This is a genomic window from Mycolicibacterium aichiense (assembly GCF_010726245.1).
Classification (GTDB): domain Bacteria; phylum Actinomycetota; class Actinomycetes; order Mycobacteriales; family Mycobacteriaceae; genus Mycobacterium; species Mycobacterium aichiense.
The window spans coordinates 4965905-5019079 of sequence record NZ_AP022561.1 but is presented as its reverse complement, the minus strand read 5'-3'; the positions used below and the strand labels follow the sequence as shown (position 1 = coordinate 5019079).

Sequence of the window (53175 nt, the reverse complement as noted above, 5' to 3'; positions counted from 1 at the left end):
TACCCCCGGTTCGACGATGCGATGACATTGCACCCGCTTGATAACGGCTTTGAGGCAAACCTCAACGAGCACTGGACAATTGGCCCGAAAATCCACGGCGGCGTGATGTTGGCGTTGTGCGCCAAGGCGGCTCGTGAGGCGTACGACCACCCGGGCTTCGAACCGGTTGCCGTGTCGGCGGACTTCCTGTCGGCGCCGGATCCCGGGTCGGTTCGCCTGGTCACAGCAGTGCAGAAGCGGGGGCGCCGAATCGGTTTGGTCGACGTGGCGCTGACCCAGGGTGGGCGCACGTGTGTGCGCTGCGTCGTCACCCTCGGCGACCCCGAACATCACGTCGAGCCGCTGTTGTCGGCCAATCCGGTGACACCGCTGATGAGCGTCGAGCCGCCGGAGCACATCGAACCGATCGGGCCCGGTCACCCCGCGGCGGCGATCAACAATCTGGCGCGCGGCTGCGACATCCGGCCCGACCTGGACGAGACGCGCACCGAATCCGGTGCGCCGGTGTTCAAGATCTGGGTGCGACCCAAAGACGGGCCGGTGGACGTGTTGTTCGCCCTGATGTGTGGCGACATCTCGGTGCCGGCCTGCTACGCGGTGGGCCGCCGCGGCTGGGCGCCGACCGTACAGATGACGGCGTACCTGCGCGGCATGCCCGATCCGGGTTGGCTGCGGGTGTCGTGCACGACGACCCAGATCGGCCAGGACTGGTTCGACGAGGACCACACCGTGGTCGACAGTGCGGGGCGCATCATCGTGCAGACCCGTCAGCTCGCCTTGGTGCCCGCACAGTGATGTCGGCGCGCTAACCGCCGCGCAGCGAACGAAAGCGCACCGAAATCGTGGGGAATCGTGAACGGCCGACCCAAGCCGAAATCATCGGCCTCCTGCTCGTGCCGCGGGCGGCCCGCATCGGTCGGCCGATAGGGTCTGCGCATGGCCAGAATCGCGATCATCGGCGGCGGCAGTATGGGCGAGGCGATCCTTGCGGGGCTGCTTCGGGCAGGCCGGCAGGTGAAGGACATCGTCGTCTCCGAGCGCATGCCGGAGCGTGCCCGCTATCTCGGCGAGAAATATTCGATCCAGCTGGCGTCGGTGTCGGAGGCCGTGGAGACCGCGGCGTTCGTCATCGTGGCGGTCAAGCCCGGTGATGCCGAGTCCGTGGTCGCCGAGATCGCGGAGGCGGCCGCACAGGCCGAGAGCGACACCGTCGAGCAAGTTTTCGTCACCGTCGCCGCAGGGGTGACGATCAGCTTCTACGAATCGCGACTGCCCGCCGGGTCACCGGTCGTCCGGGTGATGCCCAACGCGCCGGCTCTGGTCGGTGCGGGCGTCAGCGCCATGGCACCGGGCCGGTTCGCCACCGCTGAGCAGCTCGCTGACGTTGCGGCGGTCTTCCGCTGCGTCGGCGATGTGCTGACCGTCCCGGAGAGCCAGCTGGACGCCGTCACGGCCGTCTCCGGTTCGGGGCCCGCCTATTTCTTCCTGTTCGTCGAAGCATTGGTCGATGCGGCGGTCGCCAACGGGCTCGGAAGGGCCGTCGCGACGGACCTTGCCGTGCAGACCATGGCCGGATCCGCGGCAATGCTGCTGGAACGCCTCGACAGCCAGCGTGCTGCGGGCGAGGACGTCGGCCTGGACACCTCGCCGGCCCGGCTGCGGGCGATGGTCACATCACCCGGCGGCACCACTGCCGCTGGCCTGCGGGAACTCGAGAACGGGGGGCTGCGGGCGGCCCTGGCAGCTGCCATCGACGCCGCAAAAACCCGCTCTGAGCAGCTAGGAATTACATCAGAGTAGTTCAAAGAATTTCTGATGGATTGACCCACACCCGTCGCAGTAACCCCATCCGCCACGCTATTCTCCTCGTGTATGCACGGCTGGGTGCCAGCGGTGGGGAAGCCGCTGGAACTGCCCGTGCCTGACGGATTGGGTTGCGATGACGTCTATGAACGGGCCATCAGCGCGGGATTCGGCTGGAAAGTCGGCGCGTGATGCCGGCGCCGACAACCCGCCCGCCGCTCGAGCTCAATTTCTGACCGTCGCCGAGGTCGCCGCGCTGATGCGCGTCAGCAAGATGACGGTCTACCGCCTGGTGCACAACGGCGAGCTGCCCGCGGTGCGGGTGGGCAGGTCGTTCCGGGTGCACGCCAAGGCTGTTCACGATCTGCTGGAGACGTCGTACTTCGACGCGGGCTGATCGCTCTTCGCGCGGGCGCTCATCGCCGGCTCGTCGGCAACAGGTCGTTTTCCGTTCCGCATGCCTGCTTAGGTAAGGTGTTCGGGACACAAGAAGCCTGCTCTCGTGCAGGCACTGCGAGGATTTAGGTAGCGGATTTACATGGGTTCAGTCATCAAGAAGCGGCGTAAGCGCATGTCGAAGAAGAAGCACCGCAAGCTGCTGCGTCGTACCCGGGTCCAGCGCAGAAAACTCGGCAAGTAGTCGTCGCACCCGGCCTGGCTCGGCCATCGTTGTCGAGCTGTGCCGGGTTTCGCGCAGGCCGATAGGCTGTTCTGATGTCTTCCGGCGGTATCGACAATGAAGCCCCGCATTACCCGAAGGTCGTGCTGGTCACCGGAGCATGTCGCTTTCTCGGTGGATACCTCACCGCGCGTCTGGCGCAGAACCCGCTGATCAACAAGGTCATCGCCGTCGACGCCGTCGCGCCAAGCAAGGACTTGCTGCGCCGGATGGGCCGCGCCGAGTTCGTGCGCGCCGACATTCGAAACCCATTCATCGCCAAGGTGATTCGCAACGGCGAAGTCGACACCGTGGTGCACGCCGCCGCGGCGTCGTACGCCCCCCGCTCGGGTGGACGCGCCACGTTGAAGGAAATCAACGTGATGGGCGCCATGCAGTTGTTCGCGGCGTGCCAGAAGGCGCCCTCGGTGCGGCGGGTGATCCTCAAGTCGACCTCAGAGGTCTACGGCTCGCATCCGCACGACCCGGTGGCGTTCACCGAGGACAGCAGCAGCCGCCGTCCGCCCGCGGAAGGGTTTGCCCGCGACAGCATTGACATCGAGGGCTATGCCCGCGGACTCGGCAGGCGCAGGCCCGACATCGCGGTCACGATCCTGCGGCTGGCCAACATGATCGGTCCGGGCATGGACACCGCGCTGTCGCGGTATCTGGCCGGTCCGCTGGTGACCACGATGCTCGGCCACGATGCGCGGCTGCAGCTGCTGCACGAGCAGGACGCGCTCGGCGCGCTGGAGCGGGCCACGATGGCAGGCAAATCGGGCACGTTCAACATCGGCGCCGACGGCGTGATCATGATGTCGCAAGCGGTTCGGCGGTCCGGACGCATTGCGATTCCGTTGCCGAATTCCGCGGTTTGGGCACTGTATTCGTTGCGAAGGGCGGGCCGGGCCTCCGACCTCAACCGTGACCAGATGGATTGGCTGAATTACGGCCGGGTCATGGACACCACCAGAATGCGCTCCGAGTTGGGCTTCACACCGAAATGGACGACGATGGAGGCGTTCGACGACTACGTGCGCGGCCGAGGTTTGACACCGATCATCGATCCGAAATGGGTACGATCTGTGGAGAGTCGCGCGGTCGCCGTTGCGCAGCGGTGGGGCGGCTGAGGGGCCAATGGTGGGGAGAAGGTATCGAAGTGGCGGGTGAATCAAAGGCGAAAGTGATTCCGCTGCACTCGAATACGAGTCGAGTTGCGGCGTCACGTCGTGCTGCGCAGCGCGCTGATGCGGCGCGCCGGCATCCCTCGCTACTGTCCGACCCGGGCACCCGTGCCTCGGCTGAGGAGATCGCCGCCGTAGTACGAGAAATCGACGCGCGGCGCGGGCCCGGTGGAAACGGGGTCGCCGAAGATGCGCCCAATGAACTGGCGCAACGCATTTCGGCCGTCGCGGAGTATGTCACCAAACGATTCACCGGCGACTATTCGGTGGACGAATTCGGGTTCGACCCGATGTTCAACAACGCGATCGTATTGCCTTTGCTCCGGCCGCTTTTCCAGAATTGGTTCCGAGTCGAGGTCAGCGGCATCGAGAATCTGCCGAAAAAGGGCGCCGGCCTCGTGGTCGCCAATCACGCCGGAACGTTGCCCATGGACGGGCTGATGTTGTCGGTGGCGGTCCACGACCATCACCCGGCCAACCGGGACGTGCGGTTGCTGGCGGCCGACATGGTCTTCGATATGCCGATGCTCGGCCCGATCGCCCGCAAGGCCGGCCACACCATGGCGTGCACCACCGACGCCCATCGTCTGCTCGCCGGCGGAGAACTCACCGCCGTTTTTCCCGAGGGCTACAAGGGCCTGGGCAAGCCGTTTCGGGACCGCTACAAGTTGCAGCGCTTCGGCCGCGGCGGCTTCGTCTCGGCAGCGCTGCGCACCAAGGCGCCGATCATCCCGTGCTCGATCGTCGGGTCCGAGGAGATCTATCCGATGATCACCGACGTCAAGCTCCTGGCGAGGGTGCTCGGGCTGCCCTACTTCCCGATCACGCCGCTGTTCCCGCTGGCCGGCCCGGTCGGGCTGATCCCGCTTCCGTCGAAGTGGCACATCGCGTTCGGAAAGCCCATCGAGACGGCCAGCTATGACGAGGCCGCCGCCGACGATCCGATGATCACCTTCGATCTCACCGATCAGGTGCGCGAGACCATCCAGCAGACGCTGTATCAGTTGCTGACGAAGCGTCGCAACATGTTCCTGGGCTGAGCCCGCGCGCTGCGCGCTACGTTTGCCTGCCCATGGCCGCCGCGGCGATGGCCGCGACCTGAGCATTGGTTTCCTCGTCGCCGCCGGCTTCGCCGATCATTGTCACGACGGTCGTCATCACCGGTTTGCCATCTTCATCGGTGACTTCGCTGCGCAATTCGCTGATCACCGTGCCGTGCGATTCGACAACCGAATCCAGCCACGAATCGAAGAACAATTTGTCGCCCGCCACGATCCGGCGGTGGAATTTGATCTTCTGGTCGCGGTGAATGACGCGCGCGATGTTGATGCCGACATCGAAATTGCGGAAGATGTCGAGCTGCACCTGGCGGCCCGGGATCGCGATGAAGGTCAGTGGCGCCACCACGTCGGGGTAACCGGCAGCCTTGGCTGCCTCCTCGCTGTAGTGCAGCGGATCGTCGGACTGGATCGCCTTGGCGTACTCGCGGATTTTCTCGCGACCGACGAGGTAGTAGTCCGGGTAGCGGTAGTGGGTTCCGATGATGTCGCTGGCGATTGACACCCGGGGAGCCTATCAGCGGGTATTGCCGACGCTGTGAATCAGCGCCGGCGTGACACCGCTGCCGCGAGCGCTCCGCCGACCGCGCCGAGTGCCAGCGCCGACGGCACTCCGATGCGCGCCGCTTTGCGCGCGGTGCGGAAATCGCGGATCTCCCAGCCCCGCTCGCGGGCCAGCTCGCGCAGATCGGCATCGGGATTGATGGCGACCGCGGTGCCCACCAGCGACAGCATCGGCACGTCGTTGTAGCTGTCGGAATAGGCGGTACAGCGCCGCAGGTTCAGCCCTTCGCGAATGGCCAGCTGCCGCACCGCGTGCGCCTTGCCGACGCCATGCAGGATGTCGCCCACCAGCCGGCCGGTGAACACCCCGTTCTCCGACTCGGCGACGGTCCCCAGCGCGCCGGTGAAGCCGAGTCGGCGGGCGATCGTGTCGGCCAGCTCGTACGGCGTCGCGGTGACCAGCCACACCTGCTGGCCTGCGTCGAGGTGCATCTGCGCCAACGCCCGGGTGCCGGGCCAGATCTTGTCGGCGATGATCTCGTCGTAGATCTCCTCGCCGACAGCGATCAGCTCGGCTGTCGACCGTCCTTCGATGAACGCCAGCGCCTTGCGCCGGCCCTCGGCGACGTCGTCGCTGTTCTCCCGGCCGGTGAGCTGAAACTTGGCCTGCGCGTAGATGAATTTGGCCATGTCGGCGTAGGTGAAGTATTTGCGTGCGGCCAGCCCGCGGCCGAAGTGCACCAGCGACGAGCCCTGCACCAGCGTGTTGTCCACGTCGAAGAACGCGGCAGCGGTGAGGTCGGCGGGCGGCGGCACGGTCGGCTCGGCGGCGGCCGGCCCCGGCTCGCGCACCGCGGCGATGCTGGCGTCGCGCGCCACCGCGCTGGCTTGCTCGGCGACCAACTCGTCGACGGCCAGCTCGGCGCCGGCATCACCTGCAAGCTCCTGGTCGTGGTCCCCAGAACCCATGGGTCAACCCTAACTGCGACACTGGCTCAGGTGAGCCGCGCACACGTCGAGCTGTTGACCCGGGCCGGGTGCACCATCTGCCAGCAGGTCTACGGGCGCCTCACCGAGCTGGCCGCCGAACTCGATTTCGAGCTGTCGGCCATCGACGTCGACGCCGTTGCGGCCGCGGGGGACAACGCCTTACGGGCCGAATTCGGCGACCGGCTGCCGGTCGTGCTGCTCGACGGGCGCGAGCACAGTTACTGGGATGTCGATGTCGCGCGGCTTCGCGCCGACCTGTCTGCCCGGTGAACACCGGCGGAATTTGGCCAGCTGCCTGCGCAGCGTTTACCGTGGAACTAAGTTTCACTAACGGAGCATTCCGTCACAGCGAGGGAGCGGGCCAGGTGATCGTGCCGTGAGCGTCCTGCTGTTCGGAGTTTCGCATCGCAGCGCTCCGGTTTCCGTTCTCGAGCAGCTGTCCACCGACGAGTCGGACCAGCTCAAAATCGTCGATCAACTCCTGCAGTCGTCGCTGGTGACCGAGGCGATGGTGCTGTCCACCTGCAACCGCGTCGAGGTTTACGCGGTGGTCGACGCCTTCCACGGCGGTCTGTCGGCGATCGGGCAAGTGCTCGCCGAGCACTCCGGCATGCCGATGGGCGATCTGACCAAGTACGCCTACGTCCGCTACGCCGAGGCCGCCGTCGAGCATCTGTTCGCGGTCGCCAGCGGCCTGGACAGCGCCGTGATCGGTGAGCAGCAGGTGCTCGGCCAGGTCCGCCGTGCCTACGCCACGGCCGAGGCCAACAAGACGGTCGGGCGGATCCTGCACGATCTGTCGCAACGCGCGCTGTCGGTGGGCAAGCGGGTGCACTCCGAGACCGCGATCGATACCGCGGGCGCCAGCGTGGTGTCCGTCGCACTGGATATCGCCGCCTCGCGCATGGACGGGTTGGCCGGGCGCACTGCGGCCGTCGTCGGCGCCGGATCGATGGGCGGGCTGTCGGTCGCGCACCTGCTGCGCGCGGGCATCACCCACATCGACGTCGTGAACCGGTCGTTGCCACGCGCGAAGCGCCTCGCCGAGAGCATCCGCCAGCAGGGTGCGACAGCCCGGGCGCTGAGCCTCGAGGAGCTGCCCGCCGCGCTGGCCGCCGCCGATGTCGTGGTCAGCTGTACCGGCGCGGTCCGTCCGGTGGTCTCGCTGGCCGACGTGCACCACGCGCTGGCCAGCGTCCGCCGCGATGAGACCGCTCCTCCGCTGGTGCTCTGCGACCTGGGCATGCCCCGCGATGTCGACCCCGCAGTGGCAGGTCTGCCCGGTGTGGCGGTCATCGATATGGACCGGGTGCAGCGCGAACCGTCGGCCAGGGCCGCGGCAACCGACGCCGAAGCAGCCCGGCAGATCGTCGCCGCAGAGGTTGCCAGCTACCTGACCGGCCAGCGGATGTCGGAAGTCACACCCACGGTCACCGCACTGCGTCAGCGCGCCGCCGACGTCGTCGAATCGGAACTGCTGCGGCTGGACAACCGGTTGCCGGGCCTCGATGACGCGCAGCGCGACGAGGTCGCCCGCACCGTGCGGCGGGTGGTCGACAAGCTGCTGCATGCCCCGACGGTGCGCGTCAAGCAGCTGGCCAGCGCGCCGGGCGGCGACAGCTACGCCGAGGCGTTGCGGGAACTTTTCGAACTCGATCCGCAGGCCGTCGATGCCGTGGCCGCAGGTGAATTGCCCCTGCTGGCAACGGAATTCGATCAGGGCCGAACCGACGGCACCGGGTAGCGCGGTTGGCCGGCAGTAACGACACGGTGATCCGGATAGGTACCCGGGGCAGTCTGCTGGCGACCACGCAGGCGGGGACCATCAGAGACCAACTGATCGAGCGCGGGCATCGCGCCGAGCTGATCATCATCAGCACCGCCGGAGACCGCTCCGACAAGCCGATCGCCGAGATCGGGGTAGGGGTGTTCACCGCCGCCCTGCGTGAAGCCATTGCCGACGGTCGCGTCGACATGGCGGTGCACTCGTACAAGGATTTGCCGACGGCATCCGACGAGCGGTTCACCATCGCCGCGATCCCGCCCCGAGAAGACGCCCGAGACGCTTTGGTGGCCCGGGACGGAATGGTTTTGGGGGAGTTGCCGGCGGGCTCGGTGATCGGCACGAGCTCGGTGCGACGGGCCGCGCAGCTTAGAGCACTGGGTCTCGGTTTGGAAATCCGCCCCCTACGAGGCAACCTAGATACCAGGTTGAACAGGGTAAGCAGTGGTGATCTCGACGCCATCGTGGTTGCCCGGGCGGGCCTGGCCCGTCTTGGACGACTCGGCGATGTCACCGAGACGCTGGAGCCGGTGCAGATGTTGCCAGCGCCGGCCCAAGGTGCGCTTGCGATCGAGTGCCGCGCGGGCGACACCGAGCTGGTGGCGCTGTTGGGATCACTCGATGATCCCGACACCCGCGTCGCGGTCACCGCGGAGCGAACCCTGCTGGCCAAACTGGAGGCGGGTTGTTCCGCACCGGTGGGCGCGATCGCCGAAGTGGTCGAGTCCATCGATGACGACGGCCGCGTCTTCGACGAGCTGTCACTGCGCGCATGCGTGGCGGCAGCAGACGGATCCGATGTGATTCGTGCGTCCGGTATCGGCACACCCGGCCGGTCCGCAGAGCTGGGGCTCTCGGTCGCCGCGGAGTTGTTCGAGCTCGGTGCGCGTGAAGTCATGTCGGTACAGAGCTCCGTACGCACGGCAGAAGACGGAGTAGAGCGGGAGTGAAGCGATGACTGGTCATGTGAGCGGTCGGGGACGCAAGGCGAAGCCGGGACACATCACGTTCGTCGGCTCGGGTCCGGGCGACCCCAACCTGTTGACGACGCGAGCCCGCACCGTGTTGGCCAACGCCGCGCTGGTGTTCACCGATCCCGACGTGCCGCCGGCCGTCCTGAGCGTGGTCGGCACCGACCTGCCGCCGGCGTCGGGGCCCGCACCCGCACCGGACGGCCCCCCTGCCGACGGCCATGACGAGACCGCGCCGCCTGTGGTCTCCGTCGGCCCCGACGTCCGGCCCGCGCTCGGCGACCCGGCCGAAGTAGCCAAGACGCTGGTCCACGAGGCCAAGGCAGGCTTCGACGTGGTGCGCCTGGTTGCCGGTGATCCGCTGTCGGTGGATTCGGTCATCACCGAGGTCAACGCCGTCGCCCGCGCCCACGCCGAGTTCGAGATCGTTCCGGGCCTGCCCGCCACCAGCGCGGTCCCGACCTACGCGGGTCTGCCGCTGGGATCGGCGCACACCGTCGCCGACGTGCGCGGCGAGGTCGACTGGGCGGCCCTGGCCGCCGCACCCGGCCCGCTGATCCTCACCGCGAGCGCCTCGCACCTTCCCGAGTCCGCGCGCACCCTGATCGAGTACGGCCTGGCCGAGGCCACGCCGTGCGTGGTGACCTCCAACGGCACCACCTGCGGTCAGCGTTCGGTCGAGACCACCCTGCACGGCCTGACCGACCGCGCCACCCTGGCCTGCAACAGCGATCCGGCCGGTCCGCTGACCGGCACGCTGGTGGTCACCATCGGCAAGACGGTGGCGCACCGCGCGAAGCTGAACTGGTGGGAGAGCCGGGCGCTGTACGGCTGGACCGTCCTGGTGCCGCGCACCAAGGACCAGGCAGGCGAGATGAGCGACCGGCTGGTCGGCCACGGCGCGCTGCCCATCGAAGTGCCCACCATCGCCGTCGAGCCGCCGCGCAGCCCGGCCCAAATGGAAAGGGCCGTCAAGGGTTTGGTGGACGGCCGCTACCAGTGGGTGGTGTTCACCTCCACCAACGCGGTGCGCGCGGTGTGGGAGAAGTTCGGCGAGTTCGGCTTGGACGCGCGGGCTTTCTCCGGCGTCAAGATCGCCTGTGTCGGCGAGGCGACCGCCGACCGGGTCCGCGCCTTCGGTGTCAGCCCTGAGCTGGTCCCGGCCGGTGAGCAGTCCTCACTCGGTCTGCTCGACGAATTCCCGGAGTACGACAGCATTTTCGATCCGGTGAACCGGGTGCTGCTGCCGCGTGCCGACATCGCCACCGAAACCCTGGCCGAAGGTCTGCGCGACCGCGGCTGGGAGATCGAAGACGTCACCGCCTACCGCACCGTGCGTGCGGCGCCGCCGCCGGCCGAGACCCGCGAGATGATCAAGACCGGCGGGTTCGACGCGGTGTGCTTCACCTCGAGCTCGACCGTGCGCAACCTGGTCGGTATCGCCGGCAAGCCGCACGCCCGCACCATCGTGGCGTGCATCGGGCCGAAGACGGCGGAGACGGCTGCGGAATTCGGGCTGCGGGTCGACGTGCAGCCGGAGACGGCTGCGGTTGGTCCGCTGGTCGATGCACTGGCCGAGCACGCCGCCCGGCTGCGTGCCGAGGGCGCGTTGCCGCCGCCGCGCAAGAAGAGCCGACGCCGCTAACCGGAAAGAAGGCATGTCATTGCCCGGCTATCCACGGCAGCGCCCGCGCCGGTTGCGCTCGACCCCGGCGCTGCGCCGATTGGTTGCCGAAACCAGCGTGGAGCCAAGGCATTTGGTGCTCCCGATGTTCGTCGCCGACGGCATCGACGAGCCGCGGGAGATTGCCTCCATGCCGGGGGTGTATCAACACACCCGCGACTCGCTGCGCCGCGCCGCGGAACAGGCGGTGGCTGCCGGCGTCGGGGGTGTGATGCTGTTCGGGGTTCCGCGTGAGTCGGACAAGGACGCTCTCGGCTCGTGCGGGGTGGATCCCGATGGCATCCTCAACGTGGCGCTGCGCGATCTCGCCAAGGACCTCGGCACCGACACGGTGCTGATGGCCGACACCTGCCTCGACGAATTCACCGACCACGGGCACTGCGGTGTGCTCGACGCTCGAGGTCGGGTCGACAACGACGCCACCAACACCCAATACGTCAAACTCGCTGTGGCACAGGCGGAATCGGGAGCCCACGTGGTGGGGCCCAGCGGCATGATGGACGGTCAGGTGGCGGCGATCCGCGACGGCCTCGATGCGGCCGGCTTCACCGACGTGCTGATCCTGGCCTACGCCGCGAAGTTCGCCTCGGCGTTCTACGGCCCGTTCCGCGAGGCGGTCGCGTCGAGCCTGCAAGGGGACCGGCGCACGTATCAACAGGACAGCGGCAACGCGCGGGAAGCGTTGCGCGAGATCGTTCTCGACCTCGACGAGGGGGCTGACATCATCATGGTCAAGCCGGCAATGGCCTACCTGGACGTGGTGCGAGCGGCCGCCGACGTCTCGCCGGTTCCGGTCGCCGCCTATCAGGTATCGGGGGAGTACGCGATGATCAGCGCGGCCGCGGCCAACGGATGGATCGACGGGCGGGCTGCCGCGCTGGAGTCACTGACCAGCATCCGGCGTGCCGGCGCCGACATCGTGCTGACCTACTGGGCTGCTGACGTCGCGGGCTGGCTGGCGTGACGCATCAGCAGCCGCCCACGGCTCCCGCGCGTCCCGCCGACGTCGACACCGGCTTCTGGCTGTGGCTCGTCGCTCTGCCGCTGATGGTCATCGGCTACCTCGTCGACGCGTACTTCACCGCGAGCAAGCATTCGTCGTTCTTCGTCATGGGGATCACGGTGTTGTTCGCGGTGACGGTGTCGGCGGTGGTCGTCACCTTCCTGTTCTTGATGCGGTCGGGCTATCGCTGGACCCGGACGGTGCTGACCGGCGGCGGCGTGGCCAGCGTCATCTACACCGCGGCCAGCCTGTTCAGCACCGAGCGGGAGACCGTGCAGGCGGTGGTCTTCGCGGTCACCGGCATCATCGGCTCGGTCTTGATCATGGGCGGCGCCTTCCTGCTGCACCGGCCGGACGCCCACGGGTTCTTCAGCAAGTGACCCGATAGGCTGGCCCGACCATGACCGCAACCCAACCCCGGCCGCGCCTTGTCTCGATCGCGTTCTGGTGCTGGCTGGCCGGGGCCATCGTGCTGATGTTGGGCGGCCTACTGCTCGCGTTCTCCAACGGCCCGGTGCCGGTGTTCTTCCGGGGCGCCGGTGTGCTGTGGATCGTCGCCGGTGCGCTGTTGAGCTACATCGCAGGCCGGACCCGTAGCGGCGACACCCGCTTCCGGCGGGCCGCGGTGGCACTCTCGATCGCGCTGGCGATCCTCTTGGCACTGTTCTCGGTGATGACCGGTGGCCTGGTTTGGCTGTTCGCCCTGGTGCTGGTGATCGTCCCCGCGGTGTTGATCATGCGGCCGGCAGCCCAGGAGTGGTACACCCCGGAGTCCGATGTCTGACGATCAGCCGCACGAGCAGCCGGAGCGGCTGTTCTCCGAAACCGGTGCCAGCTGGTACTGGCTGGTCGCCGGCCCGGCGTCGGCGATCACGATGCTGCTGATCCAGATCAAGGGCGGGGTGGGATTCCAGCCGGTCGTGCCGCTGATCTTCCTGGTGCTCGTCACCGGCTTCCTCTACATCCAGGTCAAAGCCGCCCGCATCCACACCAGTGTGGAACTGACCCGGGAGGCGCTGCGTCAGGGCACCGAGGTCACCAAGCTGAGCCACATCGTGCGGGTGTTCCCGCCGGCTGAGCATTCGGCGAAATCGCGTGAGCCCCTGGAGAAGTGGCAGACCTCGCGGGCTCTCGGAGAGTTGTCCGGCGTGCCCCGCGGCCGGACCGGCATCGGCGTCGAGCTCACCGGCAAGCGCACCGCGCAAGCCTGGGCCCGCAATCATCGCGCCCTTCGCGCCGCGCTGACCGCACTGGTCGAGGGTGAGACGGTGGACGCCTCGTGAGGCACATCGTCCAGATCGTCCTGGCGGCACTGGCGCTGGCCGGCGCCGTGGTCACCGGTTTGGCCGCCCGCAGCGTGGCGGTCGTGGCGCCGGTCACCGACGGGCAGCCCTCGACGACGTCGGCGGTCTTCGACCCGCCGCTGATGATGCTGACCTGGTTACTGGTCACCTTGGCCGGGGTGCTCGCGGTGCTGGGTGTGGCAGGTCTGGTCCGCAGCAGGCGGGCCCGCACCGCGGTGCAGCTCAGAACACCCGAGTCTGTCCCTCCAGCACTGGAACCGTCGTAGGCAGCTTGTAGGTCTGCACCCCATTGCGCCACATCACGGCATCACGGGCGTGCTCGGGAAGGTGCTTGACCAGCCAGCGCGGGTCATCGAAGGTCCAGTGCGGGTAGTCCGAGGAGAACAGCAGGATCTTCTCGCATTCCATCCATTCGAAGGCCCGCAGCAGTTCGGTCTTGTCCTCGGGATAGTCCAGCGGCTGGGTGGTGAATTTGATGTGGTCCTTGACGTAGTCACTGGGCTTGCGCGTGATGTCGACCCACGATTTGCGCGCGTCGTAGATGGCGTCCATCCGCCACATCAGCGGCAGGATCCAGCTGAAAGCGTGCTCGACGAACACGATCCGCAACGTGGGGTACCGGTCGAAGACGCCGTCGAAGATCAGGCTCATCACCTGATTGGCCGCCAGCAGTGAGTAGCTGACCATGAAGTCGTGGTTATAGCTGGGGAAGCCGACCGGCGGGATCGGCAGGGTCTCGAACTTGCCCCGGCCCAGGTGGCAGCTGACGGTGATGTCATGTTTGGTGGCGGCCGCCCAGACCGGGTCGTACCGGGGATCGCCCCATGACGGCCGCGGTTCGGCCTTGATCAGGATCTGCGACATGTACGGGTGGCCGGCCCACTGCTCGATCTCGCGGGCCGCCCCGGCGGGATCTTCGATCGCCACCGTGATCGACCCGCGCCAGCGTTGGTGCCAGTTGTTGCGGCTGTCCAGCCAGTGTTCGTCGAGCCAGCGGTTGGTCGCGATGGCCGACGCCTGCGCCGCGTCGGCCAGACGCGCCCCGGGAGCCAGCGGTTCCAGGATGCAGATGTCGGCGCCGGCCTCCATGACGAGTTGGCGAAATGCCAGATCCGGGTCGGTGCCGGCGAACTCGCCGTCGGGCGGGAAGGTGTCGGTGCGCATCGCATAGGCGTGCGCATAGTCGGGCGCGTCGTAGTAGATCTGCTCCCCGATCGGGTGGGAGAGGAAGTACTTGGTGCGCCAGGGCTCGGGGATGTAGTCGATCAGCACCCCGCGGCGCGGCACCGGGTGGACGTCGGAGTCCACGCACCGCACGGCGATGTGTTCGGTCGGTGCTGACCGCGTATCGATGTGGGTCAGAGTCATCCGGGTCATCTTTTCGTCGTCGGTGTGGCCATTCTCCCACTCCCGGCCGCCCAGATCGGGCCGAAAATTGAGTAGTCGGCTACGGATGTCCTCGCGCGGTCGGTGGCCCAGAGTTGGAACCGGGGAGCGAGGAGGCGGTATGGGGCGCATCGGCGATCCGTCTGAGTTCTCCCAGCTGCCCTCGACCCTGCACGGGCAGCTGTTCCTGCTCGCGTTCGATCCGCGGAGCGGTCGGTTCGATGGCTACGATCCCGCGCTCTTCGGCTTTGCGCTGCGGACCGCGATGCTGACGGATCTGTACCTTCGGGGTTTCCTGGTGGAGCGTGCCGGCAAGCCGGTCCCGGCCCGGGCGGCCAGTCCCGACGATCCGATTCTGCGGGCCGAATTCGCGCAGGTGGGCGTCCACAATCGGGCGACTTGGGCGCAATTGATCGCCGGCAATCAGCACGAGGTGATCGCCGCGGTCCGGGAACAGTTGCTCACCGTGGGTTGGTTGCGCCCTCGGCGGCAGCCCGGTCTCCTGGTGTGCGACGCGAGTCTCGAGCCATTCGACCAGTGTCGGGTCCGCGCCTTGGCCCAGGTGGCGCGCGGTGCGCTGCGGAACGCGCTTGCCGGCCTGCCCGCGGAGCGGTGGCCCGTGGCGTGCGGATTACTCGCGGTGACCGCCGAACTGCCGGTGATGGACGGCCTCTCCGTCGACGTCCAGGGCTGGGGTCGCCTCGACGCGATCGCGGCGGGCGCCCTGGTGCCCGTCTCGGGGCTGGTCGAGGCGATCCGGGAGCGTCGTGGGGGTGGCCGTTCCGGACCGATAGGCGGGTCATCGTGACCGGCGACCGGCGTCGGCACCTGTGGTCGGTGCCCCCGCCGGAAAGCCCCGACGACGACCCCGACCCGCCGGACCAGGAGGATCCCGAGCCACCCGAGGACGAGACCGGTGTGCTGTTGTGGTGATCGGGTAGACACTGGACAAGATACCCCCTAGGGGTATCATCGGAACCATGGCGACGACCGACCTCCAGCTGACCGGCATGAGCTGCGCGTCGTGCGCGGCCCGTATCGAGCGCGGCCTCAACGACCTGGACGGCGTGCAGGCCACGGTGAACTTCGCCGTCGAGCGCGCACACGTCGAGCACGGACCGCAGGTGTCAGAGCACGACCTGATCCACGCCGTGGAATCCACCGGCTACCACGCGTCGGTGGTGGATCACTCCGGCCACGGACACGACCACATGAACCACGACGTCCCCAGTGAACAGCTGCGGCCCCGGCTGATCGGCTCGGCGGTGCTGGCGGTGCCGGTGGTGGCGCTGTCGATGGTGATGCCCTGGCAGTTCCCGGGATGGCTGTGGGTGGTGCTGGCACTGACGACACCGATCGTGTTCTGGGGTGGCTATCCGTTCCACAAGGCCGCGCTCAACAGTGCGCGGCATGGGGCGTCGACCATGGACACCCTGGTGTCGATCGGCACACTGGCTGCCTACCTGTGGTCGCTGTATTCGGTGCTGACCGGCGCCGCCGAGCACGGGCACGGGCACGTCTACTTCGAGGTCGCGGCCGCGGTGACGGTGTTCCTGCTGGCCGGCCGGTATGCCGAGGCCAAAGCCAAGCGGTCGGCGGGCGCGGCATTGCGGGCGCTGCTGTCGCTGGGCGCAAAGGATGCCACTGTGCTGCGCGACGATGTCGAGGTGCGAATCCCGGTGCAGGACTTGCACGTTGGTGACGTGATAGTCGTGCGGCCCGGTGAGCGAGTGGCCACCGACGGAGTGATCGTCGACGGCACGTCGGCGTTGGACACCTCGGCGATGACCGGGGAGTCGGTGCCGGCCGACGTCGGCCCTGGTGACGAGATACTCGGCGGGGCGGTCAACACCTACGGCCGAATTCTGGTGAGGGCCAAGCGGGTTGGCGGTGACACCCAACTCGCGCGGATGGCCCGGATGGTCTCGGACGCCCAAAGCGGGAAGGCGTCCATCCAGCGGCTGGCCGATCGGGTGTCGGCGATCTTCGTCCCGGTGGTGTTGGCCATCGCGGCGATCACATTGGGTGCCTGGCTTGTTGCCGGCGGCTCGGCCACCGCGGCGTTCACCGCGGCGGTCGCCGTGCTGATCATCGCCTGCCCGTGCGCACTCGGCCTGGCGACGCCGACCGCGATCCTGGTCGGTACCGGTCGCGGCGCTCAGCTCGGGGTGTTGATCAAGGAGCCCCAGGTTCTCGAAACCGTCACCGGCATCGACGCCGTCGTCCTCGACAAGACCGGCACGGTGACCACCGGCTCGATGGGCGTGGCGGCCGTCGAGACCGAAGCCGGTGTCGACGCCGACGCGGTGCTCGCGCAGGCAGCTGCGGTCGAGTCGGCGTCCGAGCACCCGGTGGCCGCGGCGATCGTGGCCGCCGCCCGGGAGCGGGGCCTGAGCGTGCCTGCGGTGCGCGACTTCGCCAACGACCCCGGGACGGGCGTCAGCGGCGTCGTTGACGGTGTGCGGGTGCAGGTCTCCCGCGCCGGAGAGCAGTCGGACGACGACGGGCGCACCAGCGTGGAGGTGCGTGCCGACGGCAACCGGCGCGGGGTGATCCGGTTGGTCGACGCGGTCAAGCCGACGAGTGCGGAGGCCATCGCCGAGTTGAAGGCGATGGGCATCACGCCGATCCTGCTGACCGGCGACAACCCCGCGGTTGCCGCACGGGTGGCCGCCGAGGTCGGCATCGCCGCCGAGAACGTCATCGCGGGCGTGCTCCCTTCGGAGAAGGCCGACGCGATCAGCCGGCTGCAGGCTCAGGGCCGCAAGGTCGCGATGGTCGGGGACGGGGTCAACGACTCGGTCGCGCTGGCCACCGCGGACGTGGGCATGGCCATGGGCACCGGGACCGACGCCGCGATCGAGGCCGGCGACATCACGCTGGTTCGCGGGGACCTGCGTACCGTCCCGACCGCGCTGAGACTGTCGTCGCGCACGCTGCGGATCATCAAGCAGAACCTGTTCTGGGCCTTCGGTTACAACGTGGCGGCCATCCCGCTGGCGGCGCTGGGCCTGCTGAACCCGATGATCGCCGGCGCGGCCATGGCGTTCTCCTCGGTTCTGGTGGTGACCAACAGCCTGCGGCTCAAGCGCTTCTTCTGACTGCGTCCACACCGACGATTCGCAGAGAACTGCCAAACACGACCAGCATTTCGTCGATCTCGGCGACGGCGTGACGCTCGTCACGAACCCGTTGGTACAAAGTGCGAAATCTGTAACACTGTTGCACATGACGGATCTTGCCGAATCCCACTCGGCCACCGACGCCCTGCCGCTGGGCCCACAGTCACTGGTCTGGCGATACTTCGGCGACAACCGGATGTTCCTCATCGGCCCCCGCCCGGCAGTGCTGCAGAACATGCTCGCCGAACTCGGCCAGGGTGTGCTCGACCATTCGGTCTGGTTCGCCGACACCGCCGCCCGGATCAAACGCTCGCTGCCGCCGATCTTCATGACCGTCTACGGCAGTGAAGACGACAACGCCGGCACGCGGGTCCGCGACTTCCACCACGACATCAAGGGCGATATGCCCGGCCCACCGGGAAAGGCCGGTCGCTACCACGCGCTGGATCCCGACACCTACTACTGGGCGCACGCCACCTTCTTCGATCAGGCGCTCTACTTCGCCGACACCTTCGTCAAGCGCCTCTCGCGCGAGGAGAAGGAGCAGATGTATCTGGAGTCCAAGACCTGGTATCGCCGCTATGGCGTGAGCGATCGTCCGATGCCCGCCGACTACGCCGAGTTCGAGCGGTACTGGGACCGGATGATCAACGAGGTGCTGGTGGCGCACCGGACCGCCGCCTACGGAGTTGGCTACGTCACCAAGGGATTTCCGCGACCCAAAGCCGTCAACCCGATCGTCTGGCGGCTGGTGGCGCCGATCTTCAACCCCGTCGCGGCGTTCCTGACCACCGGTGGGATGCCGCCGCGCACCCGCGAAATTCTCGGCTTGCCGTGGAGTGACCGCAAGGAGCGCAACTACCAGCGCTTCGCGGCGTTCTGGCGCTCGCGTCCGGTGAACTGGTTGTGGGATCGTCTTCCGATGAATGTCCGCTACAACCGCTACGCTGCAAAGGGTTTCGCGCAGGCGGGGCATGCCTGACCAATCGACCGAAGCGATACTCGACGCCGCGCTCGTCGAGTTCGATCAGCATGGCATCCGCCGGGTCGCCCTCGATGACGTCGCCCGCCGGGCCGGGGTGAGCCGGACGACGATCTACCGGCGCTTCGCCAACAAGGACGACCTCGTGGCCGCGGTGATGGACCGGGAAAACCTGCGGTTGTTCCACGACATCGCCGAAGAGTTGAAAAATGCTCGCCCGCAGTCGAATTACTACGTCGAAGCGTTCACCCAGGCGATCCTGCGAACCCGACGGCACCGGGTACTCAATCGCATGGTCGTTGACGAGCCGGCGCTGACGCTGGAGCTGGCCCGGTTGCACTACGACGCAGCGGTGCAGCGCATCGAGGCGGCGCTGCAGGTGATCTTCCCGCCCGGCTTCGCCGATCGGATCGGACCGCAGGCCGTGCATGAATTGGCTGACAACATCTGGCGCTACGCGATGATGGCGATGCTGTTACCAAGTCCGGTGCCGCTCGAAACCGCAGACGAGATACGGGCTTTCGCCACCAAGCACTTTCTGCCGAGTCTGCCCGAAGCGCTGCGTGCAGTACCGGTCTAGTCGCTGCTGGTGCAATCGAGATCCACGTAGGCCGTGGGCATCGCCTGGTGCACGTCGGTGACCGTGCACTGGGACAGCCCGCCGGTCGGTTGGCCGTTGAGTTGAACCTGGTAGCCCTGGCTCTGGAGTTGGCTGATGATGTCGGGTGCCGAACCGATTCCCGACGAGGACACGATATGTGCGACGCCGACGAGTGCTGCTGCGATGAGGTTGCTGTACATACCTTGAGATAGGCGCGTGGGTTACAGCTCTCAGGTCGTCTGCGGTGGCGGTGCGAGTACCTCGACGACGCCGTTGCGCTCGCGCACGTCTAAGTGTGGCAACGGTTTCGGGGCGATCGGCAGAGCATGCGTAACCACGGTGCCGGCCGGTGAGAACGACGTCGAATGGCATGGGCAGCGCAGCCGGTCGTCGCCCTGGTCGAACCACAGCTTGCAGCCCTGGTGGGTGCACACTCCGGACACGGCGTCGACCCGGCCGTTGACCCGCCGGACGAATCCGTTGACCGAGCCCAGATCGAACGCGCGCACCGCACCTTCGGGGAGGTCAGCGCTGGACGACACGGTCTGCCACGCCCCATCGGTGGGCACCAATTCCGGGTCGGCGACTGGTTGTTCGCCGGTCTGCGGTCGGACCACCATCCGGTCGACCGCAACCCCGGCGACCGCAGCCGTTGCCGCGGCGGAGGTGCCGACGATCACCTGTCGGCGGGAGGCCGACATTGCTCGCTTGGCAGGTGGTGTGTTCGTCGAAGTCGGTCGATCCGAGGACATTTCGGCGGCCAGCCGGGCTTTGAGCCCGTCGACGAATTCCGGTCGCGGTTCGCCGGCGTCCTCGCGGGCGGCCGTGAGGTCGATCGCGGTGCGCAGCTGGGCGGCCTCGAACTCGTCGGGGGTGAAGCTTTTCGGCTGTCGGCCGGCGAGCATATCGTCGATGTAGTGGCGAAGATCGCGGCGGGTCATGGCAGGGCCCCCTCGCTGATCTGTGCGGCCAGCCGTAACGCTCGATGCTGCAACACCTTCGCGTTCGCGACGCTGATGCCGAGCGTATTGGCCGCCTCCCGCACCGAACAGCCTTGGAGGAAACGCAGTTCCAGCACCCGGCGATAGTTGTCGGGCAGGGCGCCGAGAAGGGCGGCGACGCGCTGCGGGGCGGTGCTCGGCGCGGCGGGACCGAACACGGTGGCGGGCACGTCCTCGATGGTGGTGATCTCGGTGCCCAGGGTGGCCCGCCAATGCGCCGCCAGCACGGTGCGGGCGGTGGCCCGCAGGTAGGCACGCACTTCGGCGATGCTGGCGGTCAAGCGCAGCGGGCGCATCGCGGCCAGGAATACCTCCGAGGTCAGGTCCTCGGCGTCGGCGCGGTTTCCCACCCGGCCGAAAATCAGGCGGTAGACCCACGTGACGTTGTCGTCGTAGACGGCTTCCCAATCCGGATAGCGCGCGTCGGCGACCAGGCGTAGCTCGGGTCGCGGGCGTCGATCGTCCTGCGCCGCCATCATCGGTTGCCTTCCGCTCATCGATAAGAGATAGGCGGCGGGGTTACACGATCGTCGGCGTGTAACCGCAGCCGTACCTCTTGATGAGACGGTCCGCGCCGCGGACTGGGTTCAGCCGAGGAGGCAGATTCCATGCACCACACCCGTACCGCGCTGGCGTGCCTGGCGGTCGTTGTCGGCAGCGCCGCATGCGCCACGCCGGCGAAAGCCCCACCGCCGACGGTCGATTTCGGGCCGAACGGCGGCACATCGGTTGGCATGCCGGGGATGTCGAACATGCCCGGGATGCCGATGCCACAGGCCACGACGACCGCGCCCGCCCCGCCCGTCGCCGGAACCGCGGTCAGCATCACCAATTTCGCGTTCACCCCGGCCACCCTGACCGTCAAGGTCGGCGACACCGTCACTTGGACGAACAAGGACGAGGAGCCGCACACGGTCGTCGCAAACGACGGCTCGTTTCGCTCACCGGGTCTGGACGCCAACGCCACCTACAGCTTCACGTTCACCAAGGCCGGCAGCTTCGACTACATCTGCAGCATCCACCCGTTCATGCACGGCACCGTGGTGGTGAGCGCATGACCGGCGACCCGCACCAGATGAGCAGACGCCAGCTGATCCGGCACGGAGCCTGGTTCGGCGCTGCGGTCGGCCTGGCCGTGGTCGGCGGCGAGGTGCTGTCCCATGTCGCGAGCGCGCCGGCCGCCACCGGCACCCGGCCCACATTGCGGTTCGCTCAGATCAGCGACAGCCATATCGGGTTCACCGGCACCGCCAACACCGACGTCACGGGATCCTTCGAGCGGGCCATCCGGCAGGTCAACAATCTCGGGTACACACCCGATTTCGTCATCCACACCGGTGACCTCACCCACCTGGCCACCCCCGCCCAGTTCGACCAGGTCAACCAGATGCTGGGGACACTCAACACCCCGCACGTCTTCACCGTCCCGGGCGAGCACGACTCGGTGGACGACGCCGGGCAGAAGTATCGGTCGGTGTTCGGTGCGGGCACCCGCGGTGACGGCTGGTACAGCTTCGACATCGCGGGCGTGCACGTCATCGGGTTGGTCAACACGCTGAACCTGAAGAAGCTGGGTCATCTCGGAGCCGACCAGCTGGAGTTCATCGAGAAGGACGTGGCGTCGCTGTCGTCGGACACCCCCATCGTCGTGCTCAGCCACATCCCGCTGTTCGCGATGTACCCGGACTGGGGCTGGGGTACCGACGACTCGACCCAGGCACTGAGCTACCTGCGCCGGTTCTCGTCGGTGACGTGCCTCAACGGTCATGTCCACCAACTGTTTGTGAAGACGGAGGACAACGTCACGTTTTACAGCGCGACCACTACGGCCTATCCGCTGCCGCATCCCGGCGACGGGCCCGCCCCCAAGCCGCTGACCCTGCCTGCCGGCCGGCTTCACGACGCCCTCGGCATCCGCGAGGTCAGCTACACCCGCGGCCAGAATGTGCTCGCCCTGAAAGAGCAGACCCTGCAATGACCCGCCTGATCAATCTGGCAATAGCCGCGAGCCTGCTGGTCAGCGCGGCCAGTCACGGCTATCTCTATTTGCACGGATACTCGTCCGTCCCGGCCGTCGGACCGGGCTTCCTGGTGCTGACGAGCGTTTTCGTGGCGCTGGCGATCCTGATCGCACTCGGCGGGCCGGCATGGTTGCGTGCGGTGGCGTTGGTGGCCGCACTCGGTTCGCTGGTGGCTTTCGCGATGTCGCGCACGGTTGGGCTGCACGGGTTCATCGAACACGGTTGGCAGCCGGTACCGCATGCGCTGACCAGCGTGCTGGCCGAGGCGATCACCGTAGGGTTATGCGCCTGGTCGCTGGTCAGGAGCGGGTCAGCAGTACCGCGTTCTCGAACGGCAGCACCCTGAACAATGGCCGCCAGGGGCCCGAAACATGAGGCGCGGCTTCGGCTTTCGGCACCATTCGTGGATTGCTGACGTCGAACGTCCGACCGTAGCGTTTGAGCCGGCCGCCGCCGGCCGCGGTGATGTTCTTAAGCCAGTCCCGATTCGGCCCATAGGTGAGCTGGATCGCGATGCCGTCGTCGGTGGTGAACACCATCACCGGGGTGCGGTAGTGCGCGCCGGAGCGTCGGCCGACGTGTTCGAGGATCCCCATGGTGGGGACGAAGCCGGCCCACACTCGTTGCACCGGATTGGTGACGTACCGGTTGAACCTGGCCAGCCATTGCGGCAGTTGCATCACCCGATCAAACTCTGAAGCGCCGCGTACCTCAAGACTCGCGGCAGGCGAGATTGAACTCACACAGAGGCTCACTCGAACTTTTCCTGCACGGCTTCAGTCTCGCGGAAATCCGCAGGTCGGTTGTGGCGGATGTGACGTTCACCCGGAGTCCTACACCCTGTAGTTGAGCACCCCCGCGGTCTGGGACACTGGTGGCCATGAGCAGTACGGATCAGGCCGCCTCGACGGCGGCATCGGCCGGGCTGTTCGCCGACGCCTGCGCAGTGATCCCCGGCGGAGTGAACTCGCCGGTCCGGGCCTTCAACTCCGTCGGCGGCACGCCTCGCTACATCACCTCCGCCAAGGGTTACTGGCTGACCGACGCCGACAGCAACCGCTATATCGACCTGGTGTGCTCGTGGGGCCCGATGATCCTGGGCCACGCGCACCCCGCCGTCGTCGAGGCGGTACAGCGCGCCGCCGCCGACGGCCTGTCGTTCGGGGCGCCGACTCCCGGTGAGACCGAGCTGGCTGCCGAGATCATCGCTCGCGTGAAACCGGTCGAACGGGTGCGCCTGGTGAACTCCGGGACCGAGGCCACCATGAGCGCGGTGCGTCTGGCCCGCGGCTTCACCGGCCGCTCCAAGGTCATCAAGTTCTCCGGTTGCTACCACGGCCACGTCGATGCGCTGCTCGCCGACGCCGGTTCAGGTGTCGCCACCCTCGGTCTGCCGTCGTCGCCAGGTGTCACCGGTGCCACGGCTGCCGACACGATCGTGCTGCCCTACAACGACGTCGCCGCCGTGGAGGAGTCCTTCGCCACGTTCGGCGACACCATCGCCGCGGTCATCACCGAGGCGTGCCCGGGCAACATGGGTGCGGTTCCGCCGCTGCCCGGCTACAACGCCGCCCTTCGGCGTATCACCGCCGAGCACGGCGCATTGCTGATCGTCGACGAGGTGATGACCGGGTTCCGGATGAGCCGAAGTGGTTGGTACGGGCTTGATCCCGTCGAAGCCGACCTGTTCACCTTCGGCAAGGTGATGAGCGGTGGGCTGCCCGCCGCGGCATTCGGCGGCCGCAGAGACGTGATGGAACGCCTGGCCCCGCTGGGTCCGGTATATCAGGCAGGCACGCTGTCCGGGAACCCGGTGGCTGTCGCCGCCGGCCTGGCCACCCTGCGCAACGCTGACGACGCCGTCTACGCCGCCCTCGACGCCAACGCCGACCGGCTGGCGCGCCTTCTCGCCGATGCACTCACCGAAGCCGGTGTGGCCCATCAGGTTCCGCGGGCAGGCAATTTTCTGTCGGTGTTCTTCACCGACTCGCCGGTCACCAACTTCGCCGAAGCGAAGGCCAGCCAGACCTGGCGGTTCCCGGCGTTCTTCCATGCCCTGCTCGACGCCGGGGTGTACGCCCCGCCGAGTGCCTTCGAAACCTGGTTCGTCTCAGCCGCACTCGACGACGCCGCCTTCGAGCGAATCGCCGAAGCCCTCCCGGCGGCGGCCCGTGCGGCCGCGGAGGCCAAGGAATGACAGATCGCACGATCGTGCACGTCATGCGCCACGGCGAAGTCCACAACCCCGAGGGCATCCTCTATGGACGTCTTCCTGACTTTCACCTCTCGGACCGCGGGCGGGCGCAGGCCGCCGCGGTCGCCGGCTGGCTGGCCGCCCGCGACATCACCTACGTGGTGGCGTCGCCCCTGGAGCGAGCCCAGGAAACGGCAGCCCCCATCGCCGCGCACCACGGCTTGGCCGTCGAGACCGATGACGAACTCATCGAGTCGCACAACGTCTTCCAGGGCGAGAAGGTCTCCCCGGGCGACGGCGCCCTGCGCGACCCGCGCAATTGGTGGCATCTGCGCAACCCGCGCACACCCACGTGGGGGGAGCCCTACCGGGAGATCGCCGAGCGGATGCGGCGCGCGGTGGAGCGGGCCAGGGCCAAGGGCGCCGGGCACGAAGCGGTCTGCGTCAGCCATCAGCTGCCGGTCGAGACGCTGCGCCGGTCCATGACCGGAGCTCAGCTGCACCACTTTCCAACCCGGCGGCTGTGCAACCTGGCATCGGTGACGTCGTTCTACTTCGATGGGGATGAGTACGTCGGCTGGGGATACTCGGAGCTCGCCGGGCAGTGAAGCGGCTGTTGGTCCTCCTGGTGGCGGCGACGGTGTTGGTCGGCTGCTCCACCGGCGACGACGCTGTCGCTCAGGGTGGCACATTCGAGTTCGTCGCCCCGGGTGGCAAGACCGACATCTTCTACGACCCGCCGAGCAGTCGCGGCACGCCCGGACCGCTGTCCGGTCCTGAGCTGATGGACACCTCGAAGACCGTGTCGCTGAAGGACTTCGAGGGCAAAGTCGTCGTGATCAACGTGTGGGGTCAATGGTGCGGCCCATGCCGCTCGGAGATCACCCAGCTGGAGCAGGTCTACGCCCAGACCCGCGATCAAGGGGTGGCATTCCTCGGAATCGACGTGCGGGACAACGACATCAGCGCGCCGCAGGACTTCGTAACCGACCGCAAAGTCACCTACCCCTCGATCTACGACCCGGCGATGCGGACCATGATCGCCTTCGGCGGCAAGTATCCCGCCACCGTGATCCCGTCGACGGTCGTGCTCGACCGCCAGCACCGGGTCGCTGCGGTGTTCCTGCGCGAACTGCTGGCCGAGGACCTGCTACCGGTGGTGCAGCGGCTGGCCGCCGAGCCGAAACCGGCCGCGTCATGACCGGCTTTGCGCAGACCGCCGCCGCGGGTCCGCTGCTGCTGGCCCTGGGCGTGTGCGTGCTTGCCGGTTTGGTGTCGTTCGCATCGCCGTGTGTGGTTCCGCTGGTTCCCGGTTATCTGTCCTACCTCGCGGCGGTCGTCGGTGTGGACGACACCTCCGGCCCGGTGGCCGTACGGACGCAACGCCTGCGGGTCGCAGGGTCGGCGCTGCTGTTCGTCGCCGGCTTCACGGTGGTCTTCGTCCTCGGCACCGTGGCGGTGCTGGGGATGACCACCACCCTGATCACCAATCAGCTTGTGCTGCAACGTGTCGGCGGGGTGCTGACCATTGTCATGGGGCTGGCGTTCATCGGCTTCATCCCGGCCCTGCAGCGTCAGGCCCGCTTCACCCCGCGCCGCTTCGCCGGTGTGGCGGGGGCGCCGCTGCTCGGAGCCGTGTTCGGGCTGGGCTGGACGCCGTGCCTGGGTCCGACGCTGACCGGGGTGATCACCGTCGCCTCGGCCACCGACGGCGCCAGCGTCGCCCGCGGTGTCGCCCTGGTGATCGCCTACTGCCTGGGCCTGGGCATCCCGTTCGTGGTGCTGGCGCTGGGATCCAGTTGGGCGGCCAACGGGTTGGGCTGGCTGCGCAGGCAGACCCGGACCATCCAGATCGTCGGTGGTGTGCTGTTGATCGCCGTGGGGCTGGCTCTGGTCACCGGGGCGTGGAACGACTTCATTTCCTGGGTACGCGACGCCTTCGTCTCCGACGTGAGGTTGCCGATTTGACGACCGCCCCGCCGCGAGCAGACACAAAATCGCCCAAAACAGGGGGTTTTGGGGCGATTTTGCGTCTGCTCGGCAGGTCGGTGCGCACTCTGTGGCGGGCGCTGACCTCCATGGGCACCGCGTTGGTGCTGCTGTTCCTGCTCGCCGTCGCCGCCGTTCCCGGTGCGCTGCTGCCGCAGCGCAGCCTGAACGACGCCAAGGTCGAGCAGTACATCGCCGAGCACAACATCATCGGGCCGTGGCTGAACCGCCTGCAGTTCTTCGAGGTGTTCTCCAGCTTCTGGTTCACGGCCATCTACGCGTTGCTGTTCATCTCTCTGGTGGGCTGCCTGACCCCGAGGATGATCGAGCACGTCAAGAGCCTGCGTGCCGTGCCGGTTCCGGCCCCGCGCAACCTGTCCCGGCTGCCCAAGTACGCCACCGCCGAAGTCTCGGGGACCGCGGAAGAAACGGCGGCCACGATCTCCGAGCGCCTCAAGGGCTGGCGCCGGGTCACCCGCCACACCGACGACGGCATCGAGGTCTCTGCCGAGAAGGGCTACCTTCGCGAGTTCGGCAACATCGTCTTCCACTTCTCCCTGCTCGGCCTTCTGGTGGCGATCGCCGTCGGCAAGCTGTTCGGCTACGAAGGCAACGTCATCGTCATCGCCAACGGCGGCCCCGGCTTCTGTTCGGCCTCGCCGGCGGCATTCGACTCGTTCCGCGCCGGTAACAGCGTCGACGGCACCTCGCTGTACCCGATGTGTGTGCGGGTCAACGACTTCCAAGCCCACTACCTGCCCAACGGGCAGGCGCTGTCGTTCGCGTCGAACATCGACTACCAGGCCGGCGACGATCTGGCCGCCGGCACCTGGCAGCCCTACCGTCTCGAGGTCAACCATCCGCTGCGCATCGGCGGCGACCGGGTCTACCTGCAGGGTCACGGCTACGCCCCGACGTTCACCGTCACCTTCCCGAACGGACAGAAGCGGACCCAGACCCTGCAATGGCGCCCGGACGATCAGCACACCCTGCTGTCCTCGGGTGTGATCCGCGTCGACCCGCCCGGGGGCATGTACCCGGATCCCTCGGAGCGGCGTAAGCATCAGCTGGCGATCATGGGCCTGTTTGCGCCCACCGCCGAACTCGACGGGACCCTGCTGTCGTCGAAGTATCCGGCGGCCAACGACCCGGCGGTGGCCATCGACATCTACCGCGGCGACACCGGGCTGGACACCGGCCGGCCGCAGTCGCTGTTCACCCTCGACCCGCGGCTCATCGAGCAGAAGCGGCTGACCAAGGTCAAGCGCACCAACCTGAAGCAAGGCGAAGAGGTCAAGCTCGACGACGGCACCGTGGTCCGGTTCGACGGCGCCACCCCGTTCGTCAACCTGCAGGTTTCCCACGATCCCGGGCAGGTGTGGGTGCTGGTGTTCGCCATGTCGATGATGGGCGGTCTGCTGGTGTCGCTGATCGTGCGCCGCCGGCGCGTGTGGGCGAGGATAAGCCCAGGACAAGCGCCCGGTACGGTGAACGTCGAGCTGGGCGGTCTGGCCCGCACCGACAACTCCGGCTGGGGCAACGAGTTCGAGAAGCTCACCGAACGGATGTTGGCGGACCTGCCGGAGCCGTCGAAAGAGAAGGTCTGAGCATGAATACCGAGCACATCGACATCGGGTTGGCCCGCTACTCCGACTGGGCGTTCACCTCGTCGGTCGTCGTGCTGGTCTTGGCGCTGCTGCTGCTGGCCGTCGAACTCGCCTACAGCCGCGGCCGCAAGGTCGAGGCCCGCGAGTTGGTGTCGGCCGGGGCCGTCTCCGCCGACAGCGACCGCCCCGGCGTCGTCGTCGACGATCCACGGCGCTCCGCCGACGAACGCATCGGCACAGCCGGCCTGTCGCTGGTGTACCTCGGGATCGCCTTGCTGTTCGTCTGCATCGTGCTGCGCGGGTTGGCCACCGCCCGCGTGCCGTGGGGCAACATGTACGAGTTCATCAACCTGACCTGCTTCTGCGGTCTGATCGCGGCCTCGATCGTGCTGCGCAAACCGCAGTACCGCGCACTGTGGGTTTTCGTACTCGTTCCTGTGCTGATTCTCCTGACCGTCTCGGGCCGCTGGCTCTACACCAACGCCGCTCCGGTGATGCCCGCGCTGCAGTCGTACTGGCTGCCCATCCACGTCTCGGTCGTCAGCCTCGGCTCGGGTGTCTTCCTGGTCGCCGGTGTGGCCAGCATCCTGTTCCTGTTGAAGATGTCACCGCTGGCCGATCCGGGCCGGGAGGGACGGCTGGCACAGATCGTGCAGCGCCTCCCCGACGCCCAGACCCTCGACCGAATCGCTTACCGCACGACGATTTTCGCGTTCCCGATCTTCGGATTCGGCGTCATCTTCGGTGCCATCTGGGCCGAGGAGGCGTGGGGCCGGTACTGGGGCTGGGACCCCAAAGAGACGGTGTCGTTCATCGCCTGGGTGGTCTACGCCGCATACCTGCACGCCCGCTCGACGGCGGGATGGCGCGACAAGAAAGCCGCGTGGATCAACGTCATTGGCTTTGTCGCGATGGTCTTCAATCTGTTCTTCATCAACCTGGTGACGGTCGGCCTGCACTCCTACGCCGGAGTGAGCTGACACCAGCGTGCGCTAGGGTTCAAAGGACCCACGAACCACCACTCGACCCGAAACGATATGTCAGGGGGAAGTGCACGTGTCCACTCCTCATGGGTCCCGCCAGGGCCATGAATTAACCGATGCGACAACGGTATTCCGCACCGAACAGCGGTTCACCGATCCGGCGACCACCGCACCCGAATCCGAACCGGACTGGCTGGCGCCGACGCCGCCGATCGGTATTCCGATGGAGTCGCTGACCGCAGCCGCACCGCTGTTCAACCAGTACGTCGCCGAGAATCCGGTGCCGTCCTATCGCCCGGCCGTGCCGCCCACGCCGTATCCGGACCTATCGACGAGCGCGCTGCTGCGGCAGGTGAAACCGCCGCCGTCCGGAGGCTGGCGTCGCTGGCTGTATCTGGCGTCGGGGAAGCTGATCAACGTCGGCGAGGGCCAGCGGGCCGCGCACCACACCAAGCTCGTGGCACAGGTGAACCGTCCGCTGCAGGGCTGCTACAAGATCGCTCTGCTGTCGCTGAAGGGCGGGGTCGGCAAGACGACGATCACCGCCACCCTGGGCGGGACGTTCGCCACCATCCGCGGTGACCGGGTGATCGCGGTCGACGCCAATCCCGACCGCGGAACGCTGAGCCAGAAGGTGCCGCTGGAAACCCCGGCAACCGTGCGCCATCTCTTGCGTGACGCCGACAAGATCGAGCGCTACAGCGATGTCCGCGGCTACACCTCGCAGGGCCCGAGCCGGCTGGAAGTGCTGGCGTCAGAAAGCGACCCCGCGGTGTCCGAGGCGTTCAGCGCGACGGATTACGACAAGGCGCTGGCCGTGCTCGAGCGGTTCTACAGCCTGGTGCTCACCGATTGCGGCACCGGGCTTCTGCACTCGGCGATGTCGTCGGTGCTGTCGCAGGCCGACGCATTGGTCGTGGTGAGTTCGGGTTCGGTGGACGGCGCGCGCAGCGCGTCAGCGACGCTGGATTGGCTGGACGCCCACGGCCACCAGGACCTGGTGCGCCGTTCGGTGTGCGTGATCAACGCCGTCCGTCCGCGGTCGGGCAAGGTCGACATGCAGAAGGTCGTGGACCATTTCTCGCGGCGGTGCCGCGCGGTGTGCGTGGTGCCGTTCGACCCGCACCTGGAAGAGGGCGCCGAAATCGATCTCGAGCGCCTCAAGCCGAAGACTCGTGAGGCGCTGGTTCAACTCGCTGCCGTGGTGGCCGACGGCTTTCCCGCCGTCGAGGTCAACGAACGGTTCGGCGCTAGCGCGGGTTAGCCAGGATTCAGCGAGGATTGTTGTCGCCGTGGCTGAGTCGCCACAGGAACTCGGGATCGTCATCGGGACCGACAACCCTGGTCTTCGGCCGGTGCGCCTGGGCGCGAACCGCGCGCCAGCCGACGTAGACCGCGGCGGCGATGATCAGAACCAACAGCAGGTACAGCACGAAAACCTCCTTTGTCCGAATATACGCGCGTCGGTAGGCTCGGCGCGGTGTCGGACAATTCGGACAACAAGACCTCGGGCGCGGGCGGTCGCTTAGCGCTCGACGTCCTCCTGTACACCCTTGCGCGGATCGCGCTGGTGGTCGTCCTGACGGCGGCGATCTACTACCTCGGCAAGCTGATCGGGATCACCGAGTTCCCGCTCATCGTGGCGTTGTTGTTCGGCATCGTGCTTGCGCTGCCGTTGGGCATCTGGCTGTTGGCACCATTGCGCAAGCGCGCCACCGCGAGCATCGCCGCGGTCGACGAGCGTCGTCGCCGTGACCGCGAGCAACTGCAGGCTCGGCTGCGCGGCAAAAAGTCGACCGACTAACCGAACGCCAGCGCCAGCGCCACCGCGATCGACCAGACCAGCATTGTCAGGCCGGTATCGCGCAGCACCGGGATGAGCTCGCGGCCGCCGAGGCCGCGGCGTACCGGCCCGGCCGCACGCAGGGCCAGCGGTGCGGCGATCAGACCGACCGCACACCAGGGCGTGGCGAGCATCAGCATCAGGGTCAGCACGCCGGCCACAGCCAGCATGGACTGGTAGAGGATCCGGGTGCGGCCATCGCCCAGTCGGACCGCCAAGGTGACCTTGCCCGCCACGCGGTCGGTCGGGATGTCGCGCAGGTTGTTGGCCACCAGCACGGCCGACGACAGCGCGCCGGTCGCGACGGCCAGCTCCAGGCCGACCCAGTCGACCCGCAGCGCCTGGGTGTACTGCGTACCCAGCACAGCGACGAGGCCGAAGAACACGAACACGGCGACCTCGCCGAATCCGGCATAGCCGTAGGGCCTCGAGCCGCCGGTGTACAGCCACGCTCCCGCGATGCAGACGACGCCCACCGCGATCAGCCAGGGCGCACTGACGACGGCCAGCGCCAGCCCGGCGACCGCGCCCACACCGAGGCTGACGACGGCGGCGCTGCGCACCGCGCGCGGCGACGCCAGCTTCGAGCCGACCAGCCGCAGCGGTCCGGCCCGGTCGTCGTCCGTGCCGCGGATCCCGTCGGAGTAGTCGTTGGCGAAGTTGACCCCGACGATCAGCGCGAGTGAAACAGCAAGTGCCAGCAGCGCCTTCCACCACACGAAGCCGTCCAGCCAGGCCGCCGCACCGGTGCCTGCGACGACCGGCGCCACCGCGTTGGGCAGAGTTCTGGGCCTGGCCCCTTCGACCCACTGCGCGATGCTCGCCATGCCCGCAATCGTCGCACGCAGGTCAGGCCGGTTGCTCACGTGTCGCACGGACCCGGGGTGCCGATATTTGCTGGTCGGCCGATAACCGTTTGTTAACTAAATAGCTGGGCGACGGCGCTGGAATTAGTTAGCCAGGGGGAGGCAATCTGGGTATCTGTGTTCGCAGGAGGGTCGCGAGTCGGGCGTTCGGCTTTGCCGCACGGGGCGGCTGCCAGGGTAGCTGGTGTACGCGATGTGAAACCGGCGCGGACCTGGCTCAGGGTGTTCACGGGATCGGCCGTCAGCACAGGAAACCAGGCCGCACGGCTTGTCGTAGCTGCTCGTGGGGGCTTCTCGGTTAATGGCGATCCAGCCGACGGCGCAGTTCCGATGCCGACGCGGATAGTTGCCTCCTAAAATATTCCACGCGTCAGATCTGTTCGCTGGAGAAGCGGAGAATGGCCGTCACCAGTGCTTCCGCGCGTGGACCGACATTGCGGTCGGCTGCCTGCAACTGACTGACAAGTAAGTTCTTTCCGGAATGCGGCAGCTCTCAGGTTTCCCTTAGGTAACTTTTGCCCAGTCCGCACTTGTCCCCTGACAGGAGTAACCATGCCCATTGCTGTCCGGCCGTCTGTCGCCACCGGGGTAGCACTGATGGGAGCCGGCGCCATTGCGCTGGCTCCGATTCAACCGGCCGCTTCCTCGCTCTCGAACATCCACGCCCCGGCCGTCTTCTCGACCGCGAGCATTCAGCTCACGGCTGCCGGTGGATTCGACCCCGTCACCCCGTGGGTCGATGTCCTGACTGCCGCAGCCAGCAACGTGGCAGCGATCGGTGAGGAGTGGCTCGCCGACCCGCTGCCGGCGCTACGCCAGCTCGGCACCAACTGGCTCGGCTACGGCGAGACCGTCGGCACTGCTCTGGGCGGCGTCGCCACCGGCACCTGGACCTACTTCACCCAGACCGTGCCTGAATCCATCAACACGGCCTTGCAGCAGATCGCCGACGGCGACCTGTCCGGTGCGGCATCGACGATCAACAACGCGCTGGGCAGCGCCATCTTCTCGATCGGCCTTCCGCTGTTCCCGGTGCTGGACATCCCCGGCAAGATCACCGACAACCTCAGCGCGGTGGTCAAGACTCTGGCCGGGCTCAACACCGCGCTGCCGCTGGTCCTTGGCATCCTCGGCCCGATCGAGGGCGGTATCCAGGCGTTCGGCGACAGCGCGCAAAGTGTGCTCGACGCGGCGGCGGCCGGCCAGTTCGTCACCGCTCTGAACAACGCCGTCAACACCCTGCCGGCGGTCGTCGGAGCGGTGCTCAACGGCTATCAGGACGGCGCCTACCCGGGGCTGTTCTCCCTGCCGCCGGAGCCTGGCGTTCTCGGTGGGGGCTTGGTCCACGCTCTGCTGGTCGATATCCCGCAGGCGATCGCTGTCGCTCTGGGCGCCCCGGCTCCGGTCACTACCGCCGCGGCGTCGAAGCAGGCTGCCCTCAGCGCTGAGGCCGTGGCGGCCGATGCACCGGCTGCCGTTGAAAGCGGATCCGGTGTGGCTCGGTCCAAGTCAGCGACTGCTGCGGTCAGCCCGGCCGCCGATTCCGCCACGGACAGCAGCGCCTCCGCCGATTCGGCGGCCGACGGTGCGGCAGCGGCCTCGGGTTCTGATTCGACGGTCAAAGACGGCAACAAGTTCGAGCCTGGCCAGGTCACTGGCTCAGGTGCGCCGGGCGCGCGGGGTGCCGCGGCCGCGGGCTCATCGAAGCCCGCGGGTGCCGCTGGAGCGAAGGACTCGGGTAGCAGCAACGCCGCCAAGGGGCACAGCGCTCGGCACGCCGCAGGTAACTGACCGGCGTCCAGTGGTCGTTATGAGGTGAGCGGTGGCCCCCGGTCCATGTGACCGGGGGCCACCCTCCGTTCCGAAAGGTCAAGCGAGGATCTGTGTCGACACGTCGACCGGGTGACGTAGGCCGTCGATTGGTTCAACAACGCCGCCACAGACTGGGCTTCGACGATGTCGAGGCCCACGCGTGGGTGCAGTTCGAGTCGGTCGCCATTGCATTGCACGCAATGGTCAATCGAGCCCTGCTGCATCACCACCAGTTGAGCCTCGCCGACGTCCAATTGCTGACCCATCTGAAGAGTCATGGCCCGAGCCCGATGGGTGCTCTGGCCGAGATGCTGATGGTCACGCCGAGTGCGTTGACCCAGCAGATCCAGCGCCTCGAGCGGCGCCGGCTGGTCGACCGGGAGGCGAGCAGCGACGACGGTCGGCGGGTGCTGGCGACGATAACCCGCGACGGTCTCCGGTTGATCGCCGCGTCGTTGGAAACCTACGCCCGCGTGGTGCGTGCGCATTTCCTCGACGAGCTGAGCAGGAACCAGATGATCGCGCTCGGCGACGGTTGCCGGCGGATCAGCGCCCGGTTGAAGGCGGCCGGTGCAACCGGGGAGACGTCCGACAGCCAGTGACCGGCAAGATCGGAACTGCCTGCACAATGGTCGAATGCTCGGAGTAATCGGCGGCAGCGGTTTCTACACCTTCTTCTCGTCCGACGCGCGCAGCGTCAACCTGGATACGCCCTACGGTGAGCCAAGTGCTCCGATCACGGTCGGCCGGGTCGGCCAGCATGAGGTGGCATTCCTGCCCCGACACGGCTTGAGCCATGAGTTCTCGCCGCACGCGGTGCCGTACCGCGCCAACATGTGGGCCTTGCGCGCTCTCGGTGTGCGGCGGGTGTTCGGGCCGTGCGCGGTCGGCAGCCTCACTCCCGAGCTCGGGCCCGGCGCCGTCGTCGTGCCCGATCAGTTGGTCGACCGAACCCGGGGCCGGCTCGACACCTACTTCGATTCCGGCGGTATCCATGTCGGCTTCGCCGATCCGTACTGCCCGACGCTGCGCTCGGCGGCGACCGGGCTGCCCGGTGTGGTCGACGGCGGCACCATGGTGGTGGTGCAGGGGCCGCGGTTCTCCACCCGTGCCGAGAGCCAGTGGTTCGCGCGCGAGGGGTTCAGCCTGATCAACATGACCGGGTACCCCGAGGCGGTGCTCGCCCGGGAGCTGGAGATGTGTTATGCGGCAATTGCTTTGGTGACCGATCTGGATGCCGGCGTGGATGTCGGGGCAGGTGTTCGCGCGATCGACGTCTTCGCGGAGTTCGAGAAGAACATGGGGCCGTTCAAGCAGTTGGTGCTGGAAGCCATCGACCAAGTGGCGTCTGATCGCGTGTGCGAGCACTGCCTCGCGCACGAAGGCGTCGAGTTGCCGTTCGACCTGCCATGAGGGTCCTGCTGACCGGCGCGGCCGGGTTCATCGGCAGCCGGGTGCGCGCGGCGCTGAATGCCGACGGCCACGAGGTGGTGGCGGCCGACATCATGCTCGACGCCGCACACGGTCCCGGTGCCGAACTGCCCGACGACACATCCCGGGTCGATGTGCGGGATGCGGATGCCTTGGCGCCCTTGCTATCCGGGGTCGACGTCGTATGCCACCAGGCCGCTGTGGTGGGGGCCGGAGTCAATGCCGCCGACGCGCCGTCCTACGGGAGTCACAACGACTACGGGACCGCGGTTCTGCTGGCGCAGATGTTCGCCGCCGGCGTGCAGCGGCTGGTGTTGGCGTCGTCGATGGTGGTCTACGGCCAGGGCGGATACCGCTGCCCCGAACACGGTGCCGTCGAACCACTGCCGCGCACCCGGGCCGATCTCGATGGCGGCGTATTCGAACATCGCTGCCCCGTCGGTGGTGAGGAACTGCAGTGGCAGCTGGTCGGTGAGGACGCGCCGCTGCGCCCCCGCAGCCTGTATGCCGCCAGCAAGGCGGCTCAGGAGCATTACGCGCTGGCGTGGGCCGAATCCACCGGCGGCTCGGTGGTCGCCCTGCGCTACCACAATGTGTACGGCCCCGGCATGCCTCGTGACACCCCGTACTCGGGAGTGGCTGCGATCTTCCGGTCCTCGCTCGAAAAGGGCGAGCCGCCAAGGGTTTTCGAAGACGGCGGCCAGATGCGAGATTTCGTGCACGTCGAGGACGTCGCGGCGGCCAACGTCGCGGCCGTGCGCTCGGAGGCCGGCGGATTTCTCGCGGCCAACGTGTGCTCGGGGCGGCCGGTCTCGATCATGACGGTCGCCTCGCGTATCTGCGAGGCTCGGGGTGGGCCGGCGCCGGTGGTCACCGGACAGTACCGAAGCGGCGATGTCCGGCACATCGTCGCCGATCCCGCCCTGGCCGCCGAGTCGCTGGGCTTCCGGGCCCGGGTCGATCCGGACCAGGGACTCCGGGAATTCGCCTTCGCGCCACTGCGGGCGTGACCTGTGCCACAGCTTTAAATCCCTTCGCTCCGTGGGTATTTCATGGACCATGTCCATGGTCACCGGAACTGGTGACAATCGTCACCTTCGGCGCGGGGAGCGCTGACTAAACCCCACCGCGATGGCAGAATCTGGATTGGTTCCAATTTAGCTATTCAAGGAGTGGTGACGATCATGGCTCTGTTGACAATCGGGGATCAGTTCCCGGCCTACGACCTCAAAGCGGTTGTCGGGGGTGACCTGTCGAAGGTCAACGCCCAGCAGCCCGACGATTACTTCATTCAGGTGACCAGCTCGGACAGCCCGGGCAAGTGGCGCATCATCTTCTTCTGGCCCAAGGACTTCACGTTCGTCTGCCCCACCGAGATCGCCGCGTTCGGCAAGCTCAACGACGAGTTCGAGGACCGCGATGCCCAGGTGCTCGGGGTGTCGGTGGACAACGAGTTCGTCCACTTCCAGTGGCGCGCGCAGCACGAGGATCTCAAGAAGTTGCCGTTCCCGATGGTGTCCGACCTCAAGCGCGAGCTCGCGCTGGCCACCGGTGTGCTCAACGCCGACGGCGTCGCCGACCGTGCCACGTTCATCGTCGACCCCAACAACGAGATCCAGTTCGTCTCGGTGACCGCGGGATCGGTCGGCCGCAACGTCGACGAGGTGCTGCGGGTGCTCGACGCGCTGCAGTCCGACGAACTGTGCGCCTGCAACTGGAAGAAGGGCGACCCGACCATCGACGCCGGCGAGCTGCTGGCCGAGGCGGTCTGAGCATGAGCATCGACGCCGTCAAAGAGGCATTGCCCGAGTACGCCAAGGATCTCAAGCTCAACCTGGGCAGCATTGTCCGTTCGACCGAGCTGACCGAACAGCAACTGTGGGGCGCTTTGGTGGCAACCGCCGCAGCGACGAAGTCCGAGCAGCTGCTGCGCGAGGTGAGCGAGGATGCCCTGGACGTGCTCTCCGAAGAGGCGTACCACGCCGCGCTGGGCGCTGCCGCGATCATGGGGATGAACAACGTCTTCTACCGCACCAAGCATCAGCTCGACGGCCGCTACGACGATCTGCGGGCCGGGCTGCGGATGAACATCATCGCCAATCCCGGCGTGGCCAAGGTCGATTTCGAGCTGTGGTCACTGGCCGTGTCCGCGATCAACGGCTGCGATCAGTGCCTGGCCGCCCATGAGAAGGAGCTCCGCGACGCGGACGTGTCGCGGACGTCGATCTTCGAGGCCATCCGGGTCGCGTCGATCGTGTCCGGGGTGGCACAGGCCCTGCTCACCACGCAGGCGCTCGCCACTGCCTGATTCGAATAGCGGCCGGCCCCCTTCCCAACCCGGTAGTTGGTCGGGAAGGGGGTCGAGCGCATACTGGGCGGCGTGAAGACTGAGATCTGTGACCAGTTCGGCATCGATTTCCCCCTGTTCGCCTTCAGCCACTGCCGCGACGTCGTAGCCGCGGTGACCAACGCGGGCGGCTTCGGTGTGCTCGGCGGCACCGCCTACACCCCCGATCAGCTGCACCAGGAGCTCACCTGGATCGACGAGCAGGTGAAGGGCAAGCCCTACGGCGTGGACATCATCGTGCCCGCCAAGTTCGAGGGCAAGGGCGAGAACCTGTCGTTCGGTCAGCTCGCCGAGCGCATCCCCGAGGATTTCCGCAGCTTCATCAACGAACTGCTCGCCGCCCACGACATCGACGTCAGCGATCAGCCGCGGATGGCCGCGTCGTCACTGAGCGGGGACACCGGCGCGAGCCTGCTCGACGTCTCGCTGAGCCATCCGATCAAGTTGATGGCCAACGCACTTGGCGTCCCGCCGGACTACATGATCGAGGCCGGCAAGCAGACCGGCATCCCCGTTGCGGCGCTCGTCGGCGCCAAGGAGCATGCGATCAAACAGGTCAACGCAGGCGTGGACCTGATCGTCGCGCAGGGCACCGAGGCAGGCGGTCACTGCGGTGAAGTGACCACTCTGGTGCTCATTCCCGAAGTCATCGAGGCGATAGAGGCGATCGGAAAGCCGGTGCCGGTTCTCGCTGCGGGCGGGATCGTGACCGGTCGGCAGATGGCCGCCTCCGTTGCGCTGGGTGCGGCCGGCGCCTGGACGGGTTCGGTGTGGCTTACCACCGAGGAAGCCGAGACGGCCCCGTATACCGTGCAGAAGTTCCTGGCCGCGACGTCGCGGGACACGGTTCGGTCGGCCGGCCGCACGGGAAAGCCGTCGCGCCAACTGGTTTCGGATTGGACCGATGCGTGGGCACCGCATGAGGGCGGTCGCCAGCCGCTGCCGCTGCCGCTGCAGAACATGATCGCCGAGCCGGTGTTGCGCCGGATCGACAAGCTCGCCGAAGGCGGCCACCCGGGTGCTCAGGCGCTGGCGACCTATTTCGTCGGCCAGGGCGTCGGGCTGATGAACAAGGTCAAGCCGGCCCGCGAGGTGGTTCTGGAGTTCATCGAGGATTACCTCGCCGCCGCCGAGCGGCTCAGCAGGTCACTCGGCGACTGAACCTAGAGCCCCTTCGGTGCGGCTTTCACGGCCTGCACGTCGGACGGGTCGCCGTCGAAGTCGACGTGGGCCGGCCGTCCGGTCGCGAACAGCAGCAGTTCCTCGGCAGCGCCGGTCACCGTCACGGCCGGGCCGTGACCGGCGGTCAGCACGGTCTTACCGTCCGGGGTGCGCAGCTGGACGCGGGCCGGCATCTTGGCCAGCGTCAGCCGGGCCATCATCCCCAGAGTCCGCCGCAACTTTGCGGACAGTTCCGCGTCCAGCACCCGCGGCTGCCAGTCCGGCTGGGCGCGGCGAATGTCTTCGTGGTGGATGAACATCTCGGCGACATTGGCCACCGAATCGACCAGCTTGAGCGGCGAGTAGAGCGGCGGACCGGCGGCCACCTTGTCCACCAGGTCGTCCCATTGCGTCTGAGTGGCCACCGCGTCCTGCACCTTGGCGGTGTGCCCGGCGAACAGCGGAATGAGGATGCCAGGTGCGGCATCGACGCGATACTCGCGAACCATCAAGTGCGCGGCGAGATCTCGGGCCGACCAGCCCTCACACAAGGTCGGTGCGTCTGGTCCGACGTCGCGTAAGGCGGCGACGAGGGCGGCACGTTCACGCTGGGCTACGGACATCTCGACCAGGCTACGCCCAAACCGCCGTTTCGCCGGAGAAGTTCGAGTGGATCGCTGCACAACGTCGATCTCGGCGAACGTGCTCACTCCGACTTCGGTAGCCGGACCTCGAAGCGGGCCCCGTGCGCGGTGTTGTGCGCCGACAGCGTTCCGTGGTGCGCCTGCACCAGCCCGGCCGCAATCGCCAAGCCCAGGCCCGAGCCGCTGGGCAGCGACGAATCCTCACGCGGGACACGGCCGTTCGACCCGCGGTAGGCGACGTCGAACACCCGCGGCAGGTCCGTCTCGTCGATCCCGACGCCGGTGTCGTCCACCCGCGCCCACGCCCCGCCGGCGTCGCTGCCGAGTGCCAAAGTCACCGCCCCGCCGGACGGGGTGTGCGCGATCGCGTTCGCCACCAGATTCGACAGCACTCGCACCAGCGCCCGATCGCTGCCGATCACCCGGACGGGGTCGGCCGGTACCGACGCGGTCAGGTGCACCCCGGCGCGCTCCGCGGCGATTCTGTGCGCGGCGATCACGTCGTCGACGACCTCGTCGAGGGCCACCTTCTCGTATGGCGCGTGGACCGCTCCGGCGTTGATCTTCGACATCTCGAACAGGTCGTCGACCATCTCGGAGAGTCGAACCGATTCTTGTTCAATGTGCTTGGCTTGCACCCGCACCTCGTCGTCGCTGACCACCCCGTCGGCGATCGCCTCGGCCAGTGCGCGGATACCGGCCAGCGGGGTGCGCAGGTCATGGCTGACGAACGCCACCAACCGGCGTCTGGACTGCTCGGCCGTCCGCTCGGCGTCGTGAATCTCTTGCTCCCAGACCGTCCGGCGGGCCTGATAGCGGGCCAGCATCACCGCAGCGGGCAGTGTCACGATCGCCACGATCAGCAGCACGACGGCGATCGACGCGAACGTGGAGGTGATCATGAAGCCGCTGGCGCCCAGCACGCCGGTCAGGGTCGCCAGCGTCGGGATCAACACCAGCGCCACCATCGTGACCGTCATCGACCAGGACCTGGCCAGCCGGATGACCAACGCGCCCAACAGAACTACGGGCAGCGAGCAGGCCAGCGCAAGTACCGCGATCTGGGCCAGATCATGCTGTGGCACGGTCACCGCCGCCGGCTTCACCGCGCCACAGATACCCACGGCCCCAGACCGTTTGTACGCGGTGATGATCGCCGAGCTTGGACCGCAAGCGCTTGACGTGCACGGTGACGGTCGACAAGTCACCGAAGTCCCAATGCCACACCTGCTGCAGCAACTCCTCGCGGGAGAAGACGGTGTCGGTGTGCGTCAGGAAGAACAGCAGCAGATCGAATTCACGATTGGTCAACCCCACCGGTTTGCCGTCGATCTGCACGGCACGTGCCGCAGTCGACACCGTCAGATCACCGACGGTCATCTCCAGCGGGAGAGCAGCCGCGGGCGCCGGTGCCCGCCGCAACACCGAGCGCACCCGCAGCGCGAGCTCGCGCGGGCTGAACGGCTTGGTCAGGTAGTCGTCGGCGCCGGCTTCCAGACCGGCAATGCGATCCTCTTCCTCGCCGAGGGCGGTCAGCAGGATCACCGGCACGCTGAAGTCGCCGTGCTGGCGCAGGGTCCGGCACAGCGACAGACCGTTTGGTCCGGGCATCATCACGTCCAGCACCGCGACGTCGATGCGCTGGGTTCCCAGCACCCGCAGAGCCTCGCTTCCGTCACCCGCCACTGCCACTTCCAGGCCGTCGCGCTCGAGGTAACGGCGCACCACGTCACGGACGACGGTGTCGTCGTCGGCGATGAGCACACGTGCGGGCATAGGAAAAGGTTAGCCAACAGCAGCCTTCACCTGCACCAACGTCACGATTTTGTCATTCCCTCACGCGCAGATTCGCCAATGCTCGCCTAGGTTGGCTCCTATGCCCGACTGTCCGGTCACGGTGGTGCTGCCCTGCCTGAACGAGGCGGATTCGCTGCCCACCGTGCTGGCCGCAATGCCGGCTGGTTACCGCGCTCTGGTCGTGGACAACAACAGCACCGACGGCACCGCGCAGGTCGCTGAGCAGCACGGAGCCGATGTGGTCCGCGAATCCCGGCCGGGCTACGGATCCGCGGTTCACGCCGGGGTGCTGGCGGCCACCACGCCCATCGTCGCGGTGCTCGACGGTGACGGTTCGCTGGACCCCGCCGACCTGCCGCGGCTGGTCGCCGCGCTGGAGGATGGCGCCGACATGGTGACCGGCCGGCGCCGTCCGCTGCCCGGGGTGACATGGCCCTGGCATGCCCGTTTGGGTACCGCGGCGGTGTGCTGGCGGTTGCGGACCCGGCATCGGCTGCCGGTCCATGACATCGCGCCGATGCGGGTGGCCAGGCGTGACGCGTTGCTGACGCTCGGGGTAGTCGACCGCCGTTCGGGGTATCCGCTGGAATTACTGGTCCGTGCCGCTGCCGCGGGATGGCGTGTGGTGGAGGTTGACGTCGACTACGGCCCGCGGGTCGGCGGTAAATCGAAGGTCAGCGGGTCGGTGCGAGGAAGCTTCACCGCCGCCGTCGACTTCTGGAAGGTCATTTCGTGACGCCAAGCCCGGCACCGATCCCGGTCACCGTGCTGGTGGTGGCCAAAGCGCCGATACCCGGACTCGCCAAGACCCGGTTGGCGGCGACGGTGGGGGACCGGGCCGCGGCCGACATCGCCGCCGCCGCGCTGCTGGACACCCTCGACGCGGTGGCCGAGACCCCGGTCACCCATCGGGTGGTCGCGATGACCGGCGAGCTGGATCACGCCTGCCGGGCTGGTGAAATACGTGATCGGCTCGCCGACTTCACCGTGATCCCGCAACGCGGTGACGACTTCGCCGACCGGCTGGCCAATGCGCACACCGACGCCGCGACGGTTCGTCAGCCGGTGCTGCAGATCGGGATGGACACCCCGCAGGTGAGCGCGGAGCTTCTCACCGCATGCGCCCACCGGCTGATCGACGCATCGGCCGTCCTCGGAATGGCGCGTGACGGCGGGTGGTGGGTGCTCGGCGTGTCCGACGGCGCGAGTGCCGGCTGTCTGCGCGATGTGCCCATGTCGCAGTCCGACACCGGCGCTGTAACGCTTGCCGCGCTGGAGCACACCGGTATTCCCGTGACCCTTGTCGAGGAACTGCACGACGTCGACGCCGTCGACGACATTCCTGCCGTCCGTGCCGCCTGCTCGCCGTCGAGTCGGTTCGCCCAAGCCACCCGAGGACTGTGAATGCTGGGACAGCTGTACGACGACGCCCTCGACGGCGAGCGATGTTGGTTGCGCCACCGCGACGGCCGACGGCACCCGCTGCCGGTGCGCAGCTGGTTGGGCGGTCAGGACGCCGACAGTGTGTTCGACGCGGCCATCGTGGCGCTGTGCGACGGTCCGACGATCGACTTGGGTTGCGGCCCAGGACGTTTGGTAGCGGACTTGATCCAGCGCGGTATTCCTGCCCTTGGTGTCGACCAGTCGGCGACGGCGGTCCGGCTCGCGCGGCGTAGCGGTGCACCGGCATTGCTGCGTGACGTGTTCGAGCCGCTACCGGGAACGGGCCGCTGGCAGACGGTGCTGCTGGCCGACGGGAACATCGGTCTGGCCGGTGATCCGCGCCGGGTTCTGCGCCGGGCCGCGGAGCTGCTCTGCGCCGGCGGTCGGTGTGTGGCCGAGTTCGATCCCGGCACAGTCGGGGTGCGGACCAGCTGGGTGCGGCTGGAGTCGTCGAACAATATCGGCCCGTGGTTCAAATGGGCCTCGGTGGGTGTGGACTGCGCGGCCGCGCTGGCCGAAGAAGCCGGGTTGACGTTGGTCGGGATTCACCCGATCGGCGGGCGGGTGGTGGCTACACTCACGCTGACGTGACGCCGCAGATGGGATCCACCACGAAGGCCACTTCCTTGCGTGGTACAGCAGTGACGGCTCGGGTCGGGGTCGCCCTCGGTGTCGCCGTGGCCGTCTGCTTCGGCACGGGATTGATCAGCCACTTCATTCAGCATCCGCAACCGTGGTTCTTCTGGCCGACGCGCCCGGTCTGGCTCTATCAGCTGACCCAGGGCCTGCACGTCATCTCGGGTATCGCGGCGATCCCGCTGCTGCTGGTCAAGTTATGGTCGGTGTACCCCAAGCTGTTCGAGCGGCCGATCGTCGGTGGGCTGGTCCGCCAGATCGAGCGGGCATCGATCCTGGTGCTGGTGGGGTCGATGATCTTTCAGCTGTCCACCGGCGTGATGAACATCGCGCAGTGGTATGCGTTCGAGTTCTTCTTCACCACTAGCCACTACGCGATGGCCTACGTTGCGGCCGGCGCGGTCCTGGTGCACATCGGTGTGAAACTGCCGGTGATCCGCCGCGCTCTCGGTGAGCCTCTCGAGGAGCCGCCGACCGGTGAACTGCGGGTCGGTCCCAGCCGGCGCGCGGTTCTGGCCGGCACCTGGCTGGCTGTCGGTGCCGCGACGATAGTGACTGCGGGGCAGACGATTCCGTGGCTACGACGGGTCTCGCTGCTGGCCCCGCGGTCGGGCGACGGCCCCCAGGGTGTGCCGGTGAACCGGTCGGCGTTCGCCGCCGGGGTGCTCGGCAGCGCGCGCTCGCCGGACTACCGGCTGACCATCGTCAACGGTGCCGCCGTCACGGCCATGACCGTCGATGAGTTGGCCGCGATGCCGCAAACCACCCGTCGGCTTCCCATCGCGTGTGTGGAGGGCTGGAGTGCCACCGCGGACTGGACCGGTGTCGTTCTCGCCGATCTACTCAAAGCCGTTGGTGCGGCAGTGGATTCCGATGTCCGGATGATCTCACTCGAACCACCTGGGCCGTACTCGCGCACCGTGCTGCCCGCGCGACACACCCGTGACGCCCAGACCCTGATCGCGCTGAAGCTCAACGGTCAGATCCTCGATCTCGACCACGGCTATCCGTGCCGGCTGATCGCCCCGACGAGACCGGGTGTGCTGCAGACGAAATGGCTATCCAGAATTGAGGTGGTGACGTGACGTCCGCGCGGGTTTTCCTGGTGGCGCTCGGACTGGCGCTCGGCGTCTACGGTGTGGTGCTGGTGTCGGAGAACTCGACCGACGTCATCATCCGCATCGTGGTGTGGGCACTGATCGGTGTGCTGCTGCACGATGCGGTGTTCGCACCGGTGTGCGTCGCCCTCGGGTTCGCCGGGCGGCGTCTCCTGCCGCACAAGTGGTGGACGCCGGTGCTGGTGGCCGCGCTGCTCACGGTGGTGCTGGTGCTGCTGGCGATCCCGGTCTACGACAAACCCGGCCTGCATCTGGACAATCTGACGGTGCTCGACCGCAACTACGAGACCGGCTTCTGGATTGCGCTGGCCGTGGTCTGGGGCGCGGCCCTGCTGTACCTCGTGGGCGACCGAGTGCTACCAGTTGGTCAGGATGAAGTGGTTGAGCAACAGCGCGCCGACGACGTTGAGCCCCAACCACCATCGGTGGGCCCGGACCGGCAGCAGGGCGCCGGCGGCGGTGAGCCACACCTCGAACGGTAACCAGATCCGTTCGGTCTCGGCCTTCGACAGCATGGACAGGTCGGCGAACAGGATCGCCACCAGGGCGGCCAGGATCAGCAGGTGCAGCCCCGACCGGCGTCTGATCGCGGTGATGTCGAATACCCGGCCGATACCGGCGACGCTGCCCAGTCCGATCGCGCACACCACCGATGCGAAGTTGGCCCAGCTCCAGTACTGGAACGGTCGGTTCAGCGCAATTCCCTGCCAATAGCGCTGCTGCACAAGGGTGTAGCCGTCGAACCACCAGAAGCCGGCGATCGCGAATACGCCGACCACCGCCAGTGCGCCCAGGGCTGCCGGAACCAGCACCCGAACCGCGCCGCGCCACGACGACGCACAGATCAGTACCGCGAGTGCGGGTACGGCCATCAGGCCCAGGCCGTAGTTGAGGAAGATCGCCCACCCCAGCACCAGTCCGGCTGCCACGGCGACCAGCAGGGGCCGGCGTACCGTCCGGCGAACCGCCAACGCCAGCAACGCGATTCCCCACGCCGCGACACCTGCGAAATAGCCGTCGGCGGACACCGCGATCCAGATCGCGGTCGGTGCGACGGCGACGAACGGTGCGACCAGGCGCGCTGTCTGCTCGTCGTTGAGTGCTCGCACCGCGACCACGATCGCCGCCGCGGCCGACGACCCGACCAACAGGCACCACAGGCCCGCCCACGAGCCGCCGCCCAGCCCGATGCGGTCCAGCCAGACGAACGTCAGCAGCGCGCCCGGCGGATGGCCGGAGACGTGAGTGATCCACGAGTTCGGTTGGAAATCCAGGATCCGGCTCGAGAATGTGCGAACCGCTTCCGGGATGTCGGTAATTGTCGGCACCTGGTTGAGGTATTCGTGCCGGGCGGTGAGCCGGCCGGCGAAGCCGCGCTGCCAGCCGTCGATCATCGCCAGCGCGAACGCCCACAGCATCGACGTCGCCCACACCGCCACCGTCAGCGCCCGCCACGGCAGTCGCCGCGCCAGCGTGGCGCCCCACATCACGGCCGCCGCGCCGATGAGGATCGCCGGCACGGTGCCCCAGCCGACGTGGGCGTTCCACCATCCGAAGATCGGCGCGGTGTCGGCGAAGCTCTTGATCTGGGCGGGGGTGCTGTTGATCAGCGGAGTGACGATGCCCAGATGCAGGTGCGGAACCACGAACGCCGCGACCACCAGCAGCACGCCGACGGTTACCGCGACCGCTTCTTTGCGACCGATGCTCACAAGGATCCAGGGTACGGGCGATACCGGTCATAACAGCCGCGAGATCGACGACAGGGTTGTGACATCACGAGATTCACAGCCGTGAGGTCGATTTCGGTGCCAGGCACGCCCAGAGGCAGGGTCAGGCGCCCCAGGACGTCCACTGATCGACGTCCACCGCGATCACCGGGCCGTTCAGCGGAACGTACTGGTACTGCTGATATTTCGCGCGCAACAGGTCATAGCCGCGTTCGCATACCGGATCGTCGTGGTGGATCGCCGCGATGCCGTCGGCCCGCACCCACCACAGCTGCGACCAGTCGTCGTCGTAGTGGTCGACCAGGATGCTCACCCGGGGGTTGGCCTCGATGTTGGCCAGCCGCCGCAGCCGTTGAGTGGTCTTCGGCTTCCCGTCCACCGCGGTGAAAATCATGGACTCGGCGACCGCGAACACGATCGGCACCACATGCGGTGGACCGTCGGGAGTCACTGTGGCCAGCCTGGCCACCGACGCGGCGGCGAATCGCTCGGCGGGCTCGGTCACGCCTGGGTGGCGGGCTGCTCGATATCGGCGCCCACGGTGGTGGCGATGAAGTCGTCGATCAGTTCGACAACTTCCATCGGGCGCTCCACCTGGGGGAAGTGCCCGACGCCGGTCAGCACCTCGAGCCGGACGTCCGGGCGTGTTTCATGCGCGGAGTACGCGTGCTCGACGGGAATGATGGCGTCCTGATCGCCCCAGATGACCATGACCGGGATGGTGGCGACGTGCAGTCGGTTCAACGCGCTGACCGCCTGCCCGCGGTAGTCGACCACCGAACGCAGTGTGCGCAGGAACGCCTGGCGGGTCTGGGCGTCGGCGAAGGAACTGTAGGCGCTCCAGATCTCGGCGCCGCGCGGCGACTGGATGCCGGCTTTGCCGAACCAGGACCGCACCTTCTCGCCGACGGCCAGCACCGGTGGAGGCGCGATGATCGGCATGATCAGCTCGGCGCCGGGAGCGGAGAGCAGTCGCAGTGTCCATCCGACGTCTGGCCCCAGGCCGCCGCTGTTCATCAGGATCAGCCGCCGGCAGTAGTCGGGGTGCTGATAGACGAATTGCATGGCGATGCCGCCGCCCAACGACTGGCCGACGACGGTGGCGTGTGTGACGCCGAGTTCGTCGAGCAGGTCGCGCAGGAACACCGCGAACGCGCCCAGCGAGTAGTCACTGCGCGGTTTGTCCGAGCTGCCGTGCCCGGGGAGGTCCGGGGCGATCACCCGATATCTGCGCGACAACGGGCGAATCATCTGGCGCCAGGTCTGGGAGCTGCCCGCCATGCCGTGCAGCAGCAGGACGACGTCGCCTTGGCCTTCGTCCAGATAGGCCACTTGGTCACCGTGCAGGTCGAGAAACTTCAGCTCGTCCATACTCTTCTGTCCCCTTTATCCGACTGCGCAAACCATTGTTCACCAGCCGTAGCCGCCGGGTAGGTCACCGCCATTGGCGAACCGCTCGCGCAACGCGCGACGGTCGAGCTTGCCGATGCCGCGGCGCGGCAGCTCGTCGAGAATGTGCAGCTCACGGGGTGCGGCCGTCGGGTCGAGCGACGCGGCGAGGTACTCGCGGATGTCGTCCAGGCTGGGTTCGAGGGCTCCAGTGACAAGCACCACTGCGGCCGCCACCCGCTCGCCGAGCCGGTCGTCGTCGAGGCCGAACACCGCGCAGTCGGCGATCGCGGGGTGCTGCGACAGCACCGCTTCCACCGGCGCGGGCATCACCGTCAGCCCGCCGGTGCTGATGCCTTCGTCGACCCGGCCCAGCACCCGCAGCCGGCCCTCGTCGTCCACGGTGCCCAGATCGTCGGTCCGGAACCAGCCGGCTTCGGCGAACGGATCGGGGTCTGGCGGGTTGCGATAACCCAGCGCCAACGTGGGACCGCCGATCACGATGCGGCCCTCACCGGGCTCGGCTCCGTCGTCCAGCCGGATCGTCACCCCGGTCAGCGGAACGCCGTCGTACACGCATCCGCCGGCGGTCTCGCTGGAGCCATAGGTTCGCACCACGGTGATTCCGGCTGCCGCCGCACCGTCGAGGACGGGCCGCGGCGCGGGCCCGCCACCGAGCAGCACCGCGTCCAGTTCGGCGAGTGCCGCGGTGGCCTCCGGGTCCAGCAGCACCTTGGCAAGCTGCGTCGCGACCAGTGAGGTGTAGCGCCGCCCGGAGCCCAATTGCGCTACCGCCGTTGGCAATTGGGTGACGTCGAAGCCTGCTGAGATGTCCATCTCGACCGGCACCGTGCCGGCTTGCAGGCTGCGAACCAGCACTTGGATCCCCGCGATGTGATGCGTCGGCAGCGCCAGCAGCCAGGTCCCCGGGCCGCCGAGGTGATCCAGGGTGGCCGATGCGCTGGCGATCAACGCAGCGGGAGTGAGCATCGCGCCCTTTGGCGTGCCGGTGGTACCCGAGGTCGCCACCACCAGCGCGACATCGTCGTCGATCTCTTCACCGACTCGCAGGGAGCTTGTCAGCAACTCACTCTCACGCAGGTCGCCGGCGGGAATCGGAACCAGGGGCGCGTCGCGCCCATCGAGCACGCCATCCAGGGCGGCCATTACTGACTGCGCCGTCGGGCCGGGCGGAATGGCGAGCGCTCGCAGAGTGGTTATTCGACGTCCTCACTGTCTCGCGGATCGTCCAGCGGCCAGCCGTAGTTCGCCAGCCTGTCGTGGACCCGATCGATGTCCTCCGGAGTGGGCAGCGCGTCGGTGATCTCCGTGATCAGTACCCCAATGTCGATGTGGTCGAACGCACCGCGCTCGAGCAGTGCATTGGCCACCGCGATGACCTCCTCGTCGCTCAACCTGCGGCGCAGTAGTGCAAACAGCGGCACCTGGTCGGGGTGCGGGACCCCGTCGGGGTAACCGGCTTTGATCCAGGCCACGATTTTGGTGATGAAGTTGGTCACCGCAGCATCTCCCTTGCGGGGGCGTGTAGGCGCCCTATGGAATGCACGAATTCTAGTCGGCATCGAATTGCCGCGCCCACGTTGTACCCCCGATGCGTCGGACCGGAGAAACGGCGCAAGGCTGGTAGGTTAACGGCCGATGAACACCTGCGGGACGTTCGCAAATGCCCTGTTCGAGGACTTTTGGCAACTAGTCAAAATACCTACGCACCCAGCAGAATCTCTGTCATGAGCACGGAGATGATCATCCTGGTGTTGTTGATTGCCACGGCGCTGGCATTCGATTTCACCAATGGCTTCCATGACACGGGCAATGCCATGGCGACGTCGATCGCCACTGGCGCGCTCAAGCCCAAGACCGCCGTGCTGCTCGCCGGAGTCCTGAATCTGGTCGGTGCGTTCCTCTCCGTCGAGGTGGCGGTGACGGTGACGACGTCCGTCCTCAAGGTGCAGGACGCCAAGACCGGACATCTCCTGGCCGGCATCGACGCGTCGATGGGATTGACGATCATCTTCGCCGGCCTCATCGGCGGCATCCTGTGGAACCTGCTGACGTGGCTGTTCGGCATCCCGTCCAGCTCCTCACACGCCCTGTTCGGCGGATTGATCGGCGCAGGCCTGGCCGCGCTGGGCAGCAAGGGCGTCAACTGGGCCGGCGTCACGCAGAAGGTGCTGATTCCCGCGATCGCCGCGCCGATCATCGCCGGCATCGTGGCGGCGGCAGGCACCTGGCTGGTCTACCGGATCACCCAGAAGGTCTTGGCGAAGCGCCGCGAGGACGGCTTCCGCTGGGGACAGATCGCGACCGCATCTCTGGTGGCGCTGTCGCATGGAACCAACGACGCGCAGAAGACGATGGGCGTCATCGCGCTGGCTCTGATCACCACCGGCCACCTGACCGGCGACGTGAAGAAGGACGGCCTGCCGTTCTGGATCATCCTGAGCTGCGCGCTGGCGATTGGCCTCGGTACCTACATCGGCGGCTGGCGGGTCATCCGCACCCTCGGTAAGGGTTTGGTCGAGATCGAGTCGCCTCAGGGCCTGGCCGCCGAAGCCTCTTCGGCCGCAATCATTCTCAGCTCGAGTGCCGCCGGTATGGCGCTGTCCACCACCCACGTCGCCACCGGCTCGATCCTCGGCAGCGGCGTCGGCAAGCCGGGCGCAGAGGTCCGCTGGGCTGTGGCCGGGCGCATGGCGGTGGCCTGGCTGGTCACGCTGCCGGCCGCCGCGCTCGTAGGCGCACTGGCCTACTGGCTGTCCTACATCGTCAAGGACGTCAGCGGATCGCAGCTGATGGGCGACGGACTGATCTTCGTGATCCTGGTGGCGCTGTCCTTCTACATGTGGTGGCGTGCCCAGCAGCAGAAGGTCGACCACAGCAACGTCAACGCCGATTGGGATACGTCGACCAACTCGGTGGTGCCCGCCGAAGTCCGCGCGGCCACCAAGGACGCCAAGCCGGCCGAACCCACCGCCACGGTTTGATCACCGCGACAAGCAGAGAGACACGTTGATGACGTACTTCGAAGCCATCTTCAAGGTGCTGGTGGTCGGGCTCGTCCTCGGTGCAGGCTTGCCTGCGCTGTTCGCGACCGGCATGCTGGCCTACTCGTTCGGCGCCGGCGGCGAGGAAGCCGACCATGAGATTCACAAGCCCAACCCGGCGCTGAAGGTTCTGGGGATCGTGCTGTTCATCTTCGTCTCGTTGGTGATCGTGACGGCCGTCGCCTGGATCACCCGGGCGACGATCATCCATCACTTCGGCGTCGACCTCTTCCCGATGCTGAAGAAGTGAGCCTGCGATGACAATCCAACAGCCCCCCGCATTTCTCGACAGTGTCCTCGGCTGGCTGCACAAGGGATATCCGGAAGGCGTTCCGCCGAAGGACTATTACCCGCTGCTGGCCTTGCTGAAGAGGTCGCTTGCCGAGGACGAGGTTGTGCAGGCCGCCCAATCGATCCTGCGCGCAACGGATTTCGATACACCGGTGAGCGAAGAGCAGATCCGTGAAGCGGTCCGCGAGGTCATCGAGAAGGAACCCAATCCCGAAGAGCTGAACCAGGTTGCCGCACGGCTGGCCTCGGTCGGCTGGCCGCTCGAATCACATTAGCTTCGGCTGTCGCGCCGCAGCGGGTGGTCCTCGGGGATCTGCACGAAGATCAGGGTGATCCCGTCCGGGTCGTTGACGTGCATCTCGTGTAGGCCCCACGGTTCGCGTCGGGCTTCACGGGCGATCTCGACCCCGCGGGACGTCAACTCCTGTTGGGTGGCGTAGAGGTCGCGCACCTGCAGCCACAGCGCGCCGGGGAACGGACCTTGTGCGTTCGCAGGCGCGCCGTGGCCGGCGAGTTCGATCAGCGACTGCCCGGCGTAGAACACCGTCCCGCCGCCGTATTCGCGGGCGATGGCCAGCCCGAGTGCGTCGCGGTAGAAATCCAGTGAGCGTTCGTAATCCGCCGGCCGGAGCAGCATCCGGCTCGCAAGGATCTCCATGCCGTCGTGTCTACCTCAGTTCGGCTGCAGGCGCTGACGCTTCATCGCCCGGTTCATCGCGCCGGGCGCGACGACGTCGAGCGCACGGGCGGTGACGGCCATCCGCGGGGCGATCCGCACCGGGCGGTGCCTCGCCGCCTCGATCATCCATCCGCCGGCCTCTTCCGGGGTCAGCGCGGGCAGCCCGTCGTATTCCTTGGTCGGGGCGATCATCGGGGTCGCCACCAACGGGTAGTACAGCGTCGTGGAATGCACGCCCTGGCCGGACCATTCGGTCTCGATGACGCGGCTGACCGCGCTGAGCGCGGACTTCGACGCGTTGTACACCCCGAACAGCGGAGAGGCTTCGCTGAAGACACCCCAGGTGGCGACGTTGATGATGTGTCCGTCACGGCGCTCCAGCATGGCGGGCGCCAGCCCGCGGATGAGGCGCAGCGGCGAAAAGTAGTTGAGCATCATGGTGCGCTCGACGTCATGCCACCGGTCGAGCGATTCGGCCAGCGGCCTGCGGATCGAGCGGCCGGCGTTGTTCACCAGGATGTCGACCGCGCCCACCTGCTGCGCCAGCGCGTCGACCGCGTCGAGGTCGGCCAGGTCGCAGGGGATCGCGGTCGCAGCTCCGCCGGCGGCGGTGATGCGGTCGACGACCTCGGCGAGCAGGTCCTCACGCCGGGCGACCACGATGACCTCACACCCTTCGGCGGCGAACTGCTCGGCGCCGGCGGCACCGATGCCCGACGAAGCGCCGGTGATCAGCACTCGCTTGCCGCGCAGGTCGACGGTGATACCGGTCGGCAGGCTCAGCGGTGGTCGCATACCTGTCAGCGCGATGGCCTCGGTGATTCGGCGCAGGGGATTCACGGCTGCTGAGTCTATGTGCGACGAATTCGGCGCGGTTTCCGGTGCTGTGCCCCGGTTATCGCGCCGAACCTCAGGGGCCCGACTAGAAGTATCGGGGGAACGGACTCCAGTCGGGATCGCGCTTTTCCAGGAACGCATCCCGGCCCTCGACCGCCTCGTCGGTCATGTAGGCCAGCCGGGTGGCCTCGCCGGCGAACAGTTGCTGGCCGACCAGCCCGTCGTCGAGCAGGTTGAAGGCGAACTTCAGCATGCGTTGGGCCTGAGGTGATTTGCCGTTGATCTCCCTGGCCCACTGCACGCCCACCTTCTCCAGGTCGGCGTGGTCGACCACCTCGTTGACCGCGCCCATGTGATGCATCTGCTCGGCGGTGTAGGGCCGGCCGAGGAAGAAGATCTCCCGGGCGAACTTCTGGCCGACCTGGCGCGCCAGATACGCGCTGCCGTACCCGCCGTCGAAGCTGCCGACGTCGGCGTCGGTCTGCTTGAAGCGGGCGTGCTCCCGGCTGGCCAGGGTGAGGTCGCAGACCACGTGCAGGCTGTGCCCGCCGCCGGCCGCCCACCCGTTGACCAAGCAGATGACGATTTTCGGCATGAACCGGATGAGCCGCTGGACCTCCAGGATGTGCAGTCGCCCCGCCCGCGCCGGATCGACGGACTCGGCGGTTTCTCCTTCGGCGTACTGGTATCCGCTTCTGCCTCGGATGCGTTGGTCGCCGCCCGAGCAGAACGCCCAGCCGCCGTCTTTCGCCGACGGCCCGTTACCGGTCAGCAGCACCACGCCCACATCCGGTGACATCCGGGCGTGGTCGAGCGCGCGGTACAGCTCGTCGACGGTGTGCGGCCGGAATGCGTTGCGCACGTCCGGACGGTCGAACGCCACCCGCACCGTGCCGTCGGAGACGTGCCGGTGGTAGGTGATATCGGTCAGATCCTCGAAGCCGTCGATGGCTCGCCACTGCGACGGGTCAAACGGATTGTCAGTCAAGGGTTTTGAACTCCATCACTCGGATCGAATCGGAATACCGCGCAGCGGCCGGCCAGGGCCTCGAACTCTTCGGGCTTGCCCTCGCTGACCAGCCCGGCGTTCTTCATGAAGCTGACCCCGGTCGGAACCAGGACGGGGAACTCGCGCAGTAGTGGGCGCGCCTCGCCGGCAGGCAGCTCCACGATGCGCACCGTTTCGCTGTGCCGGCCTGTGGTCAGCGTGACGACGCCGGCGGCGCGGGCGTTGCGCACCCAGTCGGCGCCGGGGAAC

At 67.4% G+C, this 53175-nt stretch carries 66 protein-coding genes (2 of these 66 only partly in view); 45 read left to right on the top strand and 21 right to left on the bottom strand.

Annotation, left to right across the window (positions count from 1 at the left end):
* The 6 genes from G6N32_RS24210 to G6N32_RS24185 all read left to right on the top strand — a co-directional run.
* On the top strand, positions 1–795 hold the 3' portion of the coding sequence (locus tag G6N32_RS24210) for a thioesterase family protein (protein ID WP_115318569.1). It extends 3 nt beyond the left edge of the window; the window shows 795 of its 798 coding nt (coding positions 4–798); its start codon lies off the left edge, out of view; the stop codon is at positions 793–795.
* A 141-nt stretch (positions 796–936) separates the two neighbouring features.
* Entirely contained in the window at positions 937–1800 is an 864-nt protein-coding gene (gene proC, locus G6N32_RS24205) for a pyrroline-5-carboxylate reductase (RefSeq protein ID WP_115318570.1), read from the top strand.
* A gap of 139 nt (positions 1801–1939) precedes the next feature.
* Complete coding sequence (locus tag G6N32_RS24200; protein WP_036343205.1) at positions 1940–2200, top strand: helix-turn-helix domain-containing protein; 261 nt, start codon at positions 1940–1942, stop codon at positions 2198–2200.
* A 141-nt stretch (positions 2201–2341) separates the two neighbouring features.
* On the top strand, positions 2342–2443 hold the full coding sequence (locus tag G6N32_RS24195; RefSeq protein ID WP_003402602.1) for a 30S ribosomal protein bS22: 102 nt from the start codon (positions 2342–2344) through the stop codon (positions 2441–2443).
* 74 nt (positions 2444–2517) lie between these two features.
* On the top strand, positions 2518–3591 hold the full coding sequence (locus G6N32_RS24190) for an SDR family oxidoreductase (protein ID WP_115318571.1): 1074 nt from the start codon (positions 2518–2520) through the stop codon (positions 3589–3591).
* Between the two features lie 29 nt (positions 3592–3620).
* Complete coding sequence (locus tag G6N32_RS24185) at positions 3621–4685, top strand: lysophospholipid acyltransferase family protein (protein WP_115318572.1); 1065 nt, start codon at positions 3621–3623, stop codon at positions 4683–4685.
* Positions 4686–4701: 16 nt separating this feature from the next.
* Here the strand turns inward: G6N32_RS24185 and G6N32_RS24180 are convergent, their stop codons facing one another.
* Together G6N32_RS24180 and G6N32_RS24175 are read right to left on the bottom strand one after the other, a co-directional pair.
* Complete coding sequence (locus tag G6N32_RS24180) at positions 4702–5208, bottom strand: FAS1-like dehydratase domain-containing protein (RefSeq protein WP_115318573.1); 507 nt, start codon at positions 5206–5208, stop codon at positions 4702–4704.
* A 38-nt stretch (positions 5209–5246) separates the two neighbouring features.
* The gene (locus G6N32_RS24175; protein ID WP_115318574.1) at positions 5247–6176 is read right to left on the bottom strand and encodes an HAD family hydrolase; all 930 of its coding nucleotides are present in this window, start codon (positions 6174–6176) and stop codon (positions 5247–5249) included.
* Between the two features lie 30 nt (positions 6177–6206).
* Here G6N32_RS24175 and G6N32_RS24170 point away from each other — a divergent pair, with 30 nt between their 5' ends.
* The 9 genes from G6N32_RS24170 (at position 6207) to G6N32_RS24130 (ending at position 13208) form a co-directional block, all read left to right on the top strand.
* Positions 6207–6467, top strand: a complete 261-nt coding sequence (locus G6N32_RS24170; protein WP_115318575.1) for a glutaredoxin family protein — start codon at positions 6207–6209, stop codon at positions 6465–6467.
* Between the two features lie 106 nt (positions 6468–6573).
* Complete coding sequence (locus G6N32_RS24165; protein ID WP_115318576.1) at positions 6574–7941, top strand: glutamyl-tRNA reductase; 1368 nt, start codon at positions 6574–6576, stop codon at positions 7939–7941.
* A 26-nt stretch (positions 7942–7967) separates the two neighbouring features.
* Entirely contained in the window at positions 7968–8930 is a 963-nt protein-coding gene (gene hemC / locus G6N32_RS24160) for a hydroxymethylbilane synthase (RefSeq protein ID WP_264028569.1), read from the top strand.
* 4 nt (positions 8931–8934) lie between these two features.
* The gene (locus G6N32_RS24155) at positions 8935–10596 is read left to right on the top strand and encodes a bifunctional uroporphyrinogen-III C-methyltransferase/uroporphyrinogen-III synthase (RefSeq protein ID WP_232077305.1); all 1662 of its coding nucleotides are present in this window, start codon (positions 8935–8937) and stop codon (positions 10594–10596) included.
* A 13-nt stretch (positions 10597–10609) separates the two neighbouring features.
* Positions 10610–11599: a porphobilinogen synthase gene (gene hemB, locus G6N32_RS24150; RefSeq protein WP_115318579.1), complete on the top strand. Its 990-nt coding sequence runs from the start codon at positions 10610–10612 to the stop codon at positions 11597–11599.
* Positions 11596–12018, top strand: a complete 423-nt coding sequence (locus G6N32_RS24145; RefSeq protein WP_115318580.1) for a hypothetical protein — start codon at positions 11596–11598, stop codon at positions 12016–12018. Before hemB ends, G6N32_RS24145 begins: the two co-directional genes overlap by 4 nt.
* 20 nt (positions 12019–12038) lie before the next feature.
* The gene (locus G6N32_RS24140) at positions 12039–12422 is read left to right on the top strand and encodes a hypothetical protein (protein WP_115318581.1); all 384 of its coding nucleotides are present in this window, start codon (positions 12039–12041) and stop codon (positions 12420–12422) included.
* Complete coding sequence (locus G6N32_RS24135) at positions 12415–12921, top strand: transport-regulating membrane protein Mce1N (RefSeq protein WP_115318582.1); 507 nt, start codon at positions 12415–12417, stop codon at positions 12919–12921. Before G6N32_RS24140 ends, G6N32_RS24135 begins: the two co-directional genes overlap by 8 nt.
* The gene (locus tag G6N32_RS24130; RefSeq protein ID WP_115318583.1) at positions 12918–13208 is read left to right on the top strand and encodes a hypothetical protein; all 291 of its coding nucleotides are present in this window, start codon (positions 12918–12920) and stop codon (positions 13206–13208) included. The genes G6N32_RS24135 and G6N32_RS24130 overlap by 4 nt, the downstream gene beginning before the upstream one ends.
* Here G6N32_RS24130 and G6N32_RS24125 read toward each other — a convergent pair.
* Positions 13165–14310 (bottom strand): amidohydrolase family protein, encoded by a 1146-nt coding sequence (locus G6N32_RS24125; protein ID WP_115319054.1) that lies wholly within the window; start codon positions 14308–14310, stop codon positions 13165–13167. The genes G6N32_RS24130 and G6N32_RS24125 overlap by 44 nt on opposite strands.
* A gap of 139 nt (positions 14311–14449) precedes the next feature.
* Here G6N32_RS24125 and G6N32_RS24120 point away from each other — a divergent pair, with 139 nt between their 5' ends.
* The 5 genes from G6N32_RS24120 (at position 14450) to G6N32_RS24105 (ending at position 19012) form a co-directional block, all read left to right on the top strand.
* Entirely contained in the window at positions 14450–15136 is a 687-nt protein-coding gene (locus tag G6N32_RS24120; protein WP_163789422.1) for a GPP34 family phosphoprotein, read from the top strand.
* The gene (locus tag G6N32_RS29205) at positions 15133–15261 is read left to right on the top strand and encodes a hypothetical protein (protein WP_264028570.1); all 129 of its coding nucleotides are present in this window, start codon (positions 15133–15135) and stop codon (positions 15259–15261) included. The genes G6N32_RS24120 and G6N32_RS29205 overlap by 4 nt, the downstream gene beginning before the upstream one ends.
* 47 nt (positions 15262–15308) lie before the next feature.
* A complete protein-coding gene (locus tag G6N32_RS24115) occupies positions 15309–17429 on the top strand; it encodes a heavy metal translocating P-type ATPase (RefSeq protein WP_115318584.1) in 2121 nt (706 codons plus the stop codon).
* Positions 17430–17556: 127 nt separating this feature from the next.
* A complete protein-coding gene (locus tag G6N32_RS24110; protein ID WP_115318585.1) occupies positions 17557–18432 on the top strand; it encodes an oxygenase MpaB family protein in 876 nt (291 codons plus the stop codon).
* Positions 18425–19012 carry a TetR/AcrR family transcriptional regulator gene (locus tag G6N32_RS24105; RefSeq protein WP_115318586.1) on the top strand — a complete coding sequence of 196 codons (588 nt, stop codon included), beginning with the start codon at positions 18425–18427 and terminating at the stop codon, positions 19010–19012. The genes G6N32_RS24110 and G6N32_RS24105 overlap by 8 nt, the downstream gene beginning before the upstream one ends.
* Here G6N32_RS24105 and G6N32_RS24100 read toward each other — a convergent pair.
* From G6N32_RS24100 to G6N32_RS24090, 3 genes are read right to left on the bottom strand one after another with little or no spacing between them, the layout of a single operon-like run.
* Positions 19009–19233 carry a hypothetical protein gene (locus tag G6N32_RS24100; protein ID WP_115318587.1) on the bottom strand — a complete coding sequence of 75 codons (225 nt, stop codon included), beginning with the start codon at positions 19231–19233 and terminating at the stop codon, positions 19009–19011. The two genes, G6N32_RS24105 and G6N32_RS24100, sit on opposite strands and share 4 nt — an antisense overlap.
* Before the next feature lie 30 nt (positions 19234–19263).
* Positions 19264–19974, bottom strand: a complete 711-nt coding sequence (locus tag G6N32_RS24095; RefSeq protein ID WP_115318588.1) for a Rieske (2Fe-2S) protein — start codon at positions 19972–19974, stop codon at positions 19264–19266.
* Positions 19971–20513 carry an RNA polymerase sigma factor gene (locus G6N32_RS24090; protein WP_410432330.1) on the bottom strand — a complete coding sequence of 181 codons (543 nt, stop codon included), beginning with the start codon at positions 20511–20513 and terminating at the stop codon, positions 19971–19973. Before G6N32_RS24090 ends, G6N32_RS24095 begins: the two co-directional genes overlap by 4 nt.
* Positions 20514–20642: 129 nt before the next feature.
* Here G6N32_RS24090 and G6N32_RS24085 point away from each other — a divergent pair, with 129 nt between their 5' ends.
* From G6N32_RS24085 to G6N32_RS24075, 3 genes are read left to right on the top strand one after another with little or no spacing between them, the layout of a single operon-like run.
* Positions 20643–21092: a cupredoxin domain-containing protein gene (locus G6N32_RS24085; RefSeq protein ID WP_115318589.1), complete on the top strand. Its 450-nt coding sequence runs from the start codon at positions 20643–20645 to the stop codon at positions 21090–21092.
* A complete protein-coding gene (locus G6N32_RS24080; RefSeq protein ID WP_115318590.1) occupies positions 21089–22012 on the top strand; it encodes a metallophosphoesterase family protein in 924 nt (307 codons plus the stop codon). Before G6N32_RS24085 ends, G6N32_RS24080 begins: the two co-directional genes overlap by 4 nt.
* Positions 22009–22401: a hypothetical protein gene (locus tag G6N32_RS24075; protein ID WP_115318591.1), complete on the top strand. Its 393-nt coding sequence runs from the start codon at positions 22009–22011 to the stop codon at positions 22399–22401. Before G6N32_RS24080 ends, G6N32_RS24075 begins: the two co-directional genes overlap by 4 nt.
* Here G6N32_RS24075 and G6N32_RS24070 read toward each other — a convergent pair.
* Positions 22355–22735, bottom strand: a complete 381-nt coding sequence (locus G6N32_RS24070; RefSeq protein WP_115319057.1) for a nitroreductase family deazaflavin-dependent oxidoreductase — start codon at positions 22733–22735, stop codon at positions 22355–22357. The genes G6N32_RS24075 and G6N32_RS24070 overlap by 47 nt on opposite strands.
* 200 nt (positions 22736–22935) lie before the next feature.
* On the opposite strand from G6N32_RS24070, the gene hemL reads away from it, so the two are divergent.
* The 7 genes from hemL to G6N32_RS24035 all read left to right on the top strand — a co-directional run bounded on the left by hemL (position 22936) and on the right by G6N32_RS24035 (position 30092).
* Positions 22936–24252: a glutamate-1-semialdehyde 2,1-aminomutase gene (hemL, locus tag G6N32_RS24065; RefSeq protein ID WP_115318592.1), complete on the top strand. Its 1317-nt coding sequence runs from the start codon at positions 22936–22938 to the stop codon at positions 24250–24252.
* Positions 24249–24857 (top strand): histidine phosphatase family protein, encoded by a 609-nt coding sequence (locus tag G6N32_RS24060; RefSeq protein ID WP_115318593.1) that lies wholly within the window; start codon positions 24249–24251, stop codon positions 24855–24857. Before hemL ends, G6N32_RS24060 begins: the two co-directional genes overlap by 4 nt.
* Entirely contained in the window at positions 24854–25450 is a 597-nt protein-coding gene (locus tag G6N32_RS24055) for a TlpA disulfide reductase family protein (protein ID WP_115318594.1), read from the top strand. Before G6N32_RS24060 ends, G6N32_RS24055 begins: the two co-directional genes overlap by 4 nt.
* The gene (locus tag G6N32_RS24050) at positions 25447–26217 is read left to right on the top strand and encodes a cytochrome c biogenesis CcdA family protein (RefSeq protein ID WP_115318595.1); all 771 of its coding nucleotides are present in this window, start codon (positions 25447–25449) and stop codon (positions 26215–26217) included. The genes G6N32_RS24055 and G6N32_RS24050 overlap by 4 nt, the downstream gene beginning before the upstream one ends.
* Entirely contained in the window at positions 26214–27845 is a 1632-nt protein-coding gene (gene resB / locus G6N32_RS24045; protein ID WP_115318596.1) for a cytochrome c biogenesis protein ResB, read from the top strand. The genes G6N32_RS24050 and resB overlap by 4 nt, the downstream gene beginning before the upstream one ends.
* Positions 27846–27847: 2 nt before the next feature.
* The gene (ccsB, locus tag G6N32_RS24040; RefSeq protein ID WP_115318597.1) at positions 27848–28825 is read left to right on the top strand and encodes a c-type cytochrome biogenesis protein CcsB; all 978 of its coding nucleotides are present in this window, start codon (positions 27848–27850) and stop codon (positions 28823–28825) included.
* 76 nt (positions 28826–28901) lie between these two features.
* Positions 28902–30092, top strand: a complete 1191-nt coding sequence (locus G6N32_RS24035; RefSeq protein WP_163789420.1) for a MinD/ParA family ATP-binding protein — start codon at positions 28902–28904, stop codon at positions 30090–30092.
* A 7-nt stretch (positions 30093–30099) separates the two neighbouring features.
* Here the strand turns inward: G6N32_RS24035 and G6N32_RS24030 are convergent, their stop codons facing one another.
* Positions 30100–30261 (bottom strand): hypothetical protein, encoded by a 162-nt coding sequence (locus tag G6N32_RS24030; RefSeq protein WP_115318599.1) that lies wholly within the window; start codon positions 30259–30261, stop codon positions 30100–30102.
* 47 nt (positions 30262–30308) lie between these two features.
* Between G6N32_RS24030 and G6N32_RS24025 the strand changes: the two genes are divergently transcribed.
* Positions 30309–30632 (top strand): DUF4229 domain-containing protein, encoded by a 324-nt coding sequence (locus G6N32_RS24025; protein ID WP_115318600.1) that lies wholly within the window; start codon positions 30309–30311, stop codon positions 30630–30632.
* Here the strand turns inward: G6N32_RS24025 and G6N32_RS24020 are convergent.
* The gene (locus G6N32_RS24020; RefSeq protein WP_115319058.1) at positions 30629–31498 is read right to left on the bottom strand and encodes a 1,4-dihydroxy-2-naphthoate polyprenyltransferase; all 870 of its coding nucleotides are present in this window, start codon (positions 31496–31498) and stop codon (positions 30629–30631) included. The two genes, G6N32_RS24025 and G6N32_RS24020, sit on opposite strands and share 4 nt — an antisense overlap.
* A 591-nt stretch (positions 31499–32089) precedes the next feature.
* Here G6N32_RS24020 and G6N32_RS24015 point away from each other — a divergent pair.
* The 7 genes from G6N32_RS24015 (at position 32090) to G6N32_RS23985 (ending at position 38288) form a co-directional block, all read left to right on the top strand.
* Complete coding sequence (locus G6N32_RS24015; protein ID WP_147291989.1) at positions 32090–33328, top strand: hypothetical protein; 1239 nt, start codon at positions 32090–32092, stop codon at positions 33326–33328.
* A gap of 221 nt (positions 33329–33549) precedes the next feature.
* Positions 33550–33951 (top strand): MarR family winged helix-turn-helix transcriptional regulator, encoded by a 402-nt coding sequence (locus G6N32_RS24010; protein WP_115319059.1) that lies wholly within the window; start codon positions 33550–33552, stop codon positions 33949–33951.
* 34 nt (positions 33952–33985) lie between these two features.
* On the top strand, positions 33986–34762 hold the full coding sequence (locus G6N32_RS24005) for an S-methyl-5'-thioadenosine phosphorylase (RefSeq protein WP_115318602.1): 777 nt from the start codon (positions 33986–33988) through the stop codon (positions 34760–34762).
* Positions 34759–35790, top strand: a complete 1032-nt coding sequence (locus G6N32_RS24000) for an NAD-dependent epimerase/dehydratase family protein (RefSeq protein ID WP_115318603.1) — start codon at positions 34759–34761, stop codon at positions 35788–35790. Before G6N32_RS24005 ends, G6N32_RS24000 begins: the two co-directional genes overlap by 4 nt.
* Positions 35791–35964: 174 nt before the next feature.
* The gene (locus G6N32_RS23995) at positions 35965–36552 is read left to right on the top strand and encodes a peroxiredoxin (protein ID WP_115319060.1); all 588 of its coding nucleotides are present in this window, start codon (positions 35965–35967) and stop codon (positions 36550–36552) included.
* 2 nt (positions 36553–36554) lie between these two features.
* A complete protein-coding gene (gene ahpD, locus G6N32_RS23990) occupies positions 36555–37088 on the top strand; it encodes an alkyl hydroperoxide reductase AhpD (RefSeq protein WP_115318604.1) in 534 nt (177 codons plus the stop codon).
* Positions 37089–37160: 72 nt separating this feature from the next.
* Complete coding sequence (locus G6N32_RS23985; RefSeq protein WP_115319061.1) at positions 37161–38288, top strand: NAD(P)H-dependent flavin oxidoreductase; 1128 nt, start codon at positions 37161–37163, stop codon at positions 38286–38288.
* A 2-nt stretch (positions 38289–38290) separates the two neighbouring features.
* Here the strand turns inward: G6N32_RS23985 and G6N32_RS23980 are convergent, their stop codons facing one another.
* The 3 genes from G6N32_RS23980 to G6N32_RS23970 all read right to left on the bottom strand — a co-directional run bounded on the left by G6N32_RS23980 (position 38291) and on the right by G6N32_RS23970 (position 40708).
* On the bottom strand, positions 38291–38911 hold the full coding sequence (locus tag G6N32_RS23980) for a TIGR03085 family metal-binding protein (RefSeq protein WP_115319062.1): 621 nt from the start codon (positions 38909–38911) through the stop codon (positions 38291–38293).
* 83 nt (positions 38912–38994) lie between these two features.
* Positions 38995–40017 carry a sensor histidine kinase gene (locus G6N32_RS23975; protein WP_115319063.1) on the bottom strand — a complete coding sequence of 341 codons (1023 nt, stop codon included), beginning with the start codon at positions 40015–40017 and terminating at the stop codon, positions 38995–38997.
* Positions 40004–40708 (bottom strand): response regulator transcription factor, encoded by a 705-nt coding sequence (locus tag G6N32_RS23970; RefSeq protein ID WP_102805336.1) that lies wholly within the window; start codon positions 40706–40708, stop codon positions 40004–40006. Before G6N32_RS23970 ends, G6N32_RS23975 begins: the two co-directional genes overlap by 14 nt.
* A gap of 100 nt (positions 40709–40808) precedes the next feature.
* On the opposite strand from G6N32_RS23970, the gene G6N32_RS23965 reads away from it, so the two are divergent.
* The 4 genes from G6N32_RS23965 to G6N32_RS23950 are packed head-to-tail and all read left to right on the top strand — an operon-like array spanning position 40809 to position 43893.
* A complete protein-coding gene (locus tag G6N32_RS23965) occupies positions 40809–41465 on the top strand; it encodes a glycosyltransferase family 2 protein (protein WP_115318605.1) in 657 nt (218 codons plus the stop codon).
* Positions 41462–42133: a TIGR04282 family arsenosugar biosynthesis glycosyltransferase gene (locus tag G6N32_RS23960; RefSeq protein WP_115318606.1), complete on the top strand. Its 672-nt coding sequence runs from the start codon at positions 41462–41464 to the stop codon at positions 42131–42133. The genes G6N32_RS23965 and G6N32_RS23960 overlap by 4 nt, the downstream gene beginning before the upstream one ends.
* Positions 42134–42763, top strand: a complete 630-nt coding sequence (locus tag G6N32_RS23955; protein WP_115318607.1) for a methyltransferase domain-containing protein — start codon at positions 42134–42136, stop codon at positions 42761–42763. It begins immediately after the preceding gene.
* Between the two features lie 8 nt (positions 42764–42771).
* On the top strand, positions 42772–43893 hold the full coding sequence (locus G6N32_RS23950; RefSeq protein WP_163789586.1) for a molybdopterin-dependent oxidoreductase: 1122 nt from the start codon (positions 42772–42774) through the stop codon (positions 43891–43893).
* 389 nt (positions 43894–44282) lie between these two features.
* On the opposite strand, the gene G6N32_RS23940 is transcribed toward G6N32_RS23950, so the two are convergent.
* The 5 genes from G6N32_RS23940 to G6N32_RS23920 form a co-directional block, all read right to left on the bottom strand.
* Entirely contained in the window at positions 44283–45638 is a 1356-nt protein-coding gene (locus G6N32_RS23940; protein ID WP_115318608.1) for a hypothetical protein, read from the bottom strand.
* 121 nt (positions 45639–45759) lie between these two features.
* Positions 45760–46161, bottom strand: coding sequence for a TIGR03668 family PPOX class F420-dependent oxidoreductase (locus tag G6N32_RS23935; protein ID WP_115318609.1), 402 nt, complete (start codon positions 46159–46161; stop codon positions 45760–45762).
* Complete coding sequence (locus G6N32_RS23930; RefSeq protein WP_115318610.1) at positions 46158–47027, bottom strand: alpha/beta fold hydrolase; 870 nt, start codon at positions 47025–47027, stop codon at positions 46158–46160. The genes G6N32_RS23935 and G6N32_RS23930 overlap by 4 nt, the downstream gene beginning before the upstream one ends.
* 39 nt (positions 47028–47066) lie before the next feature.
* Positions 47067–48212: an o-succinylbenzoate--CoA ligase gene (gene menE, locus G6N32_RS23925; RefSeq protein WP_218565260.1), complete on the bottom strand. Its 1146-nt coding sequence runs from the start codon at positions 48210–48212 to the stop codon at positions 47067–47069.
* Positions 48213–48262: 50 nt separating this feature from the next.
* On the bottom strand, positions 48263–48565 hold the full coding sequence (locus G6N32_RS23920; protein WP_115318612.1) for a DUF3349 domain-containing protein: 303 nt from the start codon (positions 48563–48565) through the stop codon (positions 48263–48265).
* 228 nt (positions 48566–48793) lie between these two features.
* Here G6N32_RS23920 and G6N32_RS23915 point away from each other — a divergent pair, with 228 nt between their 5' ends.
* Genes G6N32_RS23915 through G6N32_RS23905 form a run of 3 tightly spaced genes read left to right on the top strand, consistent with a single transcriptional unit; the run spans position 48794 to position 50676 of the window.
* Positions 48794–50050 carry an inorganic phosphate transporter gene (locus tag G6N32_RS23915; protein WP_115318613.1) on the top strand — a complete coding sequence of 419 codons (1257 nt, stop codon included), beginning with the start codon at positions 48794–48796 and terminating at the stop codon, positions 50048–50050.
* A 28-nt stretch (positions 50051–50078) separates the two neighbouring features.
* Positions 50079–50360 (top strand): hypothetical protein, encoded by a 282-nt coding sequence (locus G6N32_RS23910; protein WP_115318614.1) that lies wholly within the window; start codon positions 50079–50081, stop codon positions 50358–50360.
* A 7-nt stretch (positions 50361–50367) separates the two neighbouring features.
* Positions 50368–50676: a DUF3349 domain-containing protein gene (locus G6N32_RS23905; protein WP_115318615.1), complete on the top strand. Its 309-nt coding sequence runs from the start codon at positions 50368–50370 to the stop codon at positions 50674–50676.
* Here G6N32_RS23905 and G6N32_RS23900 read toward each other — a convergent pair.
* The 4 genes from G6N32_RS23900 to G6N32_RS23885 form a co-directional block, all read right to left on the bottom strand.
* Entirely contained in the window at positions 50673–51059 is a 387-nt protein-coding gene (locus G6N32_RS23900; protein ID WP_115318616.1) for a VOC family protein, read from the bottom strand. The genes G6N32_RS23905 and G6N32_RS23900 overlap by 4 nt on opposite strands.
* Before the next feature lie 15 nt (positions 51060–51074).
* Positions 51075–51920: an SDR family oxidoreductase gene (locus G6N32_RS23895; protein WP_264028571.1), complete on the bottom strand. Its 846-nt coding sequence runs from the start codon at positions 51918–51920 to the stop codon at positions 51075–51077.
* Between the two features lie 82 nt (positions 51921–52002).
* Positions 52003–52905 (bottom strand): 1,4-dihydroxy-2-naphthoyl-CoA synthase, encoded by a 903-nt coding sequence (locus tag G6N32_RS23890; RefSeq protein WP_115318618.1) that lies wholly within the window; start codon positions 52903–52905, stop codon positions 52003–52005.
* Positions 52902–53175, bottom strand: partial view of a nitroreductase family deazaflavin-dependent oxidoreductase gene (locus G6N32_RS23885; RefSeq protein ID WP_115318619.1) — the 3' portion only. Its footprint extends 200 nt past the window's final position; only the last 274 of its 474 coding nucleotides appear in the window; the start codon falls outside the window, past its right edge — the gene reads right to left on this strand; its stop codon occupies positions 52902–52904. Before G6N32_RS23885 ends, G6N32_RS23890 begins: the two co-directional genes overlap by 4 nt.

Excerpts from the sequence above, each read along its gene's own strand:
- G6N32_RS24095 (WP_115318588.1), bottom strand. The coding sequence starts at position 19,974 with ATGACCCGCCGCGATCTTCGCCACTACATCGACGATATGCTCGCCGGC.
- hemB (WP_115318579.1), top strand. The coding sequence starts at position 10,610 with ATGTCATTGCCCGGCTATCCACGGCAGCGCCCGCGCCGGTTGCGCTCG.
- G6N32_RS24195 (WP_003402602.1), top strand. The coding sequence starts at position 2,342 with ATGGGTTCAGTCATCAAGAAGCGGCGTAAGCGCATGTCGAAGAAGAAG.
- G6N32_RS23965 (WP_115318605.1), top strand. The coding sequence starts at position 40,809 with ATGCCCGACTGTCCGGTCACGGTGGTGCTGCCCTGCCTGAACGAGGCG.
- G6N32_RS23930 (WP_115318610.1), bottom strand. The coding sequence starts at position 47,027 with ATGGACGAGCTGAAGTTTCTCGACCTGCACGGTGACCAAGTGGCCTAT.
- G6N32_RS24115 (WP_115318584.1), top strand. The coding sequence starts at position 15,309 with ATGGCGACGACCGACCTCCAGCTGACCGGCATGAGCTGCGCGTCGTGC.
- G6N32_RS23950 (WP_163789586.1), top strand. The coding sequence starts at position 42,772 with ATGGGATCCACCACGAAGGCCACTTCCTTGCGTGGTACAGCAGTGACG.
- G6N32_RS24015 (WP_147291989.1), top strand. The coding sequence starts at position 32,090 with ATGCCCATTGCTGTCCGGCCGTCTGTCGCCACCGGGGTAGCACTGATG.
- G6N32_RS24005 (WP_115318602.1), top strand. The coding sequence starts at position 33,986 with ATGCTCGGAGTAATCGGCGGCAGCGGTTTCTACACCTTCTTCTCGTCC.
- G6N32_RS23955 (WP_115318607.1), top strand. The coding sequence starts at position 42,134 with ATGCTGGGACAGCTGTACGACGACGCCCTCGACGGCGAGCGATGTTGG.
- G6N32_RS23970 (WP_102805336.1), bottom strand. The coding sequence starts at position 40,708 with ATGCCCGCACGTGTGCTCATCGCCGACGACGACACCGTCGTCCGTGAC.
- G6N32_RS24075 (WP_115318591.1), top strand. The coding sequence starts at position 22,009 with ATGACCCGCCTGATCAATCTGGCAATAGCCGCGAGCCTGCTGGTCAGC.
- G6N32_RS24020 (WP_115319058.1), bottom strand. The coding sequence starts at position 31,498 with ATGGCGAGCATCGCGCAGTGGGTCGAAGGGGCCAGGCCCAGAACTCTG.
- G6N32_RS24125 (WP_115319054.1), bottom strand. The coding sequence starts at position 14,310 with ATGACTCTGACCCACATCGATACGCGGTCAGCACCGACCGAACACATC.
- proC (WP_115318570.1), top strand. The coding sequence starts at position 937 with ATGGCCAGAATCGCGATCATCGGCGGCGGCAGTATGGGCGAGGCGATC.
- G6N32_RS24120 (WP_163789422.1), top strand. The coding sequence starts at position 14,450 with ATGGGGCGCATCGGCGATCCGTCTGAGTTCTCCCAGCTGCCCTCGACC.
- G6N32_RS24010 (WP_115319059.1), top strand. The coding sequence starts at position 33,550 with ATGGTCAATCGAGCCCTGCTGCATCACCACCAGTTGAGCCTCGCCGAC.
- G6N32_RS24100 (WP_115318587.1), bottom strand. The coding sequence starts at position 19,233 with ATGTACAGCAACCTCATCGCAGCAGCACTCGTCGGCGTCGCACATATC.
- G6N32_RS23905 (WP_115318615.1), top strand. The coding sequence starts at position 50,368 with ATGACAATCCAACAGCCCCCCGCATTTCTCGACAGTGTCCTCGGCTGG.
- G6N32_RS23910 (WP_115318614.1), top strand. The coding sequence starts at position 50,079 with ATGACGTACTTCGAAGCCATCTTCAAGGTGCTGGTGGTCGGGCTCGTC.
- G6N32_RS24110 (WP_115318585.1), top strand. The coding sequence starts at position 17,557 with ATGACGGATCTTGCCGAATCCCACTCGGCCACCGACGCCCTGCCGCTG.
- hemL (WP_115318592.1), top strand. The coding sequence starts at position 22,936 with ATGAGCAGTACGGATCAGGCCGCCTCGACGGCGGCATCGGCCGGGCTG.
- G6N32_RS24080 (WP_115318590.1), top strand. The coding sequence starts at position 21,089 with ATGACCGGCGACCCGCACCAGATGAGCAGACGCCAGCTGATCCGGCAC.
- G6N32_RS24085 (WP_115318589.1), top strand. The coding sequence starts at position 20,643 with ATGCACCACACCCGTACCGCGCTGGCGTGCCTGGCGGTCGTTGTCGGC.
- G6N32_RS24190 (WP_115318571.1), top strand. The coding sequence starts at position 2,518 with ATGTCTTCCGGCGGTATCGACAATGAAGCCCCGCATTACCCGAAGGTC.
- G6N32_RS23915 (WP_115318613.1), top strand. The coding sequence starts at position 48,794 with ATGAGCACGGAGATGATCATCCTGGTGTTGTTGATTGCCACGGCGCTG.
- G6N32_RS23900 (WP_115318616.1), bottom strand. The coding sequence starts at position 51,059 with ATGGAGATCCTTGCGAGCCGGATGCTGCTCCGGCCGGCGGATTACGAA.
- G6N32_RS24200 (WP_036343205.1), top strand. The coding sequence starts at position 1,940 with ATGACGTCTATGAACGGGCCATCAGCGCGGGATTCGGCTGGAAAGTCG.
- G6N32_RS24060 (WP_115318593.1), top strand. The coding sequence starts at position 24,249 with ATGACAGATCGCACGATCGTGCACGTCATGCGCCACGGCGAAGTCCAC.
- ccsB (WP_115318597.1), top strand. The coding sequence starts at position 27,848 with ATGAATACCGAGCACATCGACATCGGGTTGGCCCGCTACTCCGACTGG.
- G6N32_RS24155 (WP_232077305.1), top strand. The coding sequence starts at position 8,935 with ATGACTGGTCATGTGAGCGGTCGGGGACGCAAGGCGAAGCCGGGACAC.
- menE (WP_218565260.1), bottom strand. The coding sequence starts at position 48,212 with ATGGCCGCCCTGGATGGCGTGCTCGATGGGCGCGACGCGCCCCTGGTT.
- G6N32_RS23980 (WP_115319062.1), bottom strand. The coding sequence starts at position 38,911 with ATGTCCGTAGCCCAGCGTGAACGTGCCGCCCTCGTCGCCGCCTTACGC.
- G6N32_RS24050 (WP_115318595.1), top strand. The coding sequence starts at position 25,447 with ATGACCGGCTTTGCGCAGACCGCCGCCGCGGGTCCGCTGCTGCTGGCC.
- G6N32_RS24175 (WP_115318574.1), bottom strand. The coding sequence starts at position 6,176 with ATGGGTTCTGGGGACCACGACCAGGAGCTTGCAGGTGATGCCGGCGCC.
- G6N32_RS24000 (WP_115318603.1), top strand. The coding sequence starts at position 34,759 with ATGAGGGTCCTGCTGACCGGCGCGGCCGGGTTCATCGGCAGCCGGGTG.
- G6N32_RS24140 (WP_115318581.1), top strand. The coding sequence starts at position 12,039 with ATGACCGCAACCCAACCCCGGCCGCGCCTTGTCTCGATCGCGTTCTGG.
- ahpD (WP_115318604.1), top strand. The coding sequence starts at position 36,555 with ATGAGCATCGACGCCGTCAAAGAGGCATTGCCCGAGTACGCCAAGGAT.
- G6N32_RS24135 (WP_115318582.1), top strand. The coding sequence starts at position 12,415 with ATGTCTGACGATCAGCCGCACGAGCAGCCGGAGCGGCTGTTCTCCGAA.
- G6N32_RS24070 (WP_115319057.1), bottom strand. The coding sequence starts at position 22,735 with ATGCAACTGCCGCAATGGCTGGCCAGGTTCAACCGGTACGTCACCAAT.
- G6N32_RS24090 (WP_410432330.1), bottom strand. The coding sequence starts at position 20,513 with ATGATGGCGGCGCAGGACGATCGACGCCCGCGACCCGAGCTACGCCTG.
- G6N32_RS23995 (WP_115319060.1), top strand. The coding sequence starts at position 35,965 with ATGGCTCTGTTGACAATCGGGGATCAGTTCCCGGCCTACGACCTCAAA.
- G6N32_RS24105 (WP_115318586.1), top strand. The coding sequence starts at position 18,425 with ATGCCTGACCAATCGACCGAAGCGATACTCGACGCCGCGCTCGTCGAG.